Raw genomic sequence first — 50,416 nt, forward strand, 5'->3', positions numbered from 1 at the left:
CCCGGGCTCGCGGTCGGCGACACAACGGCCGTGTCCGCCGAGCTGAACGACGCGATGCTCACCAGCGGACTGTCCCACCTCACAGCGGTCTCCGGCGCCAACTATGCGTCTAGGGGTGAGTAGAGTTTCGACGGAAATGCCGGCCAGCGCCGCGCACATGCACACCGTCGAACCCGAGAAGGGGGATCGCGTAAAGTCTCGAACTAGGTGTTCGGACTACGACAGCGGGCGGGGGAGTCGTGAGGCTACGTCGATACTTGCTGTTTGCCGTGCTCGTCGTGATAAGCGCGGGCGCAGTGGTCGTTGGCCACACCTGGATCGAGCCCACCTGGGCGGGCTTCCCAATCCCCTCCGTGGACGGAGGTGGCGGCCTCTTCTGGCAGGTGCAGAGCACGTTCCTCGCGGTGGGGTTCGCGTCGCTGGCCGTAGCCGCTCAGCTGTTCGCAGAAACGCCCCTTGCGATTGGAGCGTCTCGCAGCCGAGTGCTGTCTTACATCGGGGCGAGGGGATTTCTGGCTGTCGGCCTCGCAGCGAACGGATTGATTGCTGTCGAAGCAGTGTGGTCCCCGAGCAACCTCGGGGTGGTTGTAGTTGCCCTTTGGTTCTGCGCGACCGTTTGGCTGCTGATCTCGTCGACCACGAAGCTCATGGACCTTTTCGGGCGACCATCTCTCCTCGATGTTGTTGTGACGGAGACTCTCACGGTTGGGATTGCGGCGAGGCTGAAGGATTCAGCTGCTCGGTACGAGCGCGCAAACCGCGACGTGGAGGGACTCTTCGCAGACGAGGGTTCAGCGCTTACCGCTGAAATACGTGGAAGCGTCTCAATGCGGGTGCGTGCACCGGACAATCGCCTGGTTCTTAAGGCGGTCAAGTCAATTTTTGTACGCCGCGCGATGAGTGTCCTCGTTCGAGCAAGGCAGGGTGGCGGCGGCAGCGAAGAGTCCTCACACACGTTCGTTCCGCCGCGGATACATTTCGACCTGACATTGGGTGAGCGCGTCCGCGACGGTCAGCACGCGTTTCGTGTCGAATCCGCGTTCGCTCTGGACGAAGAATCCGAGGAACGTGTAAAAACTTTCCTTGTCGAGAGTCTTGTCTTCGAGCCAGAAGGCACTGTGACAGCTGTAGAAGAGTCGCTGCGGGATGTATCTAGCCTGCGAGACACCATTGGGTCTTCGGTTCGATCCGGATCATTCGCAACCGCGGAGAGAGCCCTCGAGATCCTCGGTACTGCCTTGCGCGGTGTATGGGTGGCGGCACCAGCGAACCGAGACGCGTTCCAAACGGCCCCCTCTCCGACGGAGGATCTCCTCCGAGCCGCAGGGGACGTCGAGCAGGACGTGATCTTGTCGCCGCGAGTCGCAAACATCTTCGTCGACGGGGCAATGAGGCGTGCTGTGGAGGCGGGCCGCACAGGCAGCATCCGTTACGTCGAGGAGTGCCTGCTCAGCTTCACTCGCATCTGGTGGGATCTCCTCCGCTATGGCGATGAGAGCTTCGAAGCCGTCAGATCGCGGATTATCACGTGCGTCGTTAACATCGCTGGCTATGTCTACTCCAGCAATGACAAGAGCGACCGACAGGCGTATGTCGCGCGGGCGATCTGGGCGAGCGTACAGCTCGTCAAGCTCGCAATCGACGCGAAGAACGTGTTGGCTGCTCAGCGTGCCGCCGAGGCGCTTGGGGCTCTTTTCGAGTACCGCGAGGGCGAGGAGGCGCGCGCACGTGTTCGCGCGGGGCAGCTCGTACTTTCGTCCTGGATGTCTTACCTCGCTTCGACCAACGATGGCCGCGGCCTCGACGCACCGGAGCTTCGTGCTTCGTTGAAGCCGGGCGGCACGAGGTCGCAGATCCTTGACGCCCGAGCCATGGCCGGACGGGATGAGTCACCGTTCAATCGGTGGCAATGGTGGGAACTGAACGACACGGGCTCGATGCGTGCTCAAACAATGCAGATGTCCGGCCATGTGGACAGCGAGACAGTGGATGCCCTGGTGGCTGCCAGCGGACCTTTGCCGGATGCTGATGACTCGGAGACAGCTTCCAGCTACCGGCGGTTCATCGATCTGCTGAAGCAGTCTGGCGACAAGCTAAATCCAGCCCAGGAGCACCTTCTGGGCTTGCTGGAAAAGAGGTTCGACGGCTGGGAACGAGCCGAGGACGTCTTGCTCTCTGAGGCCCCGATCTCTGAGGCGCGAGTAAAGAGTATCCGTGAGGCCCTTCGAGACGCGCTCGACGGCGAGCCACGCCTCGCCGAGTACATTCCTCGTCAGTCGGTGCCCGTGAATGAGGATGGAGAGCCTGCCGTCGATGTTTCTCTTCCGATCCTGGGTTTGAACCTGCTGGTACCGCGGATATTTGTCGTGGAGGAGGTGTTCAAGCAGACGTACGCGGACCCCACCTACTTCGGGCAGGCACTCGCTACAGGTTTCCGTGACGGAGAGGATCGACGAATCGCCGAGCACCTCCGTCAGTTGTCGTCGGCTCCGCGCCGCTTGACGGTAGCAGCAATCCGGGATGCGATCGCATCGGTCGATGAGGACGAGGCCAAGCATCACGTGCTGTTCAAGCCATTCGGCGGGATGGGCAACCTTGGCGAGTGGTACGACGAGGAGCTTCGCATGCTACTCGGCCGGGTGACAGTGATAGAGACCGCCGTGTTGCAAGACGAGGCGTTCTTCTTCGACCCACGGACCACGCTGCTGTCCTGCCGCGAGCCAGAACAGAAAGCTGACCTTCACCCGGTACCCGGTACCACGATCGCTCTCGGGGTGTTTGAGGACGCAAAGTCTGAGGGCGAACCGACGGTCCGCATCGAAACCGGGGAGCGCTTCGTGATCTGGCGCGGCGAGCGTCCGAAGGTGACCAGTTTCAGGAACAGCGCTGAAGTCACGCGGGAGTAGATCGCATACGAGTCGGCGCCGCGAGCGCTCTATAGGCCGTGCTCCACCGCTCGCGTCCCCAGCTCCGCGCCGCCAATGGTGGCGGTGATGTCGAGGGCGACGTCATCCATCTGGACCCGTCGCTTCGGAATGGCCCGGGGGCCGTTACGCGGCAACCTACGGGGCCGGCCACATTGTCACTGACGGTTGGCTGACCAATGAGAGGCCCGGACTCAACGCCACAACGACGAAGAATGCCGCTGCGGGGCATCTCCCCGGCACCGTGTCTACTCACCGGGGCCGTCACAGTTCTCCGGACGTACTTGGAACCGGTGCCGATTGCCGCACGGCGAGTGCAAATGCCCCCTACGCTCTAGCTATGCCTTTCGCAAGCGTGACCCACCTGAATCTGGTCGCATTCAAGTCATTTCGCGATGAGGTGTTGCCTCTCGATGACCTGACACTACTGATCGGCCGCAACAGCGCTGGCAAGTCGAACGCTCTCGACGGGCTGGAAGTACTTGCTCGCCTTGCGGAAGGGGAGGATCTCATTGATGCGCTCGACGGACGCCGACGCGAGCTCGGGCCGGTTCGCGGCGGTTCGGAGGGATGCGCGCCGCACGGAATGGACAGCTTTACTCTCGGCTGTCGCGTGAAGTCCGGAGACGAAGTCCTCAAGTACACGGTTCAGATTGAAGTGCGGCCGGACATCCGAATAATTGCTGAGAGTCTTCACGGTTGGGGGGTTGCCGTCGCGAGCGGCGCCCGCTCGTATGGTCCGATCTTCGAAACTCGAAGGGCTGGCGCTCCCGGCACGGGTATCGAGGCCGAGATTCACAACGGGAAGCAAGGCCCAAATCCTCTACTGCGCTTCCGCGACAGCCGACTTCTTCTGACTCAGATACCGCTCGTCGTGAGTAGTTCCAACCGAGCAGAGCGTTCGGTTCACGCGGCCGTCACCACGGTGCAGAGCGTGCTCCGGGGTGTCTTTCATTTCGATCCCATCCCGCACCTTATGCGAGAGTTCGTGAAGGGCAGAGATGTTGAGCTTCGAAGGACCGGTGAGAACCTTTCCCCGGCCCTGCGAAATCTTCAAGCGTCTGATCCGGAGGCGTTCGCCCACATCGAACAGCTTGTCCGGCTCATCGCAGACGACGGCGTGCGCGAAATCTCCTTTGTTAACTCGGACCTCGGCGACGTGATGCTTGCACTCCAAGAATCCAGAGGTGCTGATGAGGGCGCCGCTGAAAGAACGCCAGCCCGAGAGATGAGCGACGGCCTGCTGAGATTCATTGGGATCGCAACAGCGCTGCTTTCACCACGGAACGGGCTCGATATCGATGCGGAGGTGGCCAGTCCTGCCTCGCTGAGCGAGTCTCGTTCCGCCAACGGCATCCTCATTGTTCTTGAGGAGTTGGAGAACGGCCTGCATCCGTCACAAGCACACCGCGTGCTGGAGCTTGTTAGAGAAAGTAGTAAGACAGCCGGAACCAGCGTGCTGATTACGACGCATAGTCCAGCTCTTCTCGACGCCGCCGAAGGCAGCCTGAACGAGAACATCATCGTGTGCCATCGGGACCCTGAGACAGGTCATAGCCGGCTAACGCCGATCACGGAGCTACCGGGGTACGCGGTCGCGCTTGCTGAAGGTTCGCTAGGGACAGCGGTAACGACCGGCAAACTAACCTCTGCCGTGACACACGAGCCGGACTACGCCGAATTTCAGCGACTTCTTGGGCTGAGCTGATGCCTGCGGTCACGTTTATCGACACTTCGGTGCTGTGTAACCTCGTCCCCGTACCTGGGAGGGATCAGCATGCCGGCGAGGTGCGATCGGAGATGTCCGGGCGGTTGGCCGCTGGCGAGAGGTTCATCTTGCCGATTACGGCGGTCATCGAAACTGGCAATTTCATTGCGCAAATTTCAGATGGTAGGGTCCGTCGGCAGACAGCAGAGAAACTCAGCGGAATCTTGAGGCTGATCTGCGAGGGAAAGGCGCCCTGGGTGCTCCATGATGTTGCGTGGGATAGAGATTTCCTGAATCACCTGCTGGACGGGGCCGACACGTCGGCCAGTTACGTAGAACACGCGGCTAACCAAGTCGGGGCCGGCGATCTGTGCATTATCAATGAGCGGTATCACTATCAGCAACGGTCACGAATTCGGGCGCAAATCTGGACGTTCGATACTAGCCTCGCTGCTTACTCGTAGGCCAATGTTAGTAGTGTTCCAGCACTCGTCGATGCCCGGATTGAAGAGATCGCGAACAAGCCCGCGAGCATGCGCCTGATGCTTTCGATACACTTCTCGAAGGGGTGATCAGATGCCTCCCACTCCCACTCCCACTCCCTCCCCATTCCTGATCGAAGTAGTAGGGGGAGGTGACGGTGCACCATGGTGGGGGGTGCCGATGATCGCTGGCTTCTTCCTCGTGCTCGGTGCAGTCTTGGCGTTCGTCTTCAACGGCATTCAGGAGACGCGACGCGTCAAACTAGAGACCAACCAGCGGTGGGATCAAGATCTTCGCGAGCATGTATCAGCAGTGATCACTCTGTCACGACGGCTCCGGACAGCCGCAGATGACTTTCGCGCCGTTGCGGACACGATGGCCCTAATCGCGATCAACGAGGTGCACGGGGGTGAGCCGTCTATGCCTCCCGCGGGACACAACGCGGCGATCGCAGAGTTGACGGATACCTTCAACGCGCTCGCGAGAGAGTGCAACATGCTGAGGCTCATCGCCCCTCTCAGCGTTCGCGAAGCAGCCGAGAAGGTTTGGGAATGTGCTAGCGAGGTTGTTCAGAAAGGCGGCGATCCTCTCAACGGCTTCGCGGTCGCAAACAATCTCGTCGTGGCCGTTGACGTGCTCGCTGAGTCAGTTCGGGCGCATTTCGCCATCCCCAACGCAGAGCGACGCCGTTAGGTCGATCCATGCCGCGTTTCCAGTTACCAGACACTCTGTTGATTGATTTGATCGAAGGCGAGTCATCCTTCTGGGACTGGTCATCGTGAAGCTCCGCCGGGGCGAACGCGAGTTGGTGACGCATCGAACATAGGGAGCATGGTCAGCGGGGTTGTAGCTAGCAAGGACAGGCAGCGGCCGGAGAGCGTTGTGGCGCCGAGTCTCAGCCCGCGCCGGATAGTTGCGATAAGTGGTCTTATCGTCGGTAAAGGGCCAGATAGGGAAGTGAGATGTGGCTGAGCAGGTGAGAGGGCTTTCCGCGTGACTATTGGGCTTCCACGGCGACACGCAGACTTGATGGTGAGAGCGGTAGAGAGCTCACACCCGGCGATCGGCAGCCTGGCGCGCACATGCCGCCGGATCGCCGGAATCGCATTGGCAGTCGGGGGTAGTGCCTCCTGGAGAATTCATCGTGCGTGACGATGGGTGCGATAGGGGGGGGGGGGGGGGCACTGGGCGTGGAATGCTGTTGGCATGCGCATCGATGACGACCTATTGCCGTTCGCCGTGTCGTGCTTGGGGGACGCGGCCGGCAAACCGGCGATCCTCTTGCCAGGCGGCCCGTGCCGCGACCCCGAGTATCTGAGTCATTTCGCCGGCGTCGGCGACGATCACCCGCTGATCGTCTTGCACCCCCGGGGAACCCTGCGAAGCGGAGGGCTATCGGGCGGGTGGTGGGCCGACGCGGCAGACGTCATGGCTCTGGCTGATGCACTCGGCCTCGAAGTCGTCGATCTCGTTGCTCATTCGGCGGGAACTCGGCTCGCGCTGGCCACCGCTGCACAGTTCCCCGATCGAGTGCGGTCGATGGCGCTCATCACACCTCCCGCTACTTGGTTGACCCGAACACCGTCGGATGTCGAATCCCTCACTGCGATCTATGCCGAACCTGAGGCCCTGGGCGCGCTGGCCGCAATCTCGACCGACGATCCTGACACGGAATCTGAGTTCCGGGAGTCGTTCCTCCGGCAGGCCCCTGCAAGCTACGCGCACTGGACACACACCGAGCAAGCGCATGCAAGGGTCGGGATCGTCGGCCTCGCGGCGGCGCGCGCCTGGTTCGCCAATATCCCCGATGATGCTGGCGATCGCATCCGAGCTACGCCGATCCCTCCGACGCTCGTCATCGGCGGCGACCGCGACTTGCTCACCGGCGTGCAGCCGGTCAGAGACTACGCCGCGACACTCGATGCCGAGCTGGCAGTGATTGCAGACTGCGGCCACTACCCGTGGGTCGAGCAACCAGCAGCCTTCCGGAAACTGCTCTCACAGTGGCTCGACGCCTGTGACAGCTAGCGGTCGGCGGAGTCGAGGTTCATCCCCCCGCTCGGCTCTTCAATCGATGCGATGCCAAGCGATCGTCCCTTCAGCTCGCCCGGAATGCGAGTAGCGGACTCGTTACTCTCGTTTATGCCCCTTAAAGCCGAGTATCTCGTGCGATAATCGGGTCTGTGACTCTCGACAACAGCAAGCCCGGCGTCTGGCCGGCGCATACGATCGACACGCGGCCGTGGCGTCAACAGGTTCGCGGCGGCACCCGCGCTGATCGCATGCTGTCGTCAGTGGACACGATGACTCCACCGATGATCTCCGACCTGGACTACATGCCGCCCATCGCGACGATGATCGTCTCGGAGTCAGCGCTGCTCGCCGTGGCGCAGGCAGACACCGACGCCGAGGGTCACTCGGCCGCGATGAGCCGGTTCATGATGAGGACCGAATCCGTCGCGTCATCCAAGATCGAGCGCATCACCGCCACCGCGGTCGACTACGCCAAGGCTCTCGCGGGGAACAGATCGAACAGCTCGGCGACGAGCATGGTGGCCGCGAGCACGGCGCTGCACGACCTCGTGACGGGCGTCGCCGATCGCGGGCGGTTCGCACTGGAGGGTTTCCTCGCTGCGCACCGTGCGCTGATGAAGGATGACACCCACGAGGCCGCCTACGCAGGACGACTCAGGGACATGCAGAACTGGATCGGCGGGAGCGACTACTCGCCCCGTGACGCCCTGCATGTGCCGCCGCCACCGGAGCGAGTGACGGCGCTGATGAAGGATCTCGTCGCGTACCTGAACCGCGACGACGTCCCTGTGATGGTGCAGGCAGCCATCGGACACGCGCAGTTCGAGTCGATTCACGCGTTCACCGACGGCAACGGTCGTATCGGCCGCGCCCTCGTGTCGGCCGTGCTGCGGCGCCGCGGCGTGACACGCAATGCCGTGGTGCCTCTCGCCAGCGGTCTCCTCGCCAAGCGCGACGAGTATTTCGCAGCACTCGGGGACTACCGCCAGGGCAACCCTGCACCGCTGATCGATCTGTTCGCGCGCTCAGCACGCGCGGCTGCCGTGTGCTCGCGCGAGTCGATCGCTCGCATCAAGGCGCTGCCGGATGAATGGGCTGCCGAGCTCAGGCCGAGGGCGGGATCCGCTGTCGCAGCACTCATCCCCGCCTTCTACGACCACCCGGTCATGGCGGCCGCGGAGATCGAGCAGCGCTCTGGCGCTTCGGAGCAGCAGACCTACCGCGCGATCGCGCAGCTCGCCGAAGCGGGGTTCATCCAGGAGATCACCGGACGCAAACGAGACCGGGTCTGGGTCGCCGCCGAGCTGCTGGCCGAGCTTGACGATCTCGATCGACGGATTCAGGCGGAGATGACGAACTGAGGAACATCAGGCTGCCTCGCGGCGCAGACCATAGATCGCGGCGTTGGAGCCGTCAGGGCGTCAGCCGACCTTCTGAACCAGCGGCTCGTGGACGGCGCATGAGAGCGCCGACACGGGCGCGTGTGTATCGCCAGGCTCCGCAATCGGGCAGCGCCGGTCGCAGGCGCTTGCTGAACGCAGTCCTGGTCAGCACCACCTCCGAGGGGTGGAGGCGCCGCATCCAATCGGTGTAGATCTCGTGCACGACCTCCACGGGGACGAAGTCAACGACTCGGCGTCGAAGTCTTCGTCATCATTGCCCACGCCGTAAGCATCGCAGTCTTCGCCTGGCGGTGTAGCCGCGGAACTCCAGACCGCAGTATTCAACGTCGCGGCGGAGCGCCCGGCCTGGCAGCCTCCACGGCACAAGACCCGGTTGCATCTGCAACCGGGGTCTTCTCGGACGGGTTCGGAGCGTTCAGCGAACGACCGTTTCTTGAACAGTCGACTACTGAACGATCGGCTTTATGCGTCGGTGAGGTTCCGGCAATACGCAACGACGCGGTGCCCGTCCGTCTTGCGCAATCGCATAGATGGAACAGTGGACCCGAAGTGTGGATCCGTTCGAGCATCTGGCCGAACGTACACGCGCGTCCAGTCCTCAGAAGAGTAGAGAAGTGCCGCCAAGTGCTGCCCGAAGCTCAGCTTCCAAAACTCTCGAATCTCTGTGGTGGGAGTGCTCCAACCCGCGAACCAAGCACGGTAGTGCTCGTGCACGTCATCGAACAGGACGATCTGATCCGAGGATGCTCGTGAAAAGATGCCCCAGAATTCGACGACGTCGTGTCGCACCAGGTGCGGTCGCGGAGGTCGAGGAGCGGATACGTCGGGCTCACGCCTCGAGATGGATGTGCCCCTGGCGTCGCGATGGCAGACCAAGGAGAGATGCTCGTCTTGCACGCTGTAGCGGAAGGCCTTGGCATCGAAGCCCGCTCGGTCCAGGTGGAGGATCGCGCGCGCTGCACGCGGGGTGAATGACTCGGCGATGACGATGAGAGTTGGAGGAGTGTCCTGCGGGCCTGGCAGCGAATACCCGAACCGTCGTTCGAAGGCTTCCTCCAGATCGATTGAGTACCTACCTCGCGCAGCGATGCTGATAAGGCTCTCGCGGTTACGATCCTCAGCCCAGCCTCGGTAGTCAACCACCTGCGCGACAACGTCGGCTTCGGCTGAACTCACCTTTAGCTCGATGACGTAGATGCCTCCGCGCGCGTCTAACCCCAGGAGGTCAATGCGGCCGTCGGTGTCAGTTGCGACTTGACGACCGAAGATGAGAACCTCGTACCCCATGCTTGCCAGCAGCGGGGAAAGATGCGCATGCAGCCATGTCTCCAGGCCATACTCGGTGCGGAAGCGCATGCCGTGTTTGCCACGGAACAGGCCGTACTCCGGCGATACGCGGACTCTGACGCTCTCGACTGATTCTTCGCTACTCATGAGCGGCAACTCGGGGCCGTGAGCATCCGGAGCACGGCAGTCTCACCGCGCCGAAGCTGCTCGTTTGACGTCCTCTTCATATTGAGGACAGTAGGCGTGGGAGGCCTCCTTCTCGGTATTTGCGTTCGGGGACCAGTTATCTGCTCGTTTACGTTCACAATTCGGCGTGTCTGCTACGGCTCGACTCATCTGCTCGAGCGGCCCTACGTCGAGGGGCGCCTGGCTTGGCTGTCCAGACGCGCCTTGGGTGAACTAGTCATTGATGACCATCTTCGTGGACGGTATCGCCCGCGAAGATGCTCTTGCAGCGACTCCAACCGGACCGATTTGCTTGGGTCGACGATGACATCCGGCAAGTACTTTTTGAGGACGGTCCTTGGGCAGTGACAGAGACATTCGAGCGACTTTTCCTGAGGACGAAGGATGCCCACGGGCCTCAGCAAGGACGTGGACTGTCTCGTGAAAATCGCTTGTTCTAGGCCCCGCGGGTTGACACGGGGCAATCCCGGCCGATTCGCTCTCAACCCCGGTAAAAGGGGCTTGGCGCCGATAGTCCGGACAATGTGCGAATATCGGCGGTTAGAAACACACCCCTTGAAGTGAGATGGGGCTGAGCACGAGCTTAACGCGTTGAGTGCTCGAATACGAGTGAATATGTCGATTCTGCTCATACTCGTTGCGCCGATCGGCGGGGTGAGACTGCGCACGAAAAGACCAACGGGCCCCAGGGCTTCGCATCGCCTCGCGCCCCTTCGAACCGGCGATCACGGCGCGCTCGAGGTCGGCGATGCCTCTTTCGTTGCGAATTGCGAAGAGGATGACATCACTCTGACCTACTGCACCTCGAGCCCGCGAGGAGTTTGAAAGCACAGTCAGGCTCGCCCCGCCAAAGCGTGTCTGTTCGTAATGCAGTGCCAATTGCGTGCGCGCGAGATCGTGATGCGCGCTGGTGGACTACAGGTCGGTTGCTGAAGCCGCGACCGGACGAGGGATACGGACCCCGGACGTGCGCTCAATCGCGTGGTCAAGGCGATCGTCGATGCTCGTGACCATCCGTACCACGAGCCGCTCGAGGTTCGAGAAGTCTTCGTCGCTCCAGTCGCTGAAGATCTTCTCGTACGCGTTGCTGGAGACCGCAGCGATTCGTGTCGCTATCTCGCGTCCGGCTGAGGTCATACCGATGACGCTCTGCCTGCCGTCTTCAGGGTCGGGCATACGCCCCACGAGTCCTGCAACCTCGAGCCGGCGCACGATCTTACTCACGTTGGAACGTCCGGTGCCTATCGCGTCAGCCATGTCGGTGGGCCTGGCTGTGGTGCGGTAGATGAGCTGATTCAACAGGAGGAAGGCGGGCATGTCGCCCGGCAGAGGGAACTCGCTCTCAACCATCACGGATTCACGCACGGCCGTCGAGTTCATTGCGGTGATGAGAGCCTGGAGAGCGATCGAGAAGTCAGCGCCGCGCCCGTGCAGCAGGGGAGCAGGGCTCACCGCTACTTCGCGGAGATCGATGCTCTCTTGAGGTCGACGGGCCATGCTCCAAGTATGCACAGAAGTTCCGCGTACACCCATGATTGTCCTCACGACAATCATGGGTGTACGCTGATCGAGTCGCAGAACGTTTGATCGTTTCATCGCGCAGCGCCCCGATCGTCCTTCAAAGGAGAAGCCTCGTGTCTCAGCTCACACCCACTCGAAAGGCTCGTCCGTGGTGGACGGCCATCGTCTCCGGCATGGCATCGTATATTGACGCGGCCGCGATAGTCAGCTTCGGGACGGCGATGGTGCTCCTTCAGGCGGCCATCGGGCTGACCCCAGGGGAGATCGGCCTCGCCTCGGGCGGGCTCACGTTCGGTATCGCGATCGGTGCGCTCGTGGGCGGCCGACTGGGCGACCGTTTCGGTCGCAGGCCGATCTTCACAGTGACAATGATCCTCATCGTTGCCTCTGCTGTCGGCCTAGCGTTCGCCGATTCGTTCCCGCTGATCATGGCTGCCGCTGTCATTCTCGGCTTCGCGACGGGCGCGGATCTGCCTGTGTCGATCTCGACGATCTCGGAAGCGGCGTCGGATCACAACCGCGGTCGGTTGATCGGGTTCACCCAATTGCTCTGGGCCGTCGGCATCATCGTGTGCGCGTTCCTCAGCGCGGGCGTGGCGAGCCTCGGACGTCTCGGCGCGCAGATCCTGTTCCTGCACATCGCGATTGTCGCAGTCCTCGTCCTGGTCGGGCGTCTAACGATTCCTGAGTCTGAGTCCTGGATCCGTGCACGTGAAGAGCGTCGCCGTGGCGTGCCCACGGTTCGCGCGGACCGTGCGTCCGTTCTTGATCTTTTGCGCGGCAGGTACCGCACTCCATTCCTCGGGCTTCTCGCCTTCTACGCGCTGACGAACATGGCCGCGAACACGGGAGGCCAGTTCGGCAACTACTTGCTCGTGAACGCCGGGGGCGTGGACCTTCAGACCGCGACCCTCATCGGCTTGCCGTTCATCCCGTTGGGTATCGTCGCCGCGCTATGGTTCATGAAGATTGCGGATTCTCCGAAGCGGCTGACCTACTTCGGCATCGGTGCGATCTGCTGGGTCGCCGCGCAACTGGTCTACGTATTCTTCGGCATCAGTGTCACTACCGCCATCATCGCCGGGCTCGTCGGCCTCATGGGTACGGCCTTCGCATCTGAGGGCATCATGAAGGTCTGGACGCAGGAGCAGTTCCCGACGCTTCTTCGCACCACTGCTCAGGGCGCCATCATCTCCGTCGCTCGTCTGTTCGCGGCAGCCCTCGCTACGGTCACACCACTGTTGGTGGCGTGGAGCCCGAACATGTTCTACCTATTCCTTGCCATCATCATCGCCGTCGGCTGCGGGATCGCGTGGCTCGTGTTCCGCACCCGTGACAGCCACGACGAGTTCGACACCGAGACCCAGGAAGCGACAGTCGTAGCCGTATGAGCACTAGTACTCTCAACCCATCTCAGGCACGCACCGACGTCCGCTTCGAAAGCCGAGGCGTATCGTACTTCATCGCGGCACCGTACGTTGAGGAGACCGTCGCCTCGTATTTCCGTCGCGACTTCACGGCAGCAGAAGGGTTGCGGAGCGCCACTCTTTCCGTGACAGCCCTGGGAATCGTCGAGGCGTACGTGAATGGAGTGCGTGTCGGTGACGAGGTCCTCGCGCCGGGGTGGACTTCCTACCGTCACCGGGTCATGGTGAGCACATTCGATGTCACGGACGAGATCGTCCAGGGCGAGAACGCCATCGGCGCCATCGTCGGCGAAGGGTGGGCAGCTGGACGATTGGGGTGGGAGTGGCAACGCCAGTTGTATGTGGAGAAGCCGGCGCTGTACATGCAACTCGAACTCACCTACGACGATCGAATCGACGTCATCGGAACCGACAGCACGTTCCGTGCCGGCACCGGAGCGGTGCGGGCGAACAGCATCTATGACGGAGAGATCTACGACGCGCGCCTCGAGCCAGTCGGCTGGAATAGGGCGGGCTTCGAGGACAGCTCATGGGCGGCACCGGAGATCATCGAATGGGACCCGAACGCGCTCCAGAACCCGATCGCTGAGCCGATCCGCCGTGTGGAGGAACTGTCGCCTGTCGCTGTCCGCACCAGCCCTTCTGGGAAGACGATCGTCGACTTCGGGCAGAACATCTCCGGGTGGATTCGCCTGACGGTCTCGGGGAGCGCTGGTCAGCAGGTCACGATCCGTCATGCCGAGATCCTCACCCCGGACGGGGAACTGGAGACGGAGACGAACCGCACCGCCGCGGCAACAGACCAGTACACGCTGCGCGGCGGCGGCACCGAGACGTGGGAACCGCGATTCACGTTCCACGGCTTCAGATACGCGGAAATCGACGGCTGGCCGGGCGAACTGACCGGGAACGACCTGACCGCGATCGTCGTGCATAGCGATATGGTTCGCAGCGGCTGGTTTGAGACCTCGAACTCGCTCGTCAATCAACTGCACTCCAACGTGGTTTGGTCCATGCGGGACAACTTCGTCGGTGTTCCAACCGACTGCCCGCAGCGCGACGAGCGGCTCGGGTGGACGGGCGACATCAATGCATTCGGGCCGACCGCCGCATACCTGTACGACGTCCGAGGCGTCCTCGGGTCCTGGCTCCAAGACCTTGCCGCAGAGCAGACCGAGAAGGGATTCGTCCCTTGGGTGGTTCCGGATGCCCTCTCGCAGCCATCGACGCCGACTGCCCTGTGGAGCGACGTTGCGGTGAGCCTGCCGTGGTTGCTGTATCAGGAGTACGGTGACGAGAACATCCTTCGAGACAGCTACCACTCAATGGCAACGTTCATCCGACAGGTCGCTTCGTTGCTCGACGAGGCGGGCTTGTGGAGCGCCGGGTTCCAGTTCGGTGACTGGCTCGACCCGGACGCCCCCGCGAACAACCCTGCGGCTGCGAAGACGGACCGCCATCTTGTCGCCTCCGCGTTCCTATGCAAAACCACGCGCGAAATGGCGGCGACCGCCGCGGTCCTCGGCCGGGACGCAGACGCACAAGAGTTCACCGCTCTCGCCACCCGCGTTCGCGATGCGTTCCGATTCGAGTACGTGACCGGATCTGGACGTCTAGTCACCGAGTCGGCCACCGCCTATGCTCTGGCGATCACGCTTGATCTTCTCGAAGCACACCAGCTCTCGAAGGCCGGGAACCGTCTCGCAGAGATCGTCGCGAACCGCGGATACCGGATCTCCACGGGCTTTGCCGGAACGCCCTTGGTTACTGAGGCGCTTTCCCTCACGGGGCACACCGACACGGCCTACCGTCTCCTGCTGGAGGAAGAATGCCCATCGTTCCTTTACCCGGTCACGATGGGCGCGACAACGATCTGGGAGAGGTGGGACTCCGTCCTTCCCGACGGAACCGTGAACGCCACCGGCATGACCAGCCTCAACCACTACGCACTGGGAGCGATCGCCGACTGGCTACACCGGGTCGTCGGCGGCCTCGAGCGCGCAGAGGTGGGCTACCGTAAGGTCCGCATCGCACCGCAGCCCGGCGGTGGGCTCACACATGCCCGCGCCGTCCACGACACCGTGCGCGGACGCATCGCCGTATCCTGGAGGATCGTCGACGGCGAGATCGTCATCGACGCATCCCTCCCGGACGCAGTCGAGGCCGAGGTTGTGCCGCCCTTCTCGGCCGGACCTGCATTCACCGTGGCAGCGGGCGAGCACACCTGGCGTTACCCGGCCCCAGCCGGCTACGGCGCGGCAAGCGAGGTCACGATGGATTCGCCCATCCGGGAGATCGCGAAGGATGCGGACAGGTGGGATGTGGTCGTTGCCGTTCTGCAACGGTACTTCCCGGGCCTGCCGATCGACGCCGGCGCTCCCGAGGCAGCTGCGCTCTCGCTCCACGGTCTGCTTGAGCATCTCCCGGGTGTCTCCGATGAGCTGGAGTCCGACCTGCAGCTGGCGCTGACCGCAACCGGGGCTTGAGCGATTCTCGTCCTCATTCCCGTGAGACCAGCGACCTTCTGGCAGAGGGAGCAGTATGAACGCGCTCGTCGAGAACTTGACACTGGATAGACAAGGCCGGGCTCGCCTCCGGGCAGGCTTTCTGGACGACGCGTTCTGTCGATCGGCTCGGAATCCCATCGATCACGGTCACGGACGGCCCTTGTGGCGTGCGGATGCAGAAGCAGTGGGCTGACTAATTGGGCCTGAACGCGAGCGAACCGGCGACATGCTTCCCGAACGAACGAGGAGGCGCTGCCGCTGTGCGGATTGATGCCCTTGTGCAAGATCCTTGGATTCGCACAGCAATGCTCCGGCGCCGCCTTGGACATCGATGATGCGTTGCATCAACTGCACGCAGCGGTGCGCGAAGTTGTCTGACTGCCCAGCCGCAGGTACTCCGGGCCTGCATTCAGCTGCGGGCCAGTGACGGCTTTCTCCGTCGTACATCGAGATGGAGCTGCCCTCGTGGCCGCAGTAGCCTCGGGACTACACGAGCACCCGGAAGGCGGTGGTCCGCATGACCACGAACGAGTCGAGAGTCGACCCCGAGACGGAGGCCGCGATCAATCGCGCCCTCGATGCGGCGCAACTGCGCGCCGGCGACACGACCGCTTCGGTCGTTCACACGGACCACGACAGTGCGGCCGTGGAGGACGGCGCTTCAGGGGATGGGGACTAGGAGATGACAGACGAAGAGCGCTACGGCGACGTCGCGACGACGTTCTCGCTCACCACGAGCCGGTTCAACGACGGCTCCGAAGTGTGGAGCTTGCAGATCGTGGGCTTGCCCGAAGACTCAGAGCCCGATGAGGACGATGTCCTCGTCAATGCGGTGGTCTATCGTGCGCTGATCAATCGGAACTGGTTCGAACGGTTCGACTCTGTGGATCAGGAGCTCGCTTCGATCGGGGAGAACTTGTTGGATCGCGATCTGCTCGAGCAGATCGACGAGGAGACCGCGTTCGCGTCACAAGGATGACGTCTTTACGCTGCTCACTCGCGCTCGAGATGCTCTGCGGTGGTGTGCGCCCACTGCTCATAGCCTGCGGCTGAGGGATGGAAACGGTCTTCGGCAAAGAAATCCGGACCCATCGGTGCGAACTCGCGCGTGCTGACCCATGTTGCTCGCGGGAACTGGTCGATGGCTCGCCGTGAGACGGCGTCCAGCGCGTCCGCGCGCGCAGCGAGATATCGGCCCAACGTGGTGGGGATGGTTGGAAAGGCGTCGAACGGCGGGATGCCGCTGACCAGTACTCGTCTGGCGCGAGTGGTGAGACCTTCGAGGATGGCCACGAGGTCCTCTCCCCATTGGTCGGGCTTGCGCCGCGTGAGCACATCGTTGACACCCGCCAGCAGCACTGCGACATCCAGGTCCTCCCCAAGCTGGGGCAGTAGCCGGTAGCGGATCCGGCGTGCCGTGGCGCCGTGCTGACCCACCACCTCCCAACCGACGGGCCGTCGCGTCCGTCCGCCGAGTTCTCGCGCCATGCACCCTGCGAACCCTTCCTCGTGAGTATTCACTCCACAGCCGGCCGCGGTAGATTCGCCCAGCACCCCGAGGCGCATCGCGGACCCGGGAATCGCGTCGGCAGCTGTGCTTCCATGCGTGGGGCCGGATGCCGGCGGGAGCAGCTCGGTGCGGGATCGCACCCTTCTCCCCTGAGCGGCGGCAATGGGTAGCAGCAGCGGGTTCACGAGACCCTCCTCCCCGCCCGCAGCGCCGCCACTGCGGCCCCGCTCCCACCAGAGAGGTCCACCCCAAGAGCCTGCAGCTGCAGGACGAGTGCGCCGCGGCCGAGGAATGAGGAGAGTTCTTCGGGTGTCGATCCGGCGCCTCGATCGGCTTCTTCCAGAACTCCGGAAATGAAGGAGCGGCAGCGCGCCGCCACCGCCTCGTCCCCGCGCGCCGCAGCACAGGCCTGCAACCAGAAGCCGCTGAGCGAGCCATCGGCCACAAGTGATCGGAATCCGGCACCCATCGCCTCCAGCGGCTCATCCGGGTCCGCCTCGGCGGCATCGCGGAACGCCGCTCGCATCCGCGCTTCCATCTCGTCCAGGCAGGCCAGCATCAGAGCTTGTTTACTGCCGAAGAGCCGGAAGACATAGGTCTGCGAAACGCCGATATCCTCCGCCACCCGCTGCACCGCCGAGGTCGTCAGCCCGAGGTCGGCAATAGCCCTCACCCCGGCCCGAACCGCTTGCGACCGCCGTTGCGGCGCCGTGCTTCGCCTATCGGTCATGAGAGAAAGCATGACAGAAGTAACCACGTACTTACAATCCTCCGCGAATGTAATCCGCAAGAGATCATGGCGTGGTGGGATCATGATGCTCGTCAAGAGCCACCTTGTGGATCGAGGTCCCGGAGCCGCAACGCGGCGCAGATGCCGAGGCAGGTTCCCAGGCCGCAGAACGTCAAGACGGCGGCGACGGTGAGCCACACGGTGAGCTGCCCCCGCGCGCCTGCACCGCCGAGAACAGCCAGGACCGCAGTGAGCACGCCATAGGGAACGAAGAAGAGCGCGCCCATCCAGGCAGGCATGAGCACTAGCAGGCGGGGGATACGCGCGCTTCGCGGACTCGAGAGAATCGCGAGCAGACCTACGCCGGCCAGCGCCAGAACGACCGTGAAGTCGATACCGTGTCGCTCGAGCCAGACCACGAGGGCAGGAGCGCCGTTCTTTTCGAATTCGTGCGCCATGTCGAATCCGCTCGGCAGACCTGCCCTCCCACCCAGCGCCCAGTAGGTCTTAATGGAGATATAGGGCAGCACGCAGGCTAGCCCGGCCCCGACGAGCCATGTGCGTGCGCGCAACGATAACGGCGACAGCATTCGCATCAGAACCTAACCTCCTAGGTGCGCGGGTGGGACAGGCCTCGCACGGGGGGTGATGTGTCCGGACAGAACGGCTTTGCAGCGCCCTGGATCAGGGCGGCCGCTGTCACAGCGACATGCGTCCTGCGCCCGGCGAGGAACGGTTCGCCGAACGAGTCCAAGGGCGGCCTGTCCGCAACCTCCCACCACACATGGAGCAGTGAATGCTCGGCAAGAAGAGAAGGGGGCAGACGGTTCGATTGCATAGGACAAGCCTTCCCGCGGTCAGGGGGGTGACGCCTCACCCTTCCGGGGGACAGGGATCACCCGCGTGGGTGACAGATGTGCCGCTTCCGTGCACGCTGCAGTGAGACACGGTCAGACCTCCCAGCCTGAGCGGTAGTGGCGTTCAGAAAGCAGTTCGGACAGTTCGGCATGCACAGTCATCGTTTTGTTTAGCCGCGCCATCCGTTCGGGTTTCAGTTCTTGCGGCCGTTGCCAATCGCGTTCCGCGATGTATGCGGTGTACGGGTTGATGACACATTTGAAGTCGAGCATGAGTGACTGGCTGAGAGCGGCAGTGGCCATGTAACTGTGAGGCAGACCCGCTGCGCATACGAAGGTGACCACCTTGTCGAACCACGCGGCGACTCGACCGTCTTCGCCGGTGGCGCCTGTGGCTTCGATCAGCGATTTCACCGTCGCTGCCGGAGCCCAGTTGTAAACCGGGAAGGCTAACACCACGCCGTCAGCGGTGTTTATGACGTCGTGGAGCGCTGTGCACGCCTCGCTGTCGAAAACCGAGCCGTTGTCGAATGCTGGTAATTCGTACTCGGTGAGATCCACAACGGCCGATACATGTCCCAGCCCGCGTAGCAACTCGCTGCTCGTGACCGCGAGGCCTCTGCTCTTACTCACTGCGTCAAGGCTGCACGAAATGACCGGGAGATTCAGGGGAGACACTCGTGTCACCATGTTCGCTTCACGCAGCGGCCCAGAGGAGCGCACACGATGCGACCGAGAAGGCGAAGAACAGTGCTGGGAACGCGATGCTGTGGAAGACCCGGGCGCGAAGATGCGCGATGAGTGCGCTGAGGTAGAACAGGGAAAGACCGAGGGCGGCCGCTATCCCGATCAGCGGAAGGCCTAGAACGCCCACGATCAGCCCAGCCACACCCGCTCCTTTGAGGAGAGCGAGGATCGGCAGCCAACTATCGGGTACTCCGACCTCCCTGGAGTTCGCGACCACGAACTTGGCTCGCATGATGTCCCCGACCACGATCACAACGTTCAAGACGATCGTGATGCTGACCACGATGATGGTGATGATGGACATCCACGTTCCTTCGGATCGGTCAAGCGCCTGCGTGGAGTCTTCAGACGATCATCGGAAGCTGCCGGCGGTCAGTCGCGTGGCCACGTTGATCCGGTTCCACGCGTTGACCGAGGCTATCGCGGTCACGAGCGCCGCGAGTTCGTCATCGGGAAACTGAGCGGCCGCATCCGCCCACGTTTCATCGGCAACACCCGCGGAATCGTCGGCGATGCGGGTGATCGCCTCGGTCAGTGCCAACGCCGCCCGCTCAGAGTCGCTGAAGTAGGGCGTATCGCGCCATGCCGCGACCGACCAGAGGCGCTCGTCGCTCATGCCCTCGGACTGGGCCTTTCGGGAGTGCATGTCGGTACAGACCGCGCATGCATTGATCTGACTGGCGCGGATCCGAACCAGTTCTAGGAGTCCCCGATCAATCCCGCTGCTGTTGACGTACTCCTCGACAATGGTGAGCCCCCGATATCCATCGGCAGCGAGCTTGTAGACGCTCTTCATCCGTGCAGTCATTGGGGCCTTCCGTTCGTGTCTGGGGCATTGGCTTGCGAAGACGCAACGACAACGTCTCGCGGACCACGGTCTTCGACTTGGGTCTACGTGCGCGATTTTCGTTGCCGAAACGGGAACGAACTGTGTGTTGACGCTGGCGCGCTGCCGGATAGGAAAGTAAGACGAGGTCTCACGGCGGACCGCTGGTCGCTGGCGATGAGGTTCGGGCTCTGAGATGCGCACGTTCACCCTGTCCGCCGAAGAGGCTGAGGATCTCCACCTCACCCTTGCCGGTAGATCCGAACCAGTGCGCCTGCTGGGTGTCGAACTCGGCGACTTCTCCCGGGCCGAGGGTGAGGTCGTAATCGCCGAGGATCAGTCGGAGCCGACCGCTGAGCACATAAAGCCATTCGTATCCGGGGTGGGTCCGGGTGGACGGGGATGATTCGCTGGCTGGGATGGTGAGCTTGTACGCCTTGGGCTCGCCCTGGTTTCTGGACAACGGAATGATGACGCGGCCACCGGCTCGTTGGGCTTTCTGTGGCATTCTCGGATCGACGATGCGCGGCGCGACGACGATCTCGTCGAGCGGCACGCCCAGGGCTGCGGCCACTGGCAACAGCAGTTCCAGGCTCGGCTTGCGTTGTCCGGTCTCGAGTCGGGACAAGGTGCTCTTGGAGATCCCCGTGATGCGACTGAGGTTACCGAGAGAGAGGTTCTTCTTCTCTCTGACCTGTCGCAGCCGGGCCCCGACCTGACCGAGGGCGGCATCAACGGCGGGATGAGTGACCATGAATACACCGCATCACATCGTTCCGTTTTCAGCAACGATTGTTGCCGAAATGAGTCGAAGCAGGTCATTGTCGATCCCGACATCAACAGGATAGAAGGTCGATCATGACTGCCGTCACCGCACTCGCACGGACCAGGACTCTGCCGCTGGGCGTGCATCTGCTCGCGTTCAGCCTGTTTGCAATGGGAAGCGCCGAGTTCCTCCTTGCTGGGGTACTCCCCGCCGTCGCCGCCGATATCGACGTCACCCTCGCCACGGTCGGCTGGCTGATCACCGCCTTCGCTATCGGCGTCGTCATCGGTGGCCCGCCCTTTGCGGTGATCAGCCTGCGGTGGCCCCGCCGGACCGCACTCGTGCTCACCCAGATCGCCTTCGCCGGTTGCATCGCCGCCGGACTGATCATCAACACCTACCCCGCACTTCTTATCACCCGGTTCCTCGCCGGACTCGCCTACGCCGGATTCTTTGCCGTGGCAACGGTCACCGCCGTCAGCATGGTCCCGCCGGAGCGTGCCGCTCGTGCATCCGGCGTGGTCGTCAGCGGACTCAGCCTCGCGATGATCCTCGGCGGTCCCGCCGGAACTTTGATCGCATACAACACCGGCTGGCAGGGCGGGTTCTGGCTGGTCGTCATCCTGACTCTGATCGGGGCGGTCGCTGTCGTCACCGCGATGCCTCGTACGGCCGCGGTGGAGCGACCGTCGGTGAGGCGAGAGCTTCGCACCATGCGGCGACCGCGCCTGTGGCTCATCTACGCGATCACGCTGCTCAGCACGGCGGCCTACATGATCACGTTCAACTACCTCGCTGAGCTCCTTATCCAGGTCGCTAGAGTCCCCGCTGTCTGGATCGCCGCCGTACTCGTGCTTTTCGGCGTCGGTGCCTACATCGGGCTCGCGATCGGGGGCCGGATCTCCGACCGTCACCCCCACCTCGCGATGATCGTCGGGTCGACGGGGATCGCCGTCTGTTCCCTGCTGATCGCAACCTTCGCCACGGAGACGCTCGTTGTCATTCCGCTCGTACTCGTCCTCGGAGTCTTCGGCTTCGTGATCAACCCAGCCCTCTACGGACGCGTCTTCACCCTCGCCGCGGATGCGCCCACGTTGGCCGGAGCCACCACAGTGTCCGCGTTCCAGCTCGGAATCAGCGTGGTTCCGCTCCTGGCTGGCGTCGTGCTCATCGCCGGTGCGTCCATCACGGCCGTGGCTTGGATCGGTGCCGGGCTCGCCGCCGCCGGCCTTCCGCTCATCCTCATCGAACGCAGCGCGACCCGACGGTAGCGATCTGGCCGAACGTGTCGCCCTATCGAACGGGTGCGCTACTTCGACCCTTATCGCGGCCGCTGAGCGCAGCGTCGAGGGTCTCCTGCGCGATCCGCATGTCCTCGGCGTACCGCGGCAGCTGCAACCGCGTCCACATCTCGTCCTCCTCGACGAGCTCAATCTGCGTCTCAACCCACCAGATATTTCCGAATGGGTCGCGGATCCGGGCGCCCCGTTGACCGAAGGCGTTGTTGCTGAGAGGCGTGACGACGACGGCGCCCGCCGCAACCGCCTGCTCGACGGAACGATCCGGGTCGGGCACCCACACTCGGAGTAACGCCGGAAGCGCGGGCCAGTCAGCCCGTCGGTCGAACGCGAGCACCAGAGTGTCGCCGATACGGATCTCGCCGTGGCCGATGGTGCCGTCTTCGGTCGCGACTCTCGCCAGCTCGACTCCGTCGAAAGCCACCGCAATGAAGTCGAACAGGGCGCCGGTGTCGTCGGTGACCAGCCATGGTGCCACAGTCGTGTATCCCTCGGCCTGGTAGCTGATCTGATGAGCCATTCTGTCCTCCGTAGGTTCGGTTGTGTACGCGAGACTAGGAGGCAATGCGGACAGATCCTGTCTCTGCCGCGGAGACCTCGTGACACACGGGTGGGTCCGGGTGCACGGGGCACGCGTTCACAACCTCCCGAGGAAGTACAACTAGACCTTCATCACTCGTCCCGCATTGATGTCAGGCACACTTGACATTCCCATGAGCTCCGCTAGCGTCGAATGTCAGACAGACTTGACATTCTCGCGAGGGGGAGCGAAATGACGATTGGGAAGTTCTTCGCCGTGATGGCCGTCACGCTGTCGATGCTCGTCGCAGGTCTGACGCTTGCGTATCAGCTCGACCTGGAGTGGCTGAGGATCGTGTCGCTCGTCGTTCCGATGCTGCTCGGATGCACTGCAGTGATGGTGATCAAGACCCGGGCGCAGCGACAGTCCAGGTCGATGGCCGAGGGCAGCGTGGAGCGGGAGATCGATGTCCGAGCGCGTGCTGGCGCGTTCGTTGACGCGATCGTCTTGGCAGTGGTGGCGCTGGCAGCAAGCGCGGCGTTCCCGCAGGTTGCGAATTGGATCATCCTGTTCGCGCTTCTCGCCGCCATCGCGGTGGCGTACTGGGTGCGCTGGGCTTGGGAGGGTCGCCGTGCGGGTGGTGAATAGCCTCCGAGAGGCTCGCCGTGCTGCAGGGTGGACCCAGGAGGAGCTCAGTAGTAGATGCGGGGTGTCGCGACAGACGATCATCGCGGTAGAGCGCGGGGTGCACGTGCCTACGCTGACGCTCGCGTTACAGCTCGCCGAAGTGCTGGATCGTCCGGTCACGAACTTGTTCATGCTCGAGCGCAACTTGTCCCGGTGAGTGCACGCATCGTTTTGCTTCGCGAGCCAAGGTCCGGGATGCTGAGATACCGGTACGGCCGTGGCGGGGGCCACGAACGTCCGGACTCTGGGGAATGAGGCACGGGGGTGCCTCTGGCGGGATGTCGCGCTCCAGCGCCCTTCTGCTCGGGCGGGGCATCCCGTTACCTCTGGTGGGTCCCGAGTGAGTGTCATGGCCTCGCCGTAGGCTTCCTCTCATGCGCACAACGTTCGATGCCGATGCAGACGCTGCCTACATCTCCCTCACGCCCGAGACAGCGCCGGGCCGCTCAGTCCGGAACGTGGAGGTCGAGAGCGCCGGCGGCTCGGTCGTGCTCGACTTGGACTCTGAAGGCGTGCTGCTCGGGGTGGAAGTGCTCGGCGCGACGAAGATCCTGGATCAGGGCTTCCTCGCAGCTGCCGAGCGGATCGACGAGTAGAGCCTGTGTCTGTAACTGAGCAGGTCAGGCTGGTCCTCAATCGCAACAGCGAACAGCCCTACGTCCTCCATCGCGAAGACTGCGCGACCATCCAGCACCAGGTGGAGGTCATCTGCGCGAGGAGCTGAATGGGAGCGGGTATCAAGTACTCGAATCGCACGACGACGGCACAGCACTGGTGCGGACCAACGAGGTCGTGCGCACGTACTTCAGTGCCGTCTACGTCACGCTCGAGGATCTGCCTCGGCTCGGCCGGTACCGGCGGTGCAAGGCATGCACCCCGGATGCACCGGAGGGCCCACCTCCTGCAGAAGTGACGCACAAGCGCGCTGCGACCCTGGCCGCCTCTGATGTGGGCAGGGTCACGGTCGACGGGGCGATCGCGCGGATCGAGCACACGAGCACAGGCACCACCGTGACGTTGGAGTCAGGCGAGCTCATCGCTCTCGGAGAGGGCGACACGGTTGCGTTCCCGAAGCCACAGCGTGGCGCAGACCGTTCGATCTTGCAGGCACCGCCAGCTCAGGCCGCAGCGCTGGGCGCAGCCACTCCCACGCCTGCGGCGCCGAGGAGCTGACACTGCACGCGGAACCAGCGCTCTGCTTCGTCGGCGTCCCGTGCGAGCAGCGCCATCCGCAGGCGGCGGTATCCGCCGCGGCGTTGCTCGGGTGTACCGAGATCGAAAGACTGAGCGGAGTGCCGAAGGTTGCGCTCGATCACGGGGCTCTCGTTGCGCAGGACCCTCATCAGGTCAGGGTTGCCTGAGTGACCGATGGCGAAGACCACGAACTCGCGAGAGGCGGCCACCAGAGGCTCCGTGTCGTCAGCATCGGAGGCTTCGATCATCCGGTCTAGCAGCGCGACGGCCTCGCCCAGTTGAGCGTCCGCCATCCTGCCGACGGCCAGCTGCAGAGCGTTGCCGGCCTGCAGTACGGCGAACTCGAGAGTGCTCGCGGCCATCTCGTCGGTGACCTCGGTCACCTTGGTGTACCTGCTCGCCGACACCTCAAGAAGGCCGGACCATGTCAGGCGCTGCAACGCTTCGCGGACGGGTGTCCTGGAGATGCCGAGGGCCTCAGCGATCGCCTTGTCGTTGACCCGTTCACCCGGTCCAAGGCGCCCGTCGACGATGGCTGCGCTGAGCTCTTCGTGAACCAGATCTCCCAAGGATTTCTGGCTGGTCGCGGGCAGGCTCATGATCTTCTGCAGCTGCACGTCGTTCACTTCCCATGTTCTCGGCCCCCCCGATGGCCGCGAACCCCCCAGTTCGCAATTCGACATACAGCCTATGTCAGGAGCCTGAACGAATTCGATCGCATGGTTCCTATCGGGGGCTGTCTTCGAACGCCCAATGTCCATGCTCCCGAATATGATGAGCGTGGGGCTGCGCGTTCTCGCGCAGTGATGAGGGGCCCGGGGGCATCGGGGCCAGCATTCGATCGTGCGCTGAGCGCACATGGTCGTCGGCCTGCCCGGGAAACGCTGCGCTGTTCGCTGCGCCGTCTCGGTGTCGCCGGCAGAACGGTGGAGAACTGACATGAGCACACCTGCGGCAGGGTGGTACCCGGATCCGTCGGATCAGAGGCAGAACCGGTGGTGGAACGGCAGCGGCTGGACGGAGCACGTTCAGCAGATCCAGCCACCCGGTGCAGCGCAGGCCGTTCCGCTTCTGCCGCCGCCGCTCGCGCAGGCAGGCGAAGCGGTCGAGAAGGCGAAGAAGAAGCTCCCGTTGTGGGCGTGGATCCTCATCGGTGTTCTCACGCTGATGGTCGGCATCCTGCTCTCGCCGATCTTCACGGTGCTGTGGCTGGTCGTGCTGATCACCGGCATCGTCGCCCTGGCGAAGAACACCCCCACATGGCTGCGGTTCCCCTCGCGCAAGGCCGCGGCGATCGTGACTGCCGTCTCAGCAGTGTGCTTCCTGCTGACGGGAAGCATGGCCAACGCGGTGCTCGGCAACACCTCGAACGACGCTGCGTCTTCTGCATCGTCGTCGGTGGCGCCGACGTCCGAGAACACTGCGTCCCCGGAGCCGTCTGCCACGCCAGCCGACGACGAGGACGTCGCAGAGCCCGTGCCGTTCACCGGCGACGCCTCGACGATCACGGACAGCTCGAGCACGCAGGGGATGACGGCTCTCGAGGTGCTGGAGACGATCCCGGTGAAGGGGCGCGCACCCAAGACCGGGTACGACCGCGACCTGTTCGGCCAACGGTGGTTGGACGTGGATCGCAACGGTTGCGATACCCGCAATGACATCTTGATTCGCGACCTGCAGGGGGAGACCCTGTCGGGGCCGTGCAAGGTGCTCACCGGCATGCTGGATGACCCGTTCACCGGCGCCCGGATCGACTTCGTGCGCGGACAGGGGACCAGCGAGCTCATCCAGATCGATCACGTCGTCGCGCTCTCGGACGCCTGGCAGAAGGGCGCCCAGCAGTTGACGCCAGACCAGCGCGCGACGTTCGCGAACGACCCGCTGAACCTCCTCGCCGTCGACGGATCGGCCAACGCTCAGAAGGGCGACGGGGACGCGGCCACCTGGTTGCCCTCCAACAAGAGCTTCCGGTGCGAATACGTCGCACGTCAGGTCGCGGTGAAGGCGACGTACGGCCTCTGGGTCACGCAGGCCGAGCGCGATGCGATCGCACGGGTCCTCACGGCCTGCCCGGATCAGCCTGCGCCCACCTCGACGTTTGCTGCCGTTGTGCCGGCGCCTGAGCCGCAGCCGGTCGTGGAAGCGCCCGCGCCCGTTGAGCAGCCGGCTCAGCCGGCTCCGGTGCCTTTGGTCGAGCAGCCGGTTCAGCCAGCACCTCCGGCCCAGCCGGCCCAGCCAGCACCTCCGTCGAACGTGTACTACGAGAACTGCACGGCGGTTCGCAACGCCGGTGCCGCTCCGATCAGGACGGGAGACCCGGGGTACTCCCGAAAGCTCGATCGCGACGGCGATGGGGTGGCCTGCGAGTAGGTGCTCTCTCTGGGATCGCCAGGCCCGTCTCCGGCTATCCGGGGGCGGGCTGGCCCCCTGGGCCGAGGGAAAACGACAGGGTCCGCTGGTGTCTGTGTGGGCCGATATTCTCAGCAGAGAATCACTCCTGCTTGAGAGGCACACAGTCACGTGAAGAACATCACACCCAAGGTCGGCGCGACCATCGCGCTGCTCGCTCTCCTCGGCCTCAGCGCCGTCGGATGCTCGTCGCCCGAGCCTTCCAGCTCGTCGTCCAACGAGTCGAGCAACTCTGAAGAGGCGGAACAGACGCAGGAAGAAGAGCCGGCACCCGAGCCTGAGCCGGTGAGCCTCGAGGGGGAGTGGAAGCAGAACAACTCCAACGACCCAGAGAACACCTGGCAGGCAGCCACGATCACGGGCAACACCATCGAGGTCTACTGGGTCGCCGACGCCGGCGACACGAAGTCGCTGTACTGGGCGGGAACCGTCGAGGTCCCGGCCGAGGGAGAGTCGTTCTCATTCGACTCGGCCAATGACACGACCAAGACCGCGAACGCGTTGCTCGCCTCCAGCGACCCGACGAAGACGTTCACCTTCGAGAACGGCGAGCTCAGCTACGAGGTCACCGCGATGGGCACGACCATGACGGTGCGCCTCAGCCAGGAGTAGTCGCTCGGCGCTCTGAGAGCAGCCCTCGCTTGCCACCGGGCAGGCGAGGGCTCTTTAATCCTCGGGATGAGCGGCAGGGAGAATCCTCCCCGTCCGCATGGCTAAGCTTCGATCCATGGGGACCGAGGCACCGGGCGTTGACTCTGCCCGACGCGTGTTCTGGCGGCGCCGTCGAACGTGGGTCCTCGGTGGCGCGCTCATCATCGCGCTGATCACAGTCGTTGGCGCGCTGCTGTTCAGCGAGGACGTTCGATCAGCGCTGTTCGGCGACGACGATCCGGCGTCGTACTCCGCCGGCCTGGTGGCTACTCCACGACCGGCATCGCCGATGGCGGGCAACGGACCGACGACACTCCCGACACGACCGACTCCGGCGCCCGTGCCAACGGTCGACCCCGCGGCACCAACAGCCCCAGTTGAGAAGTTGCCCGCGCCTGAGTTCGTGGCGCCGGTGTGCCCGGCCGGCGAAGTGGTGATGACGTACAACAAGATGCAGCTCGACGGCACGGCGTGGACGGCGGGAGTCGTCCGCAACAACTCGGACACCGTGGTCCAAGTCATCGGAAATCCCGGCGCCTGGGGCGTGGATTCCGCAGGCGTGAATGCGCTGCCCGTCGGCGGGTACTTCGACGAGCCTGTCGACGAGCTCTATCCGGGCGACTTCGTGACGTTCCAGATCACGTCAGCGCCCGCATCCGAAGAAGAGCTCGCAGCCGTCGCCGAGTGGAGATACACCGGCGCCGGCGATTACCTCTCTGCCCGGTGGTTTACCATCCCGGAGTGCGGGGACAGCGCGCCTATCGTGGTCCACGTCTTGAATTGACGCGGGCTACTCCCGCCGCTTCATGATCTTGTCGACGCCGACGAGGCCGGCGAGCTTCGCAGCATCGCGGCCGCCCATGATGCGGTTGAGCATGAACTTCGGGGGGAACCTGTCCAGCAGAGGGTTCTCACTGTCGAAGGATCGCGAGGTCTTGACGGCGAAGATGCGGGTGGTGTCCAGCGCCCGGAAGCTGTCGATCGAGATGATCGACGTGGCGGGGTCGCCCCAGATCAATCGATCGAACGCCTTCGTCCCTGTCCAGTGCTGCTTGATCCGCGCCATGATGCCGCCGGGGTGGTTGGTCGCGCCAACGTAGGCCTGGTGGTACTCGTCGAGCACCATGATGTAGAGCCCGGGCACGCCATCCCACTGGGTGAGGTCGGTGACCTCCGTGAGTTTCTGCCGGCCGGAGACGGCGTACTGGAGTGCCTGTTCGAACTCGCGCTGGTCGAGGGAGGCGAAGTGCGCCATGTTGAGGTCGACGTTTGCCAGCGCTTGTTGTTGATGCGCCGCGCACCAGTCATCGGTGAGGATCCTGTGCTCGGGGTCCTCGTAGATGTCGTCGAGCGCGTCCCAGAGCTCAGGGTTGTCGTCGCGGCGCCAGCGAGGTGATGACGAGCGCTTGTTGATCCGGGCGTAGGTTTCGCGGGTCATCCTCAGCCCGAGGTCACGGCTGCCGCGGACCTTGAGGCCGAAGTGCTCGGCGCTTTCGATGGTTGGGCGTCGCCCGCCTCGGGGTGGTATCGCCACCGCGACGCCCCAGATCTTCCGTGCGAGCCTTGTCTGCCAGCGGTGCCAGATGAGCGTATGCCCTGAGTCGACCAGGGCGTGGAGAGTCGCGTTCGCGTCAGCGCCGATTGAGACGTCGATGATGCGCGCGGGATCGAACTCGAGGTGCTCACCCTCGGGGATGAGGCTCTGCTGGTTCAGCTCCCACGGGTCTGCGTCGCGGACGAGGAATCCTGAGTCCGTCAGCTCGCGGCGCAGCTGGTCAGCCTGCTGCGCCGTCGCCGCCCACACGTGCGTCTCACGCGGCGTGCTGGTGATCTCGAGGTCCACGGTCTCCTACCGAGCTCCCTGAGAGCCCGCGGCGTCCAGATCGATGAGCTTCGGGAGCCCATCAAGGTGCTGCGCCAACCCGAAGAGGTCGCCGACGGCGGGATCCACGAAGGCCTCAAATCGCCGCTGTCGAACGAGGAGTGCGATTCCTACAACAAGCACAACCGCACCCACGAGACCGACGAGCAGGCCCACAAATGGGCTCCAGGGCCACTGTGAGAAGAGGATCGAGAACAGCCAGCCGATTAGCATTCCGCCCGCGCCGCCCACGATGACCGTGATCGCGCGATTGTCGCGAGAGTGGATCTCTGATTCAGACATGGGCGTCACTACACGCCATCCACCGCGGCGGCGGCGTGCCCAGTACTGTCCGTTCCGGCGCACGATCACGTTCTCAGACGGGTCGACGGGGAATGAGGGATCCGGGGACCTTCGACTCGCCGGCATCGTTCGTGCCCTGGAAGCGCCAGCCATACAACGAGCAGTGGCGTCCCGGCTAGAGAGGGCCGGGTGCTACCGACGAGGCGTAGACGGGCGTTTCGCTCCGCGTCGACATGTTTTGTGAGCAGGCCCCATATCAACCGATTGATGCGAGCTCATGCAACCGCAGCTGTCGCTCACGGAGGTCGGCTTGTTTCGCGACGATGTGCTCGGCGATCGAGGTCAATTCGGCACGCAGGTTCGGGCAGATCTCCAGCGACACGCCGTGATTGCCGCCGCTAGCGCAGTCGAGGTAGCGCTGAATCGTGGCGACGTTGAGGCCTGCGGCGATCATCGCTTTGATCTGCGCGACCCTGGTGACATCCTCCTCGGTGTAGTCGCGGTAGCCACCTTTGGTTCGCACGGGGACCAGAACGCCTTGGTCTTCATAGTGGCGGAGCGCTCTCGCGCTCACGCCCGTCAACCTTGCGAGTTCGCCGATCTGCACCGTTCATTCCTCCTATTTGATTTGACCCTCACGCTAACGTGACCCCTTAGCGTCCTGAGCTATGACTTCTGCACGATCTCAGGCTCCCGCTACAACGAATCCGCGCGCCGTGATCTTCCACGGCTACGGTGCCACCCCCGCCGATCACTGGTTCAGTTGGCTCGCCGAGCAACTCGAAGCCGAGAACATCAGCGCCACGATCCCGGCCCTCCCATACCCCCGCGAGCCAGACCCCGATCAGTGGGAGGACGACGTACGAGCCGTCGTCGGCGACCCGGACAAGCACACGATCGTGATCGCACACAGCCTCGGCTGCCTATCGGTGCTGCGCTATCTACGCTCCCTCCGCGGCTCGTGGCGGCTGGGCACGCTGGCACTTGTCTCGGGGTTCGTCGACCCGCTCCCCGTCCTGCCCGAACTGGACAGCTTCATCGGCGACGGCTGCGACTTGACAGGGCTCCGCGACCACATCGACCGGCTCGTGATCGTCCGCTCCGACAACGACTCGATCGTTCCGCCCGCGCACACTGACCGCCTCGCTGAACAGCTCGGGACCGTCGCACAGGTCCTTCCCGGCGCAGGACATTTCCTCGCCGGCGAGGGTGTTATCGAGCTGCCACTCGTCCGCGACGCAATCATGTCGTAGGGCATCTTGCGACTCAGGCTCACGCGCACCGTGAGACTTGCCCTCAAGCTGTATCGAGATGGATTTGGGGTCTTGGCGGAATGGAAACGGTTGAAGTCGCCGTCGGCGCCGCGGCAACGCTTCGCATCGGTGACGTGTTCCTCTACGTTGACGATGACTCATCCATCGCGCGCCGATGCCGAAGTTCCCGTTCGATCGTGCCACCGACCTGCGCCTCCGCGGCGCGAAAGGGGTAGCGCTACCTCGGTCCTCCTTGTTCGTGGCTGGGTGTGCGGAGCGTCGCAGACTTGTCACGATGCACACGCCCAAGGTCGCCGACAGGGGCGCGTACACGATCAGGTCGAGCTTGTTGAAAATGCTGCGGGCCGTGGAAGCGTCCTGCGGGAGGAAGATGAGCGCGCGGACGATCAGGATGGCCGATCCTGCCCACGCGGCGAGCCGCAGCAGGCGGCGGAGGCGCCCGGGCGGAGCGTGCGGGAGGTGGATGCCGCCACCACGCCGGATCCGCCGACCAGGGGCAGTGCCATCATCCAGGTCTCGGCATCGGTCGGAATCTCGGTCGAGCCACCGATGCGCTCCGCCCACGCCTCATCCGTGCCACCTGGCCATCTCCACCCGAGCGCCCGTGCCGCATGTAACAAGGAAGCGGTGACAGGAACGACCGCGGCTGAAGTAGAGGGCACCGTCCGCACTTGATGCGGGTGGCGTTTCGGATGGTCGGTTCGCTGATCGAAGCAGAAGACGTGGTGCAGGATGCGTTCGAGCGCTGGTACCGGCTGCCGGCCGCGCGCCGGCGCGACGTCCGCAATCCCGCTGCATGGTTGACGACGGTTGTCTCCCGAATCTGCAGGTCGGCGTTGCCAGCGCGACCGATGACGTAGATCACAAACTCACGAGACACGGTGGCCAGGGTCGCGGTGTCATCGGCGTCGGACGCGTCGATCATCTGGTCTAGCAGCGCGACGCTGCCATCGAGCTGAGCGTCGGTCATCCGGGTGGTCGCCAGCTGCAGAGCGTTGCCGGCCTGCAGGACGGCGAACTCGGCACGCTAGTCGCGAGTCTGCCGGAACGGTCTACCGGCTGAGCACCCAGGGGAGCTGGCACTCTCGGGGCCACATTGCTTCGACATAGGCCTCGACGAACGCCCAGTCACCATCAGTTCGCATCCGTGGACCAGTTGAGCACCAGCTCGACGAGCCCGGGGAAGCGCGTACTCAGGTCCTCGAGGCGGACGCGACTGCGTCGCTCAAGCCCGTACTGGCGCTGGGTGATCACGCCTGCTTCGCGCAGCGCCTTGAAGTGGTGGGTGAGCGTCGACTTCGGCCGGTCGAACCCGAACCACCCGCAGGTCTGGTCGAAATCCTCGGAGGACAAGAGGAGTCGTTGCACGATCGTCAGCCGCAGAGGCTCGGCCAGTACCCCCATCACGCGCTCCAGGCGGATGTCCTCGACTGCCGGTTCGGGCAGCCGTTCGGGGAGTTCGCTCGGGGTCTCGCTCCGCGTGTAGGTCTGCGCAAGTGAGTGCATATCCGGAGTCTAGTCGATGTACGAGATTCTTCGTACTGATGGTAGGTTCGATTCGATTCGCGCAACTACGAGAAATTTCGAACTAGGCGGTGCAGATGAAGCGAGCGGTCAAACAACGGGACCTCAGATGGTCTGCAGTGGCGTCTCTGACGGTCGTGTCGGTATTCGTGCTGTCAAACGCACCGACGCCGCTGTACGTCGAGTGGCAGTGGGAGTGGGGCTTCACCTCGGGGATGCTCACGATCATCTTCGCCTGCTACATGATCGGGCTGGTGGGCACGCTGGTCGTTGCAGGGCGGCTCGCGGACCGGTACGGACGTCGCGTGGTCCTGGTGCCCGCGATGCTCGCCGCGATCCTGTCGGGTGCACTATTCCTGCTAGCCCAAGGCGTGCTGTGGCTCCTGGTCGCGCGCCTGCTCGCCGGCGTGGCTGTCGGTGGAGCGGTGACGGCAGGGATGGCCGCAGTGGTCGACGTCGCCCCTGCCTCCCGCAAGCGCGCCGGAGGGCTTATCGCGTCCGCCTCCATGGTGCTCGGCGCTGGGCTTGGTCCGATGCTCTCGGGAATCACCGCAAAGACCACCGCCACACCGCAGTTGTGGACGTTCGCGATCGTCACAGCGCTGGGCGTCGCAGCTCTGGCAGTCAGCACACGCCTGCCACTGGCGCGGACAGTGCATATCGGACGCGCGTATGAACGGCTCCTTCGCTGGCCGATGCCTCCACGTGATCGCCGGCGTGAGCTCCTATGTGGTGCGGCGACCTTTGGTCCGGGCATCACAGCGACCTCCTTCGTGCTCTCGCTGGGGCCGTCGGTGCTGGCGGGACCTATTGGCGTGCCGGACCCCTTGATCGCCGGGGCCGTCGCCTGCGCCATGTTCCTGCTCGCGACCGGGATCCAGTTCGCCGCAGGCGGTCTCACCACGCGCTCGCATCTCGCGCTGAGTTCCATCGCTGCCATGGCCTCGATGGGCATGCTGGCCCTCGCCGTCACGCTGACGCCGTGGTGGCCGATCTTCCTGGCCGCTGCACTGTTCGCGGGCACCGCGCAAGGCCTGGGGCAGCTGGCCGGCCTCACACTCATTGCCACGCGAATATCTCCGAACCGGCGCGCCGAGTCCAACGCTGCACTCAACATCTCCGGTTACATCCCCGCCGGGGTGCTGCCCGTGGCCACCGGCTACCTCGCGGATGCGATCGGACTCGGCAACGCCGTGTTCGCGTTCGCGGCGACACTCGGCGTTGTCGCGCTGATCGCCATTGTCGTGGTGCGCATCAGCAGCCAGAACGAATCAACCCAACACTCACTGACGAAAGAAGACGACAAGATCATGCAGCCATCACCCGTTCCCTGTTGCGGCACGCCATCGACGGCTGCGGTCCCGACATCTCGTGAATCTGGCGGAAGCCGCGGCGTGGGTCGGAGAGATGCTCGGTGAGGAGTGGGCAGAGCGTGCTTCTGCGGCAGGGGCGAAGCGCCACTGGAGATGCGAGGGCCGTGCAGCGGCTGACCACGCAATACTTCTATGTGTTTGTCGCGGCTGGTGGGCATCTGCAGACACGGCTCGGCGCCTTCAGTGTTCGCTACGCCCGCTCAGCGACGTTCGGTAGCCCTCGCGATCCGAGGAAGCCGGCGGGTATGGAATCCCGTTCTCGCTGCACGACTCTGCCGTTGCGGAGCAGTAGGTCGGTGACGGCGCGTGGGGGCGCGGATAGGAGCTGAGGTTATAGATTACAAAGTCCAAAATGATGTAGAGTTCCTTCATGCCTCGACCCCGCATGTTCGACGAGACTGCAGTGCTTGACGCAGCGGCGCGTGAGTTCCGCGAGCACGGCTTTGCCGAGACTTCGACCGACCAGCTCTGCGAAGCGGCAGGCATGGGACGTAGCAGTCTGTATAACGCGTTCACCTCCAAGGACGAACTCTTCGTGCGGGCGCTGGAGCGCTATGTCGCGACGACGGGATCACGTCAGGAGTCGATCCTCGCTGACGATGCGCTCCGAGGTGCGGAGCGGCTGCGCGGGTTGATCGACGTCGTCGTGGACGAGGAGCTTCAGGCTTCGAAAAGAGGTCACGCGGCTGGCTGCATGGTCGTGCAGAGCTTCATGAGTCCCGACCTCCGAGAGAGGGACGATCGCGTGGCCCGGATACTCGAGCGCGACCTGCGCGCGAGGCTCTCGCTCCTGTCCGGTGCGATCCGCGCCGGACAGATCGACGGGTCGATCATTGAAGGCATTGACCCTGATGAAGGGGCCGTGCTCGTCAGCACCGTGATATCTGGTCTGCGTGTGACTGCGCAGACCGGTGTCGACGCGGACATGCTCCACCGGATCGCCCTGGTCGGAATGAGCGCGGTCCTGAGTTGACGGCGCCACTGCTCGGTGGCGCTTCGTCATGTGCGCTTTTTGGATTATCAAGTACAGAAAGGTTGCTCCGTGAGTACAGCAATAGCTTCGACTAAGAAGGCGGCGACCGTTCCATCGGCGGTGTACGTCCTCGCTGCCGGGGTGTTCGCGATGGTGACGAGTGAGTTCACAGTCGCGGGCCTCATGCCTCAGCTAGCGCAAGGCCTCGGGGTCGGTATCTCGGAGATCGGCTACCTTGTGACGATCTTCGCCGTCGCCATGGCTGTGGGAGGCCCACCGCTCACCTATGCGCTGCTCAAGGTGCCGCCGAAGACCGCGCTCATGGTCGTCTTCGTGATCTTCCTCGTCGGCAACGTCATCGCGGCACTCGCGACCGGATATCCGATGATGGTCGTTGCGCGGATCATCAGCGGGGCCGCCTCGCAGGCGTACTTCGGCATCGCGGTGTCGATGAGCGTCCAAATGGTGGACGAGCGGGTGCGTGGACGCGCGGTCGCTGTGGTCATGAACGGGTTGATGCTCGGGACTCTGCTCGGCCTGCCTTTCGCAACGTTCGTTGGTAGTAACCTCGGCTGGCAGGCCGCGTTCTGGACGATCTCCGCCATTACACTGCTCGCTGCCGCTCTGACACTCGCCGTGGTGCGCAACCCCGCCTCCCAGTCCGACGAGGGCACCGGTTCTCTTCCTCCCTCGGGTTCGGGGCTGACGGTGCTCCGGAGGCCGCAGTTCATACTCGCCCTCGCCTCGAGCACTCTCATCATCGGCGCGACGTTCTCCGCTTTCAGCTTCTTCACTCCGATCCTCACCGAAATCACCGGGTTCCCGGACGGCATCGTGCCCATCCTTCTGCTCGCCTACGGCGCTGCGACCCTGTTGGGCAATTGCGTCGTGGGGCGACTGGCGGACAGGCACACGATCTCGACGTTGCTGGTCGGTGCCGGTTTGAACGCGCTCTTCCTGGCTGGTTTCGCGCTCTTCACAGATCTGCCTCCATTGGCGCTGGTTTTCATGCTCGGCATCGGCCTGGTCGGCGTCACCATGAACCCCGCGATGGCGGTGCGCATTCAGCGCAGTGGGAGCACCGCGCCTCTTGTGAACACGATCCACGGATCGTTCATCACCCTCGGGATCATCATCGGCTCAGCCGCGGGTTCGGCGCTCATTCCGGCTTTCGGCCTGCGTGCTCCGATCGTGCTCGGTGTCATCCTGGCGATCCTTGCCATCGCCGCCATCCTGCCTGCACTCTCGAGTCCGTACTTGCGCCGAGGGGCCCCGACGAACGCATCAGAATCGGGATTGGACCGAACTTCCGTATCTTCCGTGACAGAAGAAGACGTCCGAGCTGAGGCGCGGCCGTGATCCGCGCCGCGACGGCTGATGAATGGGCCGAAGAAGTATCGCGGGACGCGGCCAGTCTTCGGTCCTGGACGGTTGGTGGGGTGGCTCCGGACAGTCGGTCGGATGCCAGCGCTGGGTGCCCGCGACGCTGGTGGTATGACTGAAGCTACTCGACACAGCGTCACCGAACGCGACCAGATTCGCAGGCGCGGACTGCTCATCGCCATCGGAGCTGCCGCCTTCACGATTCTGAGGAGCGCTGTGGCGAAGTGTCTCAATCGTCGATCTCGGGTTGTGGACTCACCATTCGACTCAGAGTCCTTCGAGCGCACGGTGTCGGCGGCGGCGGTTCTTCTCACCGGGAGGTGACAGTCTCCTGCGCGTGATCCGTTCGCCACACGGACGGGGTCAGACCGTGATGTCGCCGGAATGCTCTCCTGAACCCCTCTTCCGAGGCGTAGCCGAGCGCGTGCGCTACCGCGATCACTCGCTCGCCTCGCGAGAGCATGTCGCGCGCCGCACGCATCCGCACCAGCGCCACGTACCCGGCGGGGGAGCAGTTGACGGACGCGCGGAAGCGCTCCGCGAAGAGGGATCGCGACATCGCGCTGATGGCCGCCAGCTGATCCACCGTCCACGCGCGCTCCGGTTCTGCGTGGATCGCTTCGATTGCCTGGGCCAGGAACGGATCATCGCTGCGCGCCGGCCAGCCAGCCGGGGCACAGGCTAGCGCCCACGCGCGGATAGTCGACTGAAGGAGTGCGGTGGCGAGCATCTGTTGGATGGCGAGATCGCCATTGCGCGACGAATCGCTCGTCGCGGCCGCACGATCGAGGTGTTTCATGAGTTCCGCGGCTACCGGCTCGAGGGCGTCGAAACCGCAGACCCAGGCCATCTCGGGCAGGAGATCCACAAGATGCAGTCCTTCGCCGATCAGGCGCAACTCGGTCACGGCGATGTGCGAGCCTGTGCTTGCGCACAATCGGCGTCCCGATCTCGGTCGGAGAAGCGCCACACCACCATGGGGCAGAGCGCAACTGCCACCATCTCGGGCGATTGCCCGCAACTCGCCGGTTGCGACGTAGGCGAGTGTCAGGTGCGCGTCATCGATGTGGAGCGGTTCGTCGATCGCAGTTCGGACGCTCCGTTGGGCCACGACGGATACTTTCACCGCGCTCAGCACCGTATTGAGATCCACACCTGAGGCTCCCGGCCATGCGCACCCGCCAGCGACTAGCTCCGGCGCGTGCGAGGACGAAGCGACAATGCTCATGCCATCTCCAACCGCCTGGTTTCGGAGGCTATTCCGCAGCAGAGGCCGTTGCGCTGCTTTGGTGGCATCAGCGAACGCACGCCGGGGCCAACTCAGCCGCTGCCGAGCAGTCTCTCGTTCTACTGCGCAGGCGCCGTGGTGAGCATGCGGTTGTCGAGGATCTCTGTCTGGTTCGCTTGCACCCAACCGACGAGATGGCTGACGGCGTCGGCGAGGGATTGCCCGAGAGGCGTCAAGTTGTATTCGACTCTGGGCGGAACCTCCGCGTACGCGGTTCGAGTGATCAGCCCGTCTCTGACGAGAGCGCGCAGGGTGTGGCTGAGCATGCGTTGGGAGATCCCTGCGACCTGCTCGTGCAGCGTCGTAAAGCGAGTCGGCCCATCAGCGAGCGAGGTGATGATCAGCACGGTCCATTTGTCTCCGACTCGCGCAAGGATGTCTCGCACGAGCTCGATGGTCTCGACACACTCTGTCGTGACCGTGCGAGCTGTCAGCGTGGTCTCCGGCGCAGCGTTCATCATGTCCTTCGTTCGCTCTCGTGCAGGCGTCAATCGCCAGGTTGACTAGGGAGTGTCTGCGAGTCGCGTTCTCATCGTATGCAGTTGCTGCGCCCTCGGGGCCATGCACTGTCCAGACCGGGAGCTCTGGCGACGGGCACTGGACGCACTTACCTGGAGATGAGGCTCCTTTGGTGGGATCCCTCTGGTGGATAGGCCACGCGATGCGCCCCGACGCAGAACGTCACGTTCAACCCGCTGAAGCGGTTTCCGCGCAGCAGGAGATTCCGCCTTTGAGGTGCGTAGCTGACGTCAAAGTGCGTAAGCCTTTGCGGGAGTAAAAGGTGCCGCGGCCCAGTTCATACGATCCGTAACTATTGATCGCAAGATGGGATAAGCATGACCCGCATCGGTATCATCCTCGGCACGACCAAGCCCGCCCGGGTGGGGCCTCAGATCGCAGATTGGGTCGCACGTGTGGCTCGCGATCGCGAAGACGCCGAGTTCACGGTCGTTGACCTGGCAGATCATGATCTGCCGGTGTTCAACGAACCTGCGTCGCCGCTACTGGGCAAGTACGAGCACGCGCACACGCGTCGATGGGCCTCCGTCGTTTCAGAGCTGGACGGTTTCGTGTTCGTCACTCCCGAGTACAACCGGTCAGTTCCGGCTGCGCTCAAGAACGCCATCGACTATCTCTACGCGGAGTGGCGAAACAAGGCGGCTGGCATCGTGTCGTACGGCAGCCAGGTAAGCGGTGCTCGTGCCGCAGAGCACCTGCGCTTGATCATGTCCGGCCTCGACGTTGCCACCGTGAAGTCTCAATTGAGCCTTTCGCTCGCGACGGACTTCGAGGCATTCAGCACGTTCACGCCAAGTGCACGCCACCAAGCCGTTCTCACGCAGGTGATCGGGGAAGTGGTCTCCTGGAGCGAAGCTCTCGAGCCGCTTCGTCGGCACTGACACCGCGACGGCGGCGACATCTGGTGCCCGGCGTCGATCACCGCTCGCGCCGAAACTCCCGGTTGTCGCCGTCGCCCCGCGGCTGTCGCGCGCGATGCGAACCGGCCGCTCAGATTTCACGAACTCGAACAAGGACAGATCATGACCGACGAAGAAACGATCCCGAAAGTCCCCGCGACCTCTCATACTGAGTCGCCACCATCACGCGCACAGGTCGCCCGAAACCGTTTGGTGATCGGTGTGCTTCTTCTCGCCTCGTTCGTTGTCATTCTCAATGAGACGGTGATGAGCGTGGCCATGCCGACGCTGATGATCGAGCTGGACATCACCGCGGCGACGGCTCAGTGGCTCACAACCGGTTTCATGCTCACGATGGCGATCACCATCCCGATCACTGGATACCTGCTGGAGCGGTTCCGTACTCGTTCCGTGTTCTTGCTTGCGATGAGCCTGTTCAGCGCGGGCACCTTGCTTGCCGCCATCGCCCCGGGGTTCTGGGTGCTCCTCGGCGCCAGAGTTCTGCAAGCAGGCGGAACCGCCACGATGCTTCCGCTTCTCATGACCACGGCGATGTTCCTCGTTTCGCCGGCATCGCGAGGTCGAACGATGGGCAGCATTGCAGTCGTCATATCGGTCGCGCCGGCGATCGGCCCGACAATCTCCGGCATCATCCTCAGCGCGTTGAGTTGGCGCTTCATGTTCATCCTCGTTCTCCCCATCGCCGCCGCCATATTGATCGTCGGCGCCGTGAAGCTCGAGAACGTCACGCAACCGCGCAAGGTGCCGCTCGACATACCGTCCGTCGTTCTGTCTGTGTTCGGCTTTGGCGGGTTGCTGTACGGAATTTCCGGTTTGGGTGCGTCAGACCCCTCACGTCAGTTGGGATCGATGACGGCGATCGCTATCAGCATCGTTTCGCTGACGATCTTCACTCTGCGCCAGATAAGGCTGGCTCGTGTGTCGGCTCCGCTCCTGGACCTTCGCGCCTTCCGCAGTCGAACCTTCACCGTCTCGATCCTGATGTTCGTCATATCCGGCATCGGCCTGTTCGGAAGCCTGATCGTGCTTCCGATTTATATGCAGTCCGTGCTCGGTCTCGGCACGCTCCTCACCGGCGTTCTGCTGTTGCCCGGAGGTCTGGTGATGGGCGTCCTCTCGCCCATGGTGGGGCGGATCTACGATCGGGTCGGACCAACAAGTCTTCTGCTCTTCGGGTCAATGCTTGTCTGCGGCGCTCTGTGGACGATGGCCGCAGTGTTGACTCCGGATACCCCCACTGTCGCAGTCCCTCTTCTGCACATCGTCCTCAGCATCGGCCTAGCGATGACCTTCACACCCTTGTTCTCGGCCTCGCTGGGGTCGCTCCCCTCCTCTCTGTACTCGCACGGGAGCGCGATCCTGAACACAGTGCAGCAGGTCGCCGGCGGCGCGGGCACAGCCCTGTTCGTGGCGTTGCTCTCGGCTACTGCAGGCGGTCAGGTCGCCTCTGGCGCAAGCGTTGTCGATGGGACGGCGGCAGGCGTGCAGGCAGCGTTCATCGTCGGAGCATCCGTCAGTATTTTGGCGATTCCTGCGAGCTTCTTCGTGCGCAAGGAGGCACCAAGTTGAGCTGCCAGCTTGTTCATGGGGCGGAGCACGACCGCCGAGAGGGTCAGAGCGAGGGCATGGGCGCTGTCGCCCAGGCGGGTCGCGTCCCGAACCTGGCGCCCGCGACGCGAACTGTTGCCGCCTCTCTGCGGCAGGAAAGGAGGGCAGACCTCTCATGCGCGATCTCTGCAACGATTGTGAAATGACTACTCACCTCGGGCGAGCGCTCGACTGGCGTGGGCGGAGCGTCGCATGGGAACGCTTTGGTGAGGGGCCGCCGCTGGTGTTCCTACACGGGACGCCCTGGTCCTCGGAGCTTTGGTACCCGATCGCCGTCGCGCTGTCCGGCCGATTCACGGTGTACCTCTGGGACATGCCCGGCTATGGTGCGTCTTCGAAGCGCCCGGAACATCGCGTAGACCTAGGTGCGCAAGGTGAGCTCTTCGCGCATCTGCTCACGGCATGGGGCATCGAGGAACCGCACGTCTTCGCACACGATTACGGTGGCGCCGTCGCGCTTCGCGCCCGATTGCTGCACGGCGCTCGCTTCGCATCCCTGTGCTTAGTCGATGTGGTCGCGCTGTCGCCGTGGGGTTCGCCGTTCTTCCGGCTCGTGCGGGAACATACCAGTGTCTTCGAGCAGCTACCTCCTGCAGTCCACCGCGGAGCAGTCGAGGCATACGTCCGCAGCGCCAGCTACCGCGGCATCTCCGCTGAAGCCCTGACGATGCTCACACATCCGTGGGTGGACGCTGAGGGGCAGGCGGCGTTCTATCGTCAGATCGCGCAGGCGGACGAAGCCTTCACCGACGAGATCGAACCGAAATTCGGGGAGGTGGGTGAACCAGTTCACATCATCTGGGGCGCCGAGGATACGTGGATTCCGGCCGACCGTGCCGTGAGGCTCCAGAAAGCAATTCCAGGCTCGTCGATCAGCATCATTCCGTCCGCCGGCCATCTGATCCACCTGGACGCACCGGAGGCGCTCACCGCGGAACTCACCCGCTGGACCGAACAGAACCGCGACCGCCCTTCCGACTGAATCGCCCCCGCCGGACTTGCGTTTTACCGATCGGTACATCATCCTGGCTTTACCGATCGGTCAAACGTGCCGAGATCCTAAAGGAGCCCCTGATGAATCAACGCCCACCTCTGCCACCCTTCACATCGGAAAGCGCCGCGATGAAGGCGCGTGCAGCTGAGGACGCATGGAACACGCGCGACCCCGAACGAGTGTCGCTCGCGTACACGGAGGACAGCGCCTGGCGCAACCGAGACAGGTTCGTCACCGGCCGTGACGAGATCGTCGCCTTCCTGACGGAGAAATGGAGGCGGGAACTCGAATATCGGCTCATCAAGGATGTCTGGGCGTACGGAGGCAACCGAATCGCTGTGCGGTTCGTGTACGAGTCACGCGATGACGACGGGCAGTGGTTCCGATCGTTCGGAAACGAGAACTGGGAGTTCGACGAGAACGGGTTGATGCGTCGTCGGTTGGCGTCGATCAACGACGTTCCGATCCTCGAATCGGAGCGGCTATTCCATTGGCCACTCGGTCCGCGCCCCGACGATCACCCGGGGCTGACCGGCCTGGGGCTCTGACGCAGTGCGCAAGTCCGCGGCATCACGCGAGAGCATCATTCCGTTGCTCGCGGAAGCTTTCCGTGATCACGGATACGAAGGCGCGAGCATGGCTGTCCTCGAGTCCGCCACAGGGCTCGGGCGCGGGAGCCTGTACAACTTCTTTCCGGGAGGCAAGGAGATGATGGCGGAAGCGGTGCTCGACGACGTCGATCGCTGGTTCTACGAGCGCATCTTCACGCCTCTGCTCGCGGGCGCAAGCGGCGTCGAGACGATGTTCGACGGGGTCGATTCGTACTTCCGATCAGGTCGGCGGGTATGTCTGCAAGGCATGTTCGCGTTAGGACGAGAGCGCGACCGCTTCGCCCTGACGATCAGGCGCTACTTCAGCGATTGGGTCGAAGCGCTCACCTACGCGCTTCGTGATGCGGGATTGAGTGAGCCTCACGATCGCGCCGTTCGCGTGGTTGCCGGGATCCAGGGTGGGCTGGTCATTGCTCGGGCACTCGACTCGCCTGACGCGTTCGCGGTGGTGCTGAAGGGCGCTAGGCGCGACGCGGGGTGCTGAAGGCGTTCATCAGACGACTCTCGGTGGCCAGCAGCTCGCTGCATGGCGATGGGCGGTCAGCGCCATGGGTCGAGCCCGTGCTTGCCCGTGGTCATTCCCGACCCGACCTGTTCGAGCACCACGGCGCCGTCTGCAAGCGGATGCAGCACGGGGTTGCCCGGCACGTACACGTCATCGACGATGAGTGTTTCAAGCTCAGCGATCAGGCGGGCGTAATCCTGAGGGGCGTGTCGCGCGAGAGCGCCGATATGCAAGCCCATCACCTGCGCATGGTGTTCGAACACGAGCTGCCGCGTCGTCAGCGAGGTGTCTCCCGATGAGTATCCGAAGACGACGACCCGCCCGCTGAATGGCTTCGCGACGCTCATGCTCGCGGAGAACGTCGCCCCGCCGACAGATTCCAGAACCAGGTCGACACCGCCGGTGCGCTGCATCACTTCCGCAGCGAGATCAGGCCGGCGGCTGTCGATAATGATGTCCGCTCCCGCGGCGGCAAGTTCGGCGTGCTTGCTCGCCGAGGCGGCGGCAACGACCGTGGCGCCGTAGTGGCGAGCAAGTCGAATGGCCGCGCGGCCCACGCCTCCCGCGGCAGCGAGGATGAGAACAGTCTCGCCCTTCTGGACGCGGCCAACTGTTCGCAACGCGCCCAGAGCGGTCGCCCAGTTGAGGATCATCCCCAACGCTTCGGCGTCGCTCCATCCCGATGGAACCGGAATGACCTCGTCGGAGGGCATCGTCATGAACTGCCCGAAGGCGCCGGGTCCCGTCCCCACGACGTGCGTCCCCATGGGCAACGGGCTCGTGACCCCGGCGCCGACACCGACGATCTCGCCCGCTGCCTCGAACCCCGCGGTGTAGGGCGGCGTCGGGCCTCCCACGTAAGTGCCGTACGTCTGCATGACGTCGGCGAAATTGACGCCTGCAGCTCCGACCCGAACCAGGTACTCGCCGGACTGCGGCGACGGTACGGGGATCTGCTCCAGGCGCAGGTCTCTCGGCCCATCGAGCGAGTGTTGGACGAGCGCGCTCATGGTGGTGTCGGCGGCAGGGTTCTGCGGCGAATGACTCATCGGTGTCTGTGGTCCTTAGATGTGATGTTTGAGATTCGGCGTCGACCGGCTGTTAGATCGGGCAGAGAATGACTACTGCAGTGGATGATGTGGCCGGAGGGTTTCGCGCCTCCATTTGCGTAAACCCAGAAGCGCCAGTGCAGCTGCAGCCAGCGCGACAGGGGCCGTGACCGAAGGGTCATAGTGCGACCCGCCGTTCGGGAATGACGCCCAACTGACATTGTCCATGGTGTGAACGGTGATGGCCGCGAACAGCGAGCTCTGCGCACCTATGTAGGCAACGACGATGATGACGCGCAGTGCGACCGTAGACACACGATGCCACAGGATCCACTCGGGGGAGTGCCCGCCTTGCAGATCCGCTGTGACGTGGAAGAGTGCCCAGGCCACGCCGATGACCAATGCTGCCATGACGGCGCCGTATCGCGAGAGCAGCGGACTGAGCGCGTAGCCCGTCCATCCGATCTCTTCGCACGCCGCGCTGAAGAAGAACAACACCGCCAGCAGCAGCAGCTGTCCGCCAGCGACTCGCCACTGCGGAAGCTGTTGTCCACCGATGATCATCAGGACGTACGACGCCGAGTAGATCAGCGGCATGATCAGCAAGACCGGAAGGAGTATCCGCGGCCGACCGGCCTGGCGGACGTCGATCGCCTCGAGTGCGATGCGCAACATGCCGTGCGTCCCTTCGCGGCGCGACACGAGGATGACCGCAGCCGCAAGCGGAGCAAGGAACTGCAAAGCGCTGAACGGGAGCCCAGCAATGAGCGGCTGCTCGATCAGAGCGCCCAAGGCGAGGAAGGGGACTGACAAGAAGCCTGTGAGGACGAAGAAGACGTACACCGACCTCACGGCTGGCTCGGGCCGCGCCACCGTCAGCTCGGATCAGGTGAGGATGGCTGGGGGAGAAGCTGCCGTTGCAGGAAGCCGGTGATCTCACGGCTCGCCGGCCGTGCTGCAGGGACGAGGCCGGGCATACTGAGGAAGGCGTGAACCGCTCGCGGATAACTGCTCATCTGCGCAGGAACGTCGGCCTCGATCAGTCTGTCAACGTAGCTTCGCGCGTGGTCCTCGGCGCCGTCGAGAGTGCCGGTGATCACGAGCGCTGGCGGCAAGCCCGACAGATCGTCAGCACGGATAGGGGATATCTCCCGTGCGTCGGAACCCTCGGGGAGCCCGAACCTCCGTGATGCGTGGAGCTCGGCCAGCGAGAACCCCGGGTGCACGGCGTTGGCCGAGACTGACGGATACTCGCCAAGCGCTTCGGTCCAGTCCACGGCGGGGCTGGTCAGCACCTGCGCTACCAAGCCCGGCCCATGTGTGCGGGATCGCTGCGTCAACAATGCGGCAATCGTTGCGCCCGCGCTCTCCCCGAAGACTGCGACCCGGCTTGGGTCGACACCCCAGGCGTGATGTTCAGCGAGCACGTGCTTGAGGCTGTCCCATCCGTCCTCGAACGCATCCGTGATCGGATGCTCGGGCGCGAGCCGGTAATTCACGGCTATGACCAGCGCGCGGCATTCGGCCGCGATCCGGCTGTTGACCCAGTCGTTCTGAGCGGCGGTTCCCATCAGGAATCCACCGCCGTGGAACGACAGAACGAGCGGACGCCGTGCTTCAGAGCCGGTGGGTCTATGGACGCGTACGGCGAGGGTGCGCCCGGGAAGGTCCAGCGTGGCCGCCTCGATACGCACGCAGCGATGCGGAAAGCCCGTCGCGATACGTGCCAGGCGGGACGACCGCACCCGATTGACTTTCGTCCGGGCCATGATGACGTCATCTGCTGACATCGCGTCCCAGTCCAGCTCACGCAGCAGCCGGGTGCCGAGTGGTGCTCGCTCGCTCATCCTTGCCTCCGTCGCCTTACGCTACTTGAGGTAGCGTAACGGTCACTATAGCCTGAGAGCGTGAGCGATTCTCCACGCCCTGCGATCGGCCGGCCGCGCCGTGAGCTTGCGGACCAAGTGTTCGCTGAGACGCTCAGGCTTGTCGATGAGGTGGGGTACGCCAAGGCGACGTGTGAACGTGTCGCGTCCGGGACGGGGATCGCCAAGACGACGATTTACCGGCGATGGCCCACCAAGGGTGAGCTGATCGTCGACGTCCTCCTTGATGCATTCGGCTCCGTGCCCGTGGTGTTGGGCGACCGCCGCCTCATCGTCGAAAGCTCGATCCGCTGGATCGCGTCAAGAATCGAGCAGCCCGGCGTCGGGGCGGCGTTCGCGGGTGTCTTCAGCGATGCCATCCGTGATCCCGCTCTCCGGACGATCCTGGCAACGAAGCTGCAGGAGCCTTACAAGCTTGCTCTCCAAGAAACTCTGGGTGAGTCCGAACAGCGGGTGCTGTTCCTCATTGACCTCGTCACGGGCACCCTGCTTCATCGTCTGGGGATGACAGGGGAGCCGATGGACGACGGAGATCTCAACGCGCTGATTGAGCTCGTTGTTGCAGCCACGGCGTAACCAGTACTCGACGGGCCGGAGCCCGTGCCGGGAATTTGTGCGAGAACTTGAGTGCTGCCCAAAAGGAGAGAAGGAGTGGGCACATGGTTCGGATCGACTGGGTCGACATCCCCGCAGGCACGCTGCTCCGTGGCACCCCGACCGAGGCGTTGCCAACTGTGCATGCCCGTTATGCCGATACCGGCGTACCTGAAGACTGGTTCGCGAAAGAAGCACCGCGAAGTGCGATCCACGTGCCGGCGTTCCGGATCGCACGCACCCCGGTCACCGTTGAGCAGTGGACCCGCTTTGCTGAGAGCACAGCTCGCCCCGCACCGGGAGGGCCCGCGAACCATCCGGTCTTCGGAATCACCTGGGCGGAGGCGTCGGATTACTGCGCCTGGCTGAGCTCGATGGTCGGCGTCGAGGTCAGACTTCCGACCGAAGACGAATGGGAACGCGCCGCGCGAGGAGATGACGATCGAGAGTTCCCTTGGGGTGACACGTATCACCCGGGGCTGGCTAATCTCGTGGATCTCGGGCTCGGAGAAACGACACCAGTGGGCTCGTTCCCTGAGGGGGCAAGCGCATTCGGGGTACTCGACATGGCAGGAAACGTCGACGAATGGACCTCGACACTGTACGCGCCGTACCCTGGCGCGCCCGACGGCGTGTCCCGTGTCGAAACCTGGGCCTTTGACCCGCACATCACCCGTGGTGGCGCGTTCCGCCACGATCGCGACCTCGCTCGCTGCGCCCGTCGTCACGGGGCGTACGAGGCAGACCTGCGTGCGATCGGCGTCGGGTTCCGACTTGCTACATCGAGCAGTCACTGAGTGGAGCGTCGTCGCCAGTCCTTTTCAGTGAGCGAGTCGAAGGCATCGCGATTTCGTGCGATCTCGCTCTCGCTCTCTCGGACCCAGTCGACCAGCTGATCAACCGCGCGGGCCAGTGACTTCCCGAGGTCGGTCAGTTCATACTCCACGCGGCGGGGGCCGATGGGGGAGGCGACTCGTTTGATCAATCCGTCCCGTGTCAGCGATCGGAGAGTCTGGACGAGCATCCGATGCGATACTCCGGCGACCCGCTGATGAAGTGTCGTGAACCGCACCGGGCCCGTGGAAAGTGTCGACACGATGAGCAATGTCCATCGGTCACCGATCCGGGCAAGAAGGTCGCGCACCACAACGATCGTCTCGATGCAGTCCGGTGCGATTCCGCGGTTGCCTAGCTCGGCTGATAGCCCGGAGTTCATGGGTCGTCCTCCCTGTTGATTCTGACTTCAAAGTGCATACGATTTCGCGGAAGCTCAGCCCGCCGAAGACTGTTTCCACCGATAGTAACCATCCGGAACGTAGTGAAGGGCAGCCTAGGACAATGGCAACAACACGCGCAGAATCGGCTACAACGTCGTTGGATCGCGACAGGTCTGCGACGGTCACACACGGAGACTTCACTGTCAGCAGGCGTCTCACCGCACCCCGGGCGGTGGCATTTTCCGCGTTCTCCGACGATGACATCCGCCGACGCTGGATCCGCCTGCCCGGTCGCGGCGCCTCGTACGAGCACGATTTCCGCGTCGGAGGGGGAGAGGACGCGAGAAGCACGTTCGTCATGCCCGACGGAGCATCGGAGCGGATCCGCAATCGGTCGCGCTATCTGGACATCGTGCCGGACCAGCGAATCGTCTTCTCTTACGAAGCGATCGTCGATGACGTTGTCCGATGGGTCTCTCTCGTCACGGTGATGTTCACCGACGGCATCCCCGCCGGGAGCGACGTCGTGTGGCGTGAGCAGGTCGCATTCCTCGTTCAGAGCGGCGACGGCGCGGATCTGCCGCACTTGCGAACCGGTACGGCTCTCAGACTCAATGGTCTGGCGGTCGCGCTCGGCGTCGAAGGAGCGGTTCTCTGAGCGGATCGCAGTTGGCCAGATGGGTTCAGATCTCGAGCTCTTTGCCCACGCTTGCGGGCGGCCCGGCGCCTGCTTTCATCGGATGGTGGTCGAGCTTCGCGCGGGGCGAGTTCAGGGAAGCCGTATCAGCTGAGCTGGACGCGGCCTGGTTCCGAGCCGTGGTCGGCGGGGGCTGTCGGATGCTCGGAGACAGGCGTCGGGCGTGCGGCCACGACTTCGTATACGAGGTCGGTCGTAATGGATCCGACTGATGCCAGTCGCGTGGTGATGCGTTGCAGATCTTGCATGTCGCGGGCGAGTACTTCGAGGTGGTAGCAGGACTCGCCGGTGATGCGCAGGCATCGAGTGATCTGGGGCTCGGTCGCGATGACTGCATCGACCTGGTCGAACAGGGCGCCATGGATCTTCATGCGCACGACTGCGTGCAGTGCGAATCCCAGCACTGATGGTGCGATCTCCGTCCGGTAGCCGGCGATCACATCTTCCGTTTCGAGCCTGCGAAGTCGCATCCGCACCGCGGACACTCCTAGATGCACGCGAGCAGCAAGATCGGTCAACGAGAGGCGTGCGTTGCGAGCCAGCTCAGCCAGGATGAGGCGGTCGGTTGCATCCAACTCAGTCAGCAGCGGCATGATCGCAATGTACCGCAATATTTGCGGCGCAGGAGGATCAGGTGTGCAAAATAGCGCTTCAGTGCGCGTTCGGACGTTCCTAGGCTGAAGGTATGACCCTTGATCAGCGCCGGCGTCTCCCGTTCTCGTGGGTAGACGTGTTCACAGACTCGCCGTTGGCGGGCAATCCCCTTCCTGTCGTTGCCGACGCGGATGGCCTTTCCGTCGAGTCAATGCAGCTCATCGCCCGAGAGTTCAATCAATCCGAAACCACCTTCGTCATGCGTGCAGACTTTGACGCCGATTGGAAGCTTCGGTCCTTTACTCCCTCCGGAGTCGAAGTGAGCGGTGCCGGACACAATGCGATGGGCGCGTGGATCTCGCTCGCGGCGTCCGGGCAACTCGATCCGAACCGCGACCATTTCGTGCAGCAGATCGGCGATGAACTCCTCGACGTCCGCGTCACCACCCGAGCGCCGGGGAGCGCGAGCGTATCAATGCTGCAGTCTGACCCTGTCTTCGTGCGCACCGCCGCCACGAATGCCGTGCTCGCAGAGATCCTTCGCGTGCCGTTCTGCCGCATCGGCTCGGTGATCACTGTTGCCTCGACCGGCGTGCCGCACCTTCTCGTCCCGCTCACCGACGCCGAGATCGTCGATCGGGTGGACCCGAATTCCGACAGACTACGTCCCTTCCTTTCCGAGCTGGGGGCGGAAGGCTGCTACGTCTACGCCCTCACGCCCGAGGCAGAGGGAAGTGATGCCTATGCGCGCTTCTTCAACCCGACTGTGGGCATCGTCGAGGATCCGGCGACAGGCACCGCGGCGGGTCCTCTCGCGGCGATGATGGCACGTGACGGCGCCGTCCGTTCTGCCGGATCTGTTCGCATCGAGCAAGGCACTCGTCTGGGGCGCTCGAGCATCCTGAACCTGGATGTCGCAGAAGGCGTTCGTCTGAGCGGGCGCGGAGTCGTTATCGCAGAAGGAGCGATGTTCGTATGAGCCTGAACCCGAAGGAAGCAGAACTGCTGCGGAGGGCGATTGCGTTGGCTGCTATCGCACGAGAGTCGGGAAACCCGCCGTTCGGGTCGTTGGTCGTGGACGGCGACCTGAACATGCTGTGCGAAGAGGTGAACAGCACGCTCACCGAGGGCGACATCACTGCGCATCCGGAACTGAAGATCGCCCGTTGGGTCGGGGAGAATCACGCGCGCGAGGATGCCGCGGCGTTCACGATGTTCACGAGCTGTGAGCCCTGCAGCATGTGTGCGGGTGCGATCGCTCGATCCGGCATCGGCCGCGTCGTATACGCACTCTCCGGAGAACAACTCGGAGAGATCAAGCCCGCGGACGCTCCATCACCCCTCTTTCCCTGGACTGCGGACGGTCCGCACCTGCGCGATGAGGCCGTCGCACCGGTGGCAGGCTACTACTGAAGTGCGCGTGCGGGAGAGCCCCGCGGACCTAGGCGCTGTTTCGGCCCGCCCGGGCTCGCCATCACGCGCGCGAGGATGCCGCGGCGTTCACGATGTTCACGAGCTGTGAGCCCTGCAGCATGTGTGCGGGTGCGATCGCTCGATCCGGCATCGGC

The 50,416-nt window shown here is 63.8% G+C and carries 53 protein-coding genes and 3 pseudogenes; 33 read left to right on the plus strand and 23 right to left on the minus strand.

Annotated elements, in window-relative coordinates:
* The 6 genes and pseudogenes from ACFCYE_RS17330 to ACFCYE_RS17355 form a co-directional block, all read left to right on the plus strand.
* Window positions 1–108 (plus strand): annotated as a pseudogene (locus ACFCYE_RS17330) (ComEC/Rec2 family competence protein); the annotation flags it as partial.
* A gap of 161 nt (window positions 109–269) precedes the next feature.
* Window positions 270–2,906, plus strand: a complete 2,637-nt coding sequence (locus ACFCYE_RS17335; protein WP_376180738.1) for a hypothetical protein — start codon at window positions 270–272, stop codon at window positions 2,904–2,906.
* 358 nt (window positions 2,907–3,264) lie between these two features.
* On the plus strand, window positions 3,265–4,632 hold the full coding sequence (locus ACFCYE_RS17340) for an AAA family ATPase (RefSeq protein ID WP_376180739.1): 1,368 nt from the start codon (window positions 3,265–3,267) through the stop codon (window positions 4,630–4,632).
* A 663-nt stretch (window positions 4,633–5,295) separates the two neighbouring features.
* Window positions 5,296–5,808, plus strand: a complete 513-nt coding sequence (locus ACFCYE_RS17345; protein ID WP_376180741.1) for a hypothetical protein — start codon at window positions 5,296–5,298, stop codon at window positions 5,806–5,808.
* 513 nt (window positions 5,809–6,321) lie between these two features.
* Window positions 6,322–7,143 carry an alpha/beta fold hydrolase gene (locus ACFCYE_RS17350; RefSeq protein ID WP_376180743.1) on the plus strand — a complete coding sequence of 274 codons (822 nt, stop codon included), beginning with the start codon at window positions 6,322–6,324 and terminating at the stop codon, window positions 7,141–7,143.
* Window positions 7,144–7,298: 155 nt separating this feature from the next.
* On the plus strand, window positions 7,299–8,510 hold the full coding sequence (locus ACFCYE_RS17355) for a Fic family protein (protein WP_376180745.1): 1,212 nt from the start codon (window positions 7,299–7,301) through the stop codon (window positions 8,508–8,510).
* Between the two features lie 52 nt (window positions 8,511–8,562).
* Here the strand turns inward: ACFCYE_RS17355 and ACFCYE_RS17360 are convergent.
* The 3 genes and pseudogenes from ACFCYE_RS17360 to ACFCYE_RS17370 form a co-directional block, all read right to left on the minus strand.
* Window positions 8,563–8,766: pseudogene (locus ACFCYE_RS17360) on the minus strand (primase-like DNA-binding domain-containing protein); the annotation flags it as partial.
* 248 nt (window positions 8,767–9,014) lie between these two features.
* Window positions 9,015–9,986 (minus strand): hypothetical protein, encoded by a 972-nt coding sequence (locus ACFCYE_RS17365; RefSeq protein ID WP_376180747.1) that lies wholly within the window; start codon window positions 9,984–9,986, stop codon window positions 9,015–9,017.
* 954 nt (window positions 9,987–10,940) lie between these two features.
* Window positions 10,941–11,579, minus strand: coding sequence for a MarR family winged helix-turn-helix transcriptional regulator (locus tag ACFCYE_RS17370; RefSeq protein WP_376180748.1), 639 nt, complete (start codon window positions 11,577–11,579; stop codon window positions 10,941–10,943).
* Between the two features lie 140 nt (window positions 11,580–11,719).
* Between ACFCYE_RS17370 and ACFCYE_RS17375 the strand changes: the two genes are divergently transcribed.
* From ACFCYE_RS17375 to ACFCYE_RS17390, 4 genes are all read left to right on the plus strand, one after another.
* Entirely contained in the window at window positions 11,720–12,937 is a 1,218-nt protein-coding gene (locus tag ACFCYE_RS17375; protein WP_376180750.1) for an MFS transporter, read from the plus strand.
* The gene (locus tag ACFCYE_RS17380) at window positions 12,934–15,459 is read left to right on the plus strand and encodes a family 78 glycoside hydrolase catalytic domain (protein WP_376180752.1); all 2,526 of its coding nucleotides are present in this window, start codon (window positions 12,934–12,936) and stop codon (window positions 15,457–15,459) included. The genes ACFCYE_RS17375 and ACFCYE_RS17380 overlap by 4 nt, the downstream gene beginning before the upstream one ends.
* Window positions 15,460–15,997: 538 nt before the next feature.
* Window positions 15,998–16,159: a hypothetical protein gene (locus ACFCYE_RS17385; RefSeq protein ID WP_376180753.1), complete on the plus strand. Its 162-nt coding sequence runs from the start codon at window positions 15,998–16,000 to the stop codon at window positions 16,157–16,159.
* Between the two features lie 3 nt (window positions 16,160–16,162).
* On the plus strand, window positions 16,163–16,459 hold the full coding sequence (locus tag ACFCYE_RS17390; protein ID WP_376180754.1) for a hypothetical protein: 297 nt from the start codon (window positions 16,163–16,165) through the stop codon (window positions 16,457–16,459).
* Window positions 16,460–16,473: 14 nt separating this feature from the next.
* Here ACFCYE_RS17390 and ACFCYE_RS17395 read toward each other — a convergent pair whose 3' ends face one another.
* From ACFCYE_RS17395 to ACFCYE_RS17425, 7 genes are all read right to left on the minus strand, one after another.
* On the minus strand, window positions 16,474–17,046 hold the full coding sequence (locus ACFCYE_RS17395) for an SGNH/GDSL hydrolase family protein (protein WP_376180841.1): 573 nt from the start codon (window positions 17,044–17,046) through the stop codon (window positions 16,474–16,476).
* A 125-nt stretch (window positions 17,047–17,171) separates the two neighbouring features.
* The gene (locus ACFCYE_RS17400; RefSeq protein ID WP_376180755.1) at window positions 17,172–17,720 is read right to left on the minus strand and encodes a TetR/AcrR family transcriptional regulator; all 549 of its coding nucleotides are present in this window, start codon (window positions 17,718–17,720) and stop codon (window positions 17,172–17,174) included.
* A 92-nt stretch (window positions 17,721–17,812) separates the two neighbouring features.
* On the minus strand, window positions 17,813–18,250 hold the full coding sequence (locus tag ACFCYE_RS17405; RefSeq protein WP_376180757.1) for a hypothetical protein: 438 nt from the start codon (window positions 18,248–18,250) through the stop codon (window positions 17,813–17,815).
* A 420-nt stretch (window positions 18,251–18,670) separates the two neighbouring features.
* Window positions 18,671–19,267 (minus strand): NADPH-dependent FMN reductase, encoded by a 597-nt coding sequence (locus ACFCYE_RS17410; protein ID WP_376180758.1) that lies wholly within the window; start codon window positions 19,265–19,267, stop codon window positions 18,671–18,673.
* 7 nt (window positions 19,268–19,274) lie between these two features.
* A complete protein-coding gene (locus ACFCYE_RS17415; RefSeq protein WP_376180760.1) occupies window positions 19,275–19,628 on the minus strand; it encodes a DoxX family protein in 354 nt (117 codons plus the stop codon).
* A 48-nt stretch (window positions 19,629–19,676) separates the two neighbouring features.
* Window positions 19,677–20,120, minus strand: a complete 444-nt coding sequence (locus ACFCYE_RS17420; protein WP_376180761.1) for a carboxymuconolactone decarboxylase family protein — start codon at window positions 20,118–20,120, stop codon at window positions 19,677–19,679.
* Window positions 20,121–20,301: 181 nt separating this feature from the next.
* Window positions 20,302–20,904 carry a helix-turn-helix domain-containing protein gene (locus tag ACFCYE_RS17425; RefSeq protein WP_376180762.1) on the minus strand — a complete coding sequence of 201 codons (603 nt, stop codon included), beginning with the start codon at window positions 20,902–20,904 and terminating at the stop codon, window positions 20,302–20,304.
* A gap of 104 nt (window positions 20,905–21,008) precedes the next feature.
* Between ACFCYE_RS17425 and ACFCYE_RS17430 the strand changes: the two genes are divergently transcribed.
* Window positions 21,009–22,187, plus strand: a complete 1,179-nt coding sequence (locus ACFCYE_RS17430) for an MFS transporter (RefSeq protein ID WP_376180764.1) — start codon at window positions 21,009–21,011, stop codon at window positions 22,185–22,187.
* A gap of 22 nt (window positions 22,188–22,209) precedes the next feature.
* On the opposite strand, the gene ACFCYE_RS17435 is transcribed toward ACFCYE_RS17430, so the two are convergent.
* Window positions 22,210–22,734, minus strand: coding sequence for a VOC family protein (locus ACFCYE_RS17435; RefSeq protein ID WP_376180766.1), 525 nt, complete (start codon window positions 22,732–22,734; stop codon window positions 22,210–22,212).
* Window positions 22,735–22,986: 252 nt separating this feature from the next.
* On the opposite strand from ACFCYE_RS17435, the gene ACFCYE_RS17440 reads away from it, so the two are divergent.
* The 3 genes from ACFCYE_RS17440 (at window position 22,987) to ACFCYE_RS17450 (ending at window position 24,017) form a co-directional block, all read left to right on the plus strand.
* The gene (locus ACFCYE_RS17440) at window positions 22,987–23,382 is read left to right on the plus strand and encodes a hypothetical protein (protein ID WP_376180767.1); all 396 of its coding nucleotides are present in this window, start codon (window positions 22,987–22,989) and stop codon (window positions 23,380–23,382) included.
* A complete protein-coding gene (locus ACFCYE_RS17445) occupies window positions 23,375–23,578 on the plus strand; it encodes a helix-turn-helix transcriptional regulator (protein WP_376180768.1) in 204 nt (67 codons plus the stop codon). Before ACFCYE_RS17440 ends, ACFCYE_RS17445 begins: the two co-directional genes overlap by 8 nt.
* Before the next feature lie 217 nt (window positions 23,579–23,795).
* The gene (locus ACFCYE_RS17450) at window positions 23,796–24,017 is read left to right on the plus strand and encodes a DUF2283 domain-containing protein (RefSeq protein ID WP_376180769.1); all 222 of its coding nucleotides are present in this window, start codon (window positions 23,796–23,798) and stop codon (window positions 24,015–24,017) included.
* A gap of 522 nt (window positions 24,018–24,539) precedes the next feature.
* Here the strand turns inward: ACFCYE_RS17450 and ACFCYE_RS17455 are convergent.
* Window positions 24,540–25,241 (minus strand): GntR family transcriptional regulator, encoded by a 702-nt coding sequence (locus ACFCYE_RS17455; RefSeq protein WP_376180770.1) that lies wholly within the window; start codon window positions 25,239–25,241, stop codon window positions 24,540–24,542.
* 313 nt (window positions 25,242–25,554) lie between these two features.
* Between ACFCYE_RS17455 and ACFCYE_RS17460 the strand changes: the two genes are divergently transcribed.
* From ACFCYE_RS17460 to ACFCYE_RS17470, 3 genes are all read left to right on the plus strand, one after another.
* A complete protein-coding gene (locus ACFCYE_RS17460) occupies window positions 25,555–26,985 on the plus strand; it encodes a DUF1524 domain-containing protein (RefSeq protein WP_376180771.1) in 1,431 nt (476 codons plus the stop codon).
* Window positions 26,986–27,135: 150 nt separating this feature from the next.
* Window positions 27,136–27,636: a hypothetical protein gene (locus tag ACFCYE_RS17465; protein WP_376180772.1), complete on the plus strand. Its 501-nt coding sequence runs from the start codon at window positions 27,136–27,138 to the stop codon at window positions 27,634–27,636.
* Window positions 27,637–27,751: 115 nt separating this feature from the next.
* Window positions 27,752–28,459 (plus strand): hypothetical protein, encoded by a 708-nt coding sequence (locus tag ACFCYE_RS17470; protein WP_376180774.1) that lies wholly within the window; start codon window positions 27,752–27,754, stop codon window positions 28,457–28,459.
* A 6-nt stretch (window positions 28,460–28,465) separates the two neighbouring features.
* Here the strand turns inward: ACFCYE_RS17470 and ACFCYE_RS17475 are convergent, their stop codons facing one another.
* Window positions 28,466–29,518, minus strand: a complete 1,053-nt coding sequence (locus ACFCYE_RS17475; protein ID WP_376180776.1) for a hypothetical protein — start codon at window positions 29,516–29,518, stop codon at window positions 28,466–28,468.
* A gap of 66 nt (window positions 29,519–29,584) precedes the next feature.
* Between ACFCYE_RS17475 and ACFCYE_RS17480 the strand changes: the two genes are divergently transcribed.
* Window positions 29,585–29,737 (plus strand): hypothetical protein, encoded by a 153-nt coding sequence (locus tag ACFCYE_RS17480; protein WP_376180778.1) that lies wholly within the window; start codon window positions 29,585–29,587, stop codon window positions 29,735–29,737.
* Window positions 29,738–30,095: 358 nt separating this feature from the next.
* On the opposite strand, the gene ACFCYE_RS17485 is transcribed toward ACFCYE_RS17480, so the two are convergent.
* Window positions 30,096–30,446, minus strand: coding sequence for a MerR family transcriptional regulator (locus tag ACFCYE_RS17485; protein ID WP_376180780.1), 351 nt, complete (start codon window positions 30,444–30,446; stop codon window positions 30,096–30,098).
* 61 nt (window positions 30,447–30,507) lie between these two features.
* On the opposite strand from ACFCYE_RS17485, the gene ACFCYE_RS17490 reads away from it, so the two are divergent.
* Entirely contained in the window at window positions 30,508–31,092 is a 585-nt protein-coding gene (locus ACFCYE_RS17490; RefSeq protein WP_376180782.1) for an RBBP9/YdeN family alpha/beta hydrolase, read from the plus strand.
* Between the two features lie 692 nt (window positions 31,093–31,784).
* Window positions 31,785–31,973: a sigma factor gene (locus ACFCYE_RS17495; RefSeq protein ID WP_376180783.1), complete on the plus strand. Its 189-nt coding sequence runs from the start codon at window positions 31,785–31,787 to the stop codon at window positions 31,971–31,973.
* Here ACFCYE_RS17495 and ACFCYE_RS17500 read toward each other — a convergent pair.
* Together ACFCYE_RS17500 and ACFCYE_RS17505 are read right to left on the minus strand one after the other, a co-directional pair.
* Window positions 31,946–32,122 (minus strand): annotated as a pseudogene (locus ACFCYE_RS17500) (FCD domain-containing protein); the annotation flags it as partial. The gene ACFCYE_RS17495 and the pseudogene ACFCYE_RS17500 sit on opposite strands and share 28 nt — an antisense overlap.
* A 125-nt stretch (window positions 32,123–32,247) precedes the next feature.
* Window positions 32,248–32,619 (minus strand): ArsR/SmtB family transcription factor, encoded by a 372-nt coding sequence (locus tag ACFCYE_RS17505; RefSeq protein ID WP_376180785.1) that lies wholly within the window; start codon window positions 32,617–32,619, stop codon window positions 32,248–32,250.
* A 95-nt stretch (window positions 32,620–32,714) separates the two neighbouring features.
* On the opposite strand from ACFCYE_RS17505, the gene ACFCYE_RS17510 reads away from it, so the two are divergent.
* From ACFCYE_RS17510 to ACFCYE_RS17520, 3 genes are all read left to right on the plus strand, one after another.
* Entirely contained in the window at window positions 32,715–34,055 is a 1,341-nt protein-coding gene (locus ACFCYE_RS17510) for an MFS transporter (protein ID WP_376180787.1), read from the plus strand.
* 325 nt (window positions 34,056–34,380) lie between these two features.
* Window positions 34,381–34,983, plus strand: a complete 603-nt coding sequence (locus ACFCYE_RS17515) for a TetR/AcrR family transcriptional regulator (RefSeq protein WP_376180789.1) — start codon at window positions 34,381–34,383, stop codon at window positions 34,981–34,983.
* Window positions 34,984–35,052: 69 nt separating this feature from the next.
* Window positions 35,053–36,342 (plus strand): MFS transporter, encoded by a 1,290-nt coding sequence (locus ACFCYE_RS17520; RefSeq protein ID WP_376180791.1) that lies wholly within the window; start codon window positions 35,053–35,055, stop codon window positions 36,340–36,342.
* A gap of 334 nt (window positions 36,343–36,676) precedes the next feature.
* Here ACFCYE_RS17520 and ACFCYE_RS17525 read toward each other — a convergent pair whose 3' ends face one another.
* Entirely contained in the window at window positions 36,677–37,273 is a 597-nt protein-coding gene (locus ACFCYE_RS17525; protein WP_376180792.1) for a helix-turn-helix domain-containing protein, read from the minus strand.
* 440 nt (window positions 37,274–37,713) lie between these two features.
* Window positions 37,714–38,112 carry a winged helix-turn-helix transcriptional regulator gene (locus tag ACFCYE_RS17530; RefSeq protein ID WP_376180793.1) on the minus strand — a complete coding sequence of 133 codons (399 nt, stop codon included), beginning with the start codon at window positions 38,110–38,112 and terminating at the stop codon, window positions 37,714–37,716.
* Window positions 38,113–38,490: 378 nt separating this feature from the next.
* Here ACFCYE_RS17530 and ACFCYE_RS17535 point away from each other — a divergent pair, with 378 nt between their 5' ends.
* The 5 genes from ACFCYE_RS17535 (at window position 38,491) to ACFCYE_RS17555 (ending at window position 42,790) form a co-directional block, all read left to right on the plus strand.
* Window positions 38,491–39,054 carry an NADPH-dependent FMN reductase gene (locus ACFCYE_RS17535; protein ID WP_376180795.1) on the plus strand — a complete coding sequence of 188 codons (564 nt, stop codon included), beginning with the start codon at window positions 38,491–38,493 and terminating at the stop codon, window positions 39,052–39,054.
* Window positions 39,055–39,195: 141 nt separating this feature from the next.
* Window positions 39,196–40,662 carry a DHA2 family efflux MFS transporter permease subunit gene (locus ACFCYE_RS17540; protein WP_376180797.1) on the plus strand — a complete coding sequence of 489 codons (1,467 nt, stop codon included), beginning with the start codon at window positions 39,196–39,198 and terminating at the stop codon, window positions 40,660–40,662.
* 181 nt (window positions 40,663–40,843) lie between these two features.
* Window positions 40,844–41,683 (plus strand): alpha/beta fold hydrolase, encoded by an 840-nt coding sequence (locus ACFCYE_RS17545; protein WP_376180798.1) that lies wholly within the window; start codon window positions 40,844–40,846, stop codon window positions 41,681–41,683.
* Between the two features lie 92 nt (window positions 41,684–41,775).
* Window positions 41,776–42,243: a DUF1348 family protein gene (locus tag ACFCYE_RS17550; protein WP_376180800.1), complete on the plus strand. Its 468-nt coding sequence runs from the start codon at window positions 41,776–41,778 to the stop codon at window positions 42,241–42,243.
* A gap of 4 nt (window positions 42,244–42,247) precedes the next feature.
* A complete protein-coding gene (locus ACFCYE_RS17555) occupies window positions 42,248–42,790 on the plus strand; it encodes a TetR/AcrR family transcriptional regulator (RefSeq protein WP_376180801.1) in 543 nt (180 codons plus the stop codon).
* A 56-nt stretch (window positions 42,791–42,846) separates the two neighbouring features.
* On the opposite strand, the gene ACFCYE_RS17560 is transcribed toward ACFCYE_RS17555, so the two are convergent.
* From ACFCYE_RS17560 to ACFCYE_RS17570, 3 genes are all read right to left on the minus strand, one after another.
* A complete protein-coding gene (locus ACFCYE_RS17560; protein ID WP_376180803.1) occupies window positions 42,847–43,860 on the minus strand; it encodes a zinc-binding dehydrogenase in 1,014 nt (337 codons plus the stop codon).
* 72 nt (window positions 43,861–43,932) lie between these two features.
* Entirely contained in the window at window positions 43,933–44,703 is a 771-nt protein-coding gene (locus ACFCYE_RS17565; RefSeq protein ID WP_376180805.1) for a CPBP family intramembrane glutamic endopeptidase, read from the minus strand.
* 32 nt (window positions 44,704–44,735) lie between these two features.
* Window positions 44,736–45,707, minus strand: a complete 972-nt coding sequence (locus ACFCYE_RS17570) for an alpha/beta hydrolase (protein ID WP_376180807.1) — start codon at window positions 45,705–45,707, stop codon at window positions 44,736–44,738.
* Window positions 45,708–45,767: 60 nt separating this feature from the next.
* Between ACFCYE_RS17570 and ACFCYE_RS17575 the strand changes: the two genes are divergently transcribed.
* Window positions 45,768–46,322: a TetR/AcrR family transcriptional regulator gene (locus ACFCYE_RS17575; RefSeq protein ID WP_376180808.1), complete on the plus strand. Its 555-nt coding sequence runs from the start codon at window positions 45,768–45,770 to the stop codon at window positions 46,320–46,322.
* An 83-nt stretch (window positions 46,323–46,405) separates the two neighbouring features.
* Window positions 46,406–47,137, plus strand: a complete 732-nt coding sequence (locus tag ACFCYE_RS17580; protein ID WP_376180810.1) for a formylglycine-generating enzyme family protein — start codon at window positions 46,406–46,408, stop codon at window positions 47,135–47,137.
* Here ACFCYE_RS17580 and ACFCYE_RS17585 read toward each other — a convergent pair.
* Window positions 47,131–47,556 (minus strand): winged helix-turn-helix transcriptional regulator, encoded by a 426-nt coding sequence (locus tag ACFCYE_RS17585; RefSeq protein WP_376180812.1) that lies wholly within the window; start codon window positions 47,554–47,556, stop codon window positions 47,131–47,133. The genes ACFCYE_RS17580 and ACFCYE_RS17585 overlap by 7 nt on opposite strands.
* 122 nt (window positions 47,557–47,678) lie before the next feature.
* On the opposite strand from ACFCYE_RS17585, the gene ACFCYE_RS17590 reads away from it, so the two are divergent.
* Window positions 47,679–48,215, plus strand: a complete 537-nt coding sequence (locus ACFCYE_RS17590; RefSeq protein WP_376180814.1) for an SRPBCC domain-containing protein — start codon at window positions 47,679–47,681, stop codon at window positions 48,213–48,215.
* Window positions 48,216–48,340: 125 nt separating this feature from the next.
* On the opposite strand, the gene ACFCYE_RS17595 is transcribed toward ACFCYE_RS17590, so the two are convergent.
* Window positions 48,341–48,847 carry an Lrp/AsnC family transcriptional regulator gene (locus ACFCYE_RS17595; RefSeq protein WP_376180816.1) on the minus strand — a complete coding sequence of 169 codons (507 nt, stop codon included), beginning with the start codon at window positions 48,845–48,847 and terminating at the stop codon, window positions 48,341–48,343.
* A 92-nt stretch (window positions 48,848–48,939) separates the two neighbouring features.
* Here ACFCYE_RS17595 and ACFCYE_RS17600 point away from each other — a divergent pair, with 92 nt between their 5' ends.
* Together ACFCYE_RS17600 and ACFCYE_RS17605 are read left to right on the plus strand one after the other, a co-directional pair.
* The gene (locus tag ACFCYE_RS17600) at window positions 48,940–49,827 is read left to right on the plus strand and encodes a PhzF family phenazine biosynthesis protein (RefSeq protein ID WP_376180818.1); all 888 of its coding nucleotides are present in this window, start codon (window positions 48,940–48,942) and stop codon (window positions 49,825–49,827) included.
* Complete coding sequence (locus ACFCYE_RS17605; protein WP_376180820.1) at window positions 49,824–50,261, plus strand: nucleoside deaminase; 438 nt, start codon at window positions 49,824–49,826, stop codon at window positions 50,259–50,261. The genes ACFCYE_RS17600 and ACFCYE_RS17605 overlap by 4 nt, the downstream gene beginning before the upstream one ends.
* The last annotated feature ends 155 nt before the right edge of the window (window positions 50,262–50,416 follow it).

The organism is Microbacterium sp. NPDC056234, assembly GCF_042267585.1.
In the GTDB taxonomy this organism is placed as follows: Bacteria; Actinomycetota; Actinomycetes; order Actinomycetales; family Microbacteriaceae; genus Microbacterium.

Excerpts from the sequence above, each read along its gene's own strand:
- ACFCYE_RS17410 (WP_376180758.1), bottom strand. The coding sequence starts at position 19,267 with ATGGTGACACGAGTGTCTCCCCTGAATCTCCCGGTCATTTCGTGCAGC.
- ACFCYE_RS17350 (WP_376180743.1), top strand. The coding sequence starts at position 6,322 with ATGCGCATCGATGACGACCTATTGCCGTTCGCCGTGTCGTGCTTGGGG.
- ACFCYE_RS17550 (WP_376180800.1), top strand. The coding sequence starts at position 41,776 with ATGAATCAACGCCCACCTCTGCCACCCTTCACATCGGAAAGCGCCGCG.
- ACFCYE_RS17545 (WP_376180798.1), top strand. The coding sequence starts at position 40,844 with ATGACTACTCACCTCGGGCGAGCGCTCGACTGGCGTGGGCGGAGCGTC.
- ACFCYE_RS17390 (WP_376180754.1), top strand. The coding sequence starts at position 16,163 with ATGACAGACGAAGAGCGCTACGGCGACGTCGCGACGACGTTCTCGCTC.
- ACFCYE_RS17535 (WP_376180795.1), top strand. The coding sequence starts at position 38,491 with ATGACCCGCATCGGTATCATCCTCGGCACGACCAAGCCCGCCCGGGTG.
- ACFCYE_RS17400 (WP_376180755.1), bottom strand. The coding sequence starts at position 17,720 with ATGACCGATAGGCGAAGCACGGCGCCGCAACGGCGGTCGCAAGCGGTT.
- ACFCYE_RS17420 (WP_376180761.1), bottom strand. The coding sequence starts at position 20,120 with ATGAAGAGCGTCTACAAGCTCGCTGCCGATGGATATCGGGGGCTCACC.
- ACFCYE_RS17450 (WP_376180769.1), top strand. The coding sequence starts at position 23,796 with ATGCGCACAACGTTCGATGCCGATGCAGACGCTGCCTACATCTCCCTC.
- ACFCYE_RS17570 (WP_376180807.1), bottom strand. The coding sequence starts at position 45,707 with ATGAGCGAGCGAGCACCACTCGGCACCCGGCTGCTGCGTGAGCTGGAC.
- ACFCYE_RS17365 (WP_376180747.1), bottom strand. The coding sequence starts at position 9,986 with ATGAGTAGCGAAGAATCAGTCGAGAGCGTCAGAGTCCGCGTATCGCCG.
- ACFCYE_RS17510 (WP_376180787.1), top strand. The coding sequence starts at position 32,715 with ATGAAGCGAGCGGTCAAACAACGGGACCTCAGATGGTCTGCAGTGGCG.
- ACFCYE_RS17540 (WP_376180797.1), top strand. The coding sequence starts at position 39,196 with ATGACCGACGAAGAAACGATCCCGAAAGTCCCCGCGACCTCTCATACT.
- ACFCYE_RS17505 (WP_376180785.1), bottom strand. The coding sequence starts at position 32,619 with ATGCACTCACTTGCGCAGACCTACACGCGGAGCGAGACCCCGAGCGAA.
- ACFCYE_RS17440 (WP_376180767.1), top strand. The coding sequence starts at position 22,987 with ATGACGATTGGGAAGTTCTTCGCCGTGATGGCCGTCACGCTGTCGATG.
- ACFCYE_RS17380 (WP_376180752.1), top strand. The coding sequence starts at position 12,934 with ATGAGCACTAGTACTCTCAACCCATCTCAGGCACGCACCGACGTCCGC.
- ACFCYE_RS17515 (WP_376180789.1), top strand. The coding sequence starts at position 34,381 with ATGCCTCGACCCCGCATGTTCGACGAGACTGCAGTGCTTGACGCAGCG.
- ACFCYE_RS17385 (WP_376180753.1), top strand. The coding sequence starts at position 15,998 with ATGACCACGAACGAGTCGAGAGTCGACCCCGAGACGGAGGCCGCGATC.
- ACFCYE_RS17460 (WP_376180771.1), top strand. The coding sequence starts at position 25,555 with ATGAGCACACCTGCGGCAGGGTGGTACCCGGATCCGTCGGATCAGAGG.
- ACFCYE_RS17590 (WP_376180814.1), top strand. The coding sequence starts at position 47,679 with ATGGCAACAACACGCGCAGAATCGGCTACAACGTCGTTGGATCGCGAC.
- ACFCYE_RS17560 (WP_376180803.1), bottom strand. The coding sequence starts at position 43,860 with ATGAGTCATTCGCCGCAGAACCCTGCCGCCGACACCACCATGAGCGCG.
- ACFCYE_RS17595 (WP_376180816.1), bottom strand. The coding sequence starts at position 48,847 with ATGCCGCTGCTGACTGAGTTGGATGCAACCGACCGCCTCATCCTGGCT.
- ACFCYE_RS17600 (WP_376180818.1), top strand. The coding sequence starts at position 48,940 with ATGACCCTTGATCAGCGCCGGCGTCTCCCGTTCTCGTGGGTAGACGTG.
- ACFCYE_RS17345 (WP_376180741.1), top strand. The coding sequence starts at position 5,296 with ATGATCGCTGGCTTCTTCCTCGTGCTCGGTGCAGTCTTGGCGTTCGTC.
- ACFCYE_RS17415 (WP_376180760.1), bottom strand. The coding sequence starts at position 19,628 with ATGTCCATCATCACCATCATCGTGGTCAGCATCACGATCGTCTTGAAC.
- ACFCYE_RS17585 (WP_376180812.1), bottom strand. The coding sequence starts at position 47,556 with ATGAACTCCGGGCTATCAGCCGAGCTAGGCAACCGCGGAATCGCACCG.
- ACFCYE_RS17430 (WP_376180764.1), top strand. The coding sequence starts at position 21,009 with ATGACTGCCGTCACCGCACTCGCACGGACCAGGACTCTGCCGCTGGGC.
- ACFCYE_RS17370 (WP_376180748.1), bottom strand. The coding sequence starts at position 11,579 with ATGATTGTCGTGAGGACAATCATGGGTGTACGCGGAACTTCTGTGCAT.
- ACFCYE_RS17605 (WP_376180820.1), top strand. The coding sequence starts at position 49,824 with ATGAGCCTGAACCCGAAGGAAGCAGAACTGCTGCGGAGGGCGATTGCG.
- ACFCYE_RS17580 (WP_376180810.1), top strand. The coding sequence starts at position 46,406 with ATGGTTCGGATCGACTGGGTCGACATCCCCGCAGGCACGCTGCTCCGT.
- ACFCYE_RS17375 (WP_376180750.1), top strand. The coding sequence starts at position 11,720 with ATGGCATCGTATATTGACGCGGCCGCGATAGTCAGCTTCGGGACGGCG.
- ACFCYE_RS17340 (WP_376180739.1), top strand. The coding sequence starts at position 3,265 with ATGCCTTTCGCAAGCGTGACCCACCTGAATCTGGTCGCATTCAAGTCA.
- ACFCYE_RS17470 (WP_376180774.1), top strand. The coding sequence starts at position 27,752 with ATGGGGACCGAGGCACCGGGCGTTGACTCTGCCCGACGCGTGTTCTGG.
- ACFCYE_RS17530 (WP_376180793.1), bottom strand. The coding sequence starts at position 38,112 with ATGAACGCTGCGCCGGAGACCACGCTGACAGCTCGCACGGTCACGACA.
- ACFCYE_RS17425 (WP_376180762.1), bottom strand. The coding sequence starts at position 20,904 with ATGGTCACTCATCCCGCCGTTGATGCCGCCCTCGGTCAGGTCGGGGCC.
- ACFCYE_RS17490 (WP_376180782.1), top strand. The coding sequence starts at position 30,508 with ATGACTTCTGCACGATCTCAGGCTCCCGCTACAACGAATCCGCGCGCC.
- ACFCYE_RS17395 (WP_376180841.1), bottom strand. The coding sequence starts at position 17,046 with ATGCGCCTCGGGGTGCTGGGCGAATCTACCGCGGCCGGCTGTGGAGTG.
- ACFCYE_RS17435 (WP_376180766.1), bottom strand. The coding sequence starts at position 22,734 with ATGGCTCATCAGATCAGCTACCAGGCCGAGGGATACACGACTGTGGCA.